This is a genomic window from Hymenobacter sp. AT01-02 (genome assembly GCF_000961955.2).
Taxonomy (GTDB): Bacteria; Bacteroidota; Bacteroidia; order Cytophagales; family Hymenobacteraceae; genus Hymenobacter; species Hymenobacter mucosus.
Genome location: NZ_JZIR02000018.1, coordinates 1 through 57,671 on the forward strand (window position 1 = coordinate 1; position 57,671 = coordinate 57,671).

Here is a 57,671-nt window from a genome sequence, read left to right on the forward strand (position 1 = left end):
GGGGGCTTCGGCGGCTTCGGCGGCGGTAGCTTCGGCGGCGGCGGCGCTTCCGGCGACTGGTAACCCTCTGTTACTCCGCATCAGCTATGGCACAGGCAGCTAGGACCAACCTAGCTGCCTGTGTACGTTTTTAGCCTCGTGCGCAGTTAGAAGCACGAGGCATTCTTGTGATAACGGTAGAGCTACTTTGCCCTCATCTTGGCAGCTGTTCCCTTGCTATAACGACTCTGCTGAGCCTGTTTGCTTATACACAGGTAGCTCATAGAACGGGCGTAGCAACTGCACCACGTCGAGGGCGTCGGCTAAGGCTTCGTGGGCTACGGTATCGTTCTCGAAGCCAGCGCGGGCCTTGCAGGTTTGCATAGTCGGTAGCCGCGTGTCTTTACGCCAGTTCAGGTAGAAAGCAGCCGGGTCTAGCATGGCCGGTTCCGCACGCACGAGGGTACCATAGCCCGGTAGCTCTCGCAGAAAGCCTAGATCGAAGGACGCAATATTTTTTCCGGCCATGGTCACTGTTACGCAATCCTGCTTGTCGGGCCGGAAGCCTTGCGCCAACAAAAAATCCCGCAATTGAGGTAGCAGGTCCTCGGGCGTGCACAGCTCGGGGTTGGTTTCCTTGCGGGCCAACTCTTCTAGTAACCGAGCATTCAATGCCAAGGCACCGGCGGTACCCACATATTCAGGGTGGCGCACTACGCGCCGAAAGGCCGGCAACTGCTCTAACGGTAGCAGGTGCTTGGTATCTTCTACCACGGCGGCTAACTCTAGAATTTGGTGGCGCTGGGGCTTACCCCCAGAAGTCTCAAGATCAAGGGAAATATAGCGCATAGATCTACATCTACGCGACTGCCCACAGGGAGTTCTTGCTTTGAAATGCGCATGGCAGCAATACGATACTGCCATTGCTAACGCTTGCTGTCGTCTTGACCAACACTAGCGGCAGCCTGTCCTTTTTAACGTATGTTTGCTAGCTCACTACTTCCTCAGAAGTAAGCGAGTAGTGCAGCTATTCTCATCCATTGGCTGTCTGTTAATTACCGCGCCTCTATCCCTTTCTAGTTATGAAAATATCCTTACCTCTGTACGGCTTGGCCGTGCTAAGTATAGCCAGTAGTAGGCAGGCCGTAGCGCAGAGTACTTCCTCAGATACTACCCTTCTAGCAGCAGCCAAAAGCCAAGTTGCACAACGCTACACCGCACATATTCAAGATCAGTCGCAGTTGTACAATGGTCCTGAATATTTCAATTACACCAGATACTACCAGGAAGTCCAAGGCAATCAGTTTTTCGGCACTGCTACTGCTCAACCAGGCTCCGTGTATTACGCCGGCCATTACTATCCAAACGTTCCGTTGCTTTATGATACCCGCCTAGACCAAGTGGTAGTGCAGCAGCCCACCAACTTGTTTACCCTGAGGCTGGTGAGTGAGAAAGTTAGCCGCTTTACGCTACAAGGTCATACGTTTATTCGTCTTACCAAGGACACCGCAGCAAATCAGAATATTACGCCCGGCTTCTATGATTTGCTGGTTGACAAGGGCGTTACGTTACTGGCCCGGCGCGTGAAGAAGATACAAGTGCAGCCCAGCCAGAATATAACCAAGGCGTCGTTCTCCGCTACTAACCAATACTTTATTAAGCGCGACCGAGTTTATTATCCCGTTAAAGGTCGGGGCTCTTTCATTTCATTATTCCCAGACCGGCGCAGAGAGCTGCAGCAATATGCTCGGGAGAAGAAGCTACGCTTCCGCAAGAAAGGGCTTGAAGACGACCTCATTGCGCTGGTAAACTATTATGCCAGCTTGCCCCAATAGGCCCGTAGCCTAAGCACTAGTCCGGGCAATTTATACGTCCCTACCCTATCCACGCGCTATATGAAACATTTCTGCTCTATACTTTTCTTTCTACTACTCTCCTGTTTAGGTTTTGCTGGTTTTGCGCAACAAGTCACTTCACAGCGCATTAGTGGTAGCTTTCAGCAGGTGCCATTTGAGCAGTTCGTTAAGCAAATTGAGGCTACCACACCGTACAGGTTTTATTACACTCCTACGGCTGTCGATAGCTTGACAATTACAGTACAGGCCCAAAACCAACCCCTGCAAGAGGTACTAACGCTGGCGCTGCAACAGACGATGCTGCGCTTTGCAATAGATGAGCACAACCGGGTATTCGTTACTACTGGCAACCCCGTGCAGCTGACACTGTCAGACAATTTTTTTCAGCCGGAAAAGGACGAGGCCGCTAGTACTGATCCAGTGGCGTCGGATAACCCGCTGCCAAGCAACTCTATCCGCACAGCTCGCACTTCTGCTTTTCGCTTATACGATATTGGCACTAGTTCTAGTACAGGCAAAGCTACCTTAGCAGGTAGACTACGCGAGGTCAAAAATGGTGAGCCCGTAGTAGGCGCTACCATATACAGTGAGGCCCTCAAGGTGGGGGCCAGCACAGATCAGTTTGGCCTTTACTCGCTAACGCTGCCAGTAGGGCGGCATGAGCTAACTATACGCGGTATTGGTATCAAAAACACCAAGCGCCAAGTGATGCTACGTGGCGACGGCAAGTTGGATATTGAAACGGAGGAGGATATTACCACTTTGCGGGAGGTAGTAATTGAGGCCGAGAAGGACCGCAACGTAGCTGGCCTGCAAATGGGCGTGGAACGGCTCGATATCAAAACGATGCGTCAGGTACCCACAGCCTTCGGCGAGACAGACGTGCTGCGCGTGGTACTCACCTTGCCGGGGGTCAAGTCGGTGGGGGAAGGCAACACGGGCCTGAATGTGCGCGGTGGTGCCACTGACCAGAACCTTATTTTATTTAACGACGCTACCGTTTACAATCCGTCGCACTTATTCGGGTTCTTCTCGGCGTTCAACCCCGATGTTATCAAGTCGGTGGAACTGTACAAGAGCGCTATTCCGGCTAAGTATGGAGGACGCTTGTCGTCAGTGCTAGACATTGCTACTCGCGACGGCAACAAGAAGAAGTTCTCCGGCTCGGGAGGCGTCGGCCCGCTTACCAGCCGCCTCACGCTCGAAGGACCTATTGTCAAAGAAAAAACTTCATTTATAGTAGGGGGCCGCACTAGCTATTCCAACTGGATTCTGCACTTGTTACCCAATGAGAGCTTCAAGCAAAGCTCAGCGTCGTTTTACGATGTAAGTGCCCACGTCAGCCACGAAATCAATGAGAAGAATGCGCTCTATCTGACGGCTTACCTCAGTACCGACAAATTTCAGCTGGCAAGCGACACGGCCTATCGGTACCGCAACCAGAATGCCAGCCTGAAATGGCGGCATACCTTCAGTAACAAGCTCTACGGGGTACTGACGGGGGCCATGAGTACGTATGAGTACAATATTACCAGCAAGCGAGATGTGTCAACGGCTTCGAGGTTGACATATGATATCAAGCAGTACAATGTGCAGGCTGATTTTTCCTACGTGCTTAACACCAAGCACAACATCGATTTCGGGGGAAGCTCGGTGCTCTACCACGTGTCGCCGGGCGGGCTCGCCCCCTCGGGCACTGAGTCGTTAATTACGCAGGACGTGTTGCCGCGGGAACAAGGGGTAGAAAGCGCGCTGTACGTGTCAGACCGCATAGACGTATCACCGCGGCTGTCGGTATCGCTAGGGCTTCGTTACTCGCTTTACACTGCATTGGGGCCGCGTGAAGTGTACAACTACGTACCCGGTTTACCGAAGACCTTGAACACCATCACTGATACCGTGTCCTATGGGTCAGGCAAGGCACTGGCTACCTACCACGGGCCAGAATACCGCCTGTCGGCCCGTTATAGCCTCACGGACAACTCATCGGTTAAAGTTAGCTACAACCGTACCCGTCAGTACATACACATGCTGTCTAATACCACGGCCATGTCACCGACGGATATTTGGAAGCTGAGTGACTCTAACGTACGCCCCCAAGTTGGTGACCAGTACTCAGTGGGCTACTACCATAACTTCCGCGCTAACACCATTGAGTTCTCGGTAGAGACCTATTACAAGTCTACTCGTGACTTTGTAGACTACAAAGGAGGTGCTACCCTGATCTTGAACCGACACATTGAAACCGACATTGTAAATGCCGTGGGTAAGGCCTATGGTGTGGAGGTGATGCTACGCAAGCTGACCGGTAAAATCAACGGCTGGGCGAGCTACACTTACTCCCGCTCCCTGGTACAGGTAAACCAAGGCACCACCTCCGACATGATAAATGGGGGCCGCTACTACCCCAGCAACTTCGATAAACCTCATGACTTCACCCTTATCGGCAACTACCGCTTCAGTCGTCGTATTAGCGCTTCACTGAACTACACATACAGCACCGGCCGCCCCATTACGCTGCCATTGGCCAAATATTACGTGGGCAGCGCCACCCGCGTGTACTACTCGGAGCGCAATGCCTACCGCGTGCCTGATTACTATCGCGCCGACCTAGCCCTAAACCTGGAGGGCAACCACAAGGTGAAAAAGCTGGCTCACAGTTCCTGGACCTTCGGCGTGTACAACCTCACAGGACGCAAAAATCCTTACTCGGTGTACTTCAAGTCAGTAGGTGGTCAAATTCGGGGGTACCAATTGTCCATCTTCGGGCAGCCGATTCCTACTGCTACTTATAACTTCAAATTTTAATAGGCTAAAGAGATGCTGTACCCCCGTCTACGTTTGCTGACTTGGCTATTACTGCTGCTGACTGCAAGCTGCGTGGAGCCCTACGAGCCAAAGCTTGTTGGCACTGCCGCCAATTTGCTGGTATTAGATGGTTTTATCAATACTGATGGTGTTACAACGATTACCCTCACTCGCTCCCAAGACTTAAGCAGTGCAGGCGGCTATCCGGCCGAAACTAAGGCCACAGTAAGGATTGAGAGTGAAGCAGGTACTCGCTATCCTTTAACCGAAACGAGTCCCGGCGTATACATTTCTACCAGCCAAAAACTCCCCTCAAGTACGCGTTACCATCTTTATATCCGCACTAGTACTGGCCGCGAGTATACGTCTGACTACACGGTGGCAAAGCAGCCGCCTCCCATTGACAATTTGAAAGCCAGAATACAGGAAAATGGATTACAGATATACGTTGATACTCATGATGATGAGGGAAAAACGCAATATTACCGCTGGGAATACACCGAAACATGGGAGTTTACTTCTGCCTTTCGTAGTACGCTGCGTTATGACGACAGCAGAAATCAGGTAATATCTCGCCGAGAAAATATTTATAACTGCTGGCGTACGGAGAACTCCTCCTCCATCAACACTACCAGCACGGTGCGCCTGAGCCAAGACGCCGTGCGCGACTACCGCCTGCTGTTCATCCCCTCCTCATCTGGCCGCTTGCGCTACCGCTATAGCATTTTGGTGCGGCAGTATGCCATGTCAGCAGCTGAGTTTGACTACTGGGAGGCCATCAAGAAGAACACAGAGAACATTGGCACCCTGTTCGACCCCTTGCCCAGCCAGATCCAGGGCAACGTGCACTGCCTCACTGATGACACGGAGCCCGTGCTCGGCTTTGTGGGTGCTGCAACGGTAGTGGAACAGCGCCTCTTCGTCGACCGGCTTACTCTACCAAACGAATGGCGCACTAACCTCGACGGGTACGAAACCTGTACGGCCCTTGACACTTTCCCAAGTGAACGGTGGAAGGGCTGGACGCTACAAGAGTATTTTGGCGATCCGCAGCTTCGAATTCCGGTGAGTCGGACAAGCATAGCTTTCACAGCACAAACGCCTGAGTGCGTCGATTGTCGTTTACGAGGCACAAACGTGAAACCGAGCTTTTGGCCTTAGACACTTTATACCTAATCATTATAACATGTTTACTCTATGCGCATTTCTACCCATCCAATTATCTGGTGCCTGTTGCTTCTACTAAGTGGCTGCGTAGATAGCTACGCACCGGAGGTAATCCAGTCGGCCAATAATTATCTAGTAGTAGATGGATTCATCAATGGTAACGGCAGTACAACGATTCGACTATCCCGATCGATCAACATAGCAGAGAAAAACACCTACCCACCGGAAATAAACGCTAGTGTAGCCATCGAAAACAAAAACGGTTTACGCTATTCCTTACAGGAAGATAGTGCTGGCGTGTATACCTCTCCGCAGCAAGTGCTTCCAGTAGACCAATACCGTTTACATATTCGTACGAGCACGGGCCGCGAATACGCGTCTGATTATGTATTGTTAAAGCAAACGCCTCCTATTGACAACTTAGAAGGGCGGGCTCAAGCCGACGGGCTTCAGATTTACATTAGTGCCCACGACGAAACTAGGCAAACGCAATACTACCGCTGGGAATACACAGAAACGTGGGCATTTACCTCTGCATATTGGAGCCGTTGGCGGTTTGGAAAGGGAAACAGTGAGCGTCGCACCTACTTCCGGCGAACAGAAGATATACACCACTGCTGGCGAACAGAAGCATCTGCCCTTATCAACACGGCTAATACATTACGTTTAAGCCAAGATGCCGTGCGCGACTACCGGCTTAAATTGATTCCTTCAAGTTCAGGTCGGCTACAATCACTATACAGCATTCTGGTGCGGCAGTATGCCATGTCAGCAGCTGAGTTTGACTACTGGGAGGCCATCAAGAAGAACACAGAGAACATTGGCACCCTGTTCGACCCCTTGCCCAGCCAGATCCAGGGCAACGTGCACTGCCTCACTGATGACACGGAGCCCGTGCTCGGCTTTGTGGGTGCTGCAACGGTAGTGGAACAGCGCCTCTTCGTCGATCGGCTTACTCTACCAAACGAATGGCACCCTCAGAATGAGGGCTATGAGAGGTGCACTGGTTTAAATACTCTACTCCATGATTCTACCGAACGCCATGGCTATAACATGTACAAGTTCTTTGCTGATACTACGTATCGCGTCCCGGTGACTGAAATCCGAGATAGTAGGGGCACGATTATCGGGTTTGAAAATCAAACACCGGACTGTATAGACTGTCGCCTGCGGGGTAGTAATGTCAAGCCCAGCTTCTGGCCCTAAGTGCTCACCTTTCCTCACTGACTTCCCTCCCTACGCCTATGTCTTCGTCTATTTCTTGCATAAGAAGCTTTTCGCGCCAGTACTTGCCCGTTTTGCTTCTGTGGATAATGGGAGTTGGCACTGCCCAAGCTCAGTCTGACTCTGTACGGAGCCTAGCCCGTCGTTTCAACCAGTACCAGCAGCAAACCCTTCAAGAAAAGCTGTATCTACACCTAGACCGCCCTTTGTACCTGACCGGGGAAACAATGTGGTTTAAGGTGTACGCCGTAGATGGAACCTACGCACAACCGCTGGCTCAAAGTGCTGTGGTATACGTGGAAGTGTTGGATAAAAATCGGCGGGCAGTATTGCAGGGTAAGGTCCCACTTGCTAAGGCCATAGGTCAGGGCTCTTTTCAGTTACCTTCTTCCCTTAACTCGGGTAGCTACACGGTGCGGGCCTATACTAGTTGGATGAAGAACTTTAGCCCCGAGTATTATTTCCACAGCCCGGTTACTATCATTAATACAGCTCGGGCTTCGGGGGTGGTATCTACGTTAGACACGGCATCTTATGACGTGCAGTTCTTTCCAGAAGGGGGCAACCTAGTGCGCGGCATAGCCAGCAAGGTAGCCTTCAAGGTGACGGACCGGGCCGGCCGGAGTATACCCGTAGTAGGCACCTTGCTTGATGCACAAGGCAAGTCGCTCACTACTTTCAAAACGCTCAGGTTCGGTATGGGCGCTTTCACCTTCACCCCCGCTGCCGAAGCCGCCTACACGGCTGTGCTGAAGCTGCCCAGTGGCCGCATAGTGTCACGCAAGTTACCGGCCGTGTACAGGGCAGGCTACGTAATGCACTTGGAGGAAGCCGGGTTACAGCAGATCCGCATTGTGGTGCAGACCACCGACGCTGACGCCGACCGCGTGGATCTGCTGGGCCACGCCCGCCAGCAACTCACTACTGCTACCAGTGCTCCAATCCGCAACGGCCAGGCCGAGTTTCTCATCAACAAGGCAACTTTGAGCGAAGGCATTTCTCATTTCACAGTGTTCAACCATCGCCACCAGCCGGTGTGCGAACGGCTCTACTTCCAGCGCCCGAAACAACAGCTTACTATCAAGGCTCAACTAGACAAAGGCCAGTACGCTACTCGTCAGAAGGTTAACCTGCAGTTGACCACTGCCACGGCTAGTCAGCCCCTGCCGGCAAATCTTTCCGTAGCCGTGTACCGGCTCGATTCACTGGCAGCACCGGCACCCAGCATTACTAGCTACCTCTGGCTGGCTTCTGATCTGAAGGGTATGGTCGAAAACCCCGACTACTACTTCACAAGCACTGAACCGGAAGCCGCTGCCGCTACCGAAAACCTAATGCTTACGCATGGGTGGAGCCGGTTTCGGTGGGAAGATGTGCTGGCCAATAGGCTGCCTGCATTTCAGTACCTACCCGAGCTACAGAGCCATTTAGTTCGGGGGCGCATTACGCACCAGGGCACTGGCCAGCCAGCCCCCGATATTACGGCGTACTTGTCCTCGCCCAGCCGCCTTATCCGACTAGCCAACTCCATCAGTGCCCGCGACGGAAGCATCCAGTTTGAAGTGGATGATTTCTATGGCACGCGCGATATCGTGGTACAAACAAATACCCAGCACGACAGCACGTACGCAGTAGAGATTTTCTCGCCTTTCTCTCAGCAGTATGCCACTGGGGTATTCAGCAGCGTGTTCACGCCCTATCCGCGCTTTAAAAATGCGTTTACCCAGCGTCATGTGCAAGCGCAGGTGCAGAACGCCTATTTCCGCCGGTACAACAACCTGTACACCCTGCCGGATACCGATAGCCTAGCCTTCTATGGTATGCCCGACGAGCGCTACATGCTGGATGATTACACGCGGTTCAAAACCCTGGAAGAGGTGCTACGCGAATACGTGCCGGGCGTAAAAGTCAGAATCAAAAAGGACGGCTTTCACTTTACTGTGCTCGACAATCCTAATCGTTCCATTTTCTCCGACCCACCCTTAGTCTTGCTGGACGGCATGCCTGTATTCAACACGAATAGAATTATGGCCATGGACCCGCTGAAAATTCAGAAGCTGGAGGTGCTAGACAGCCGCTATTTCCAAGGACGCTCTATGTATAGCGGCATTGTGAGCTTTACCACGTATAAGGGCAACTTAGATGGCTTTCCACTCGACCCGAAAGCATTAGTGCAGGAGTATGAGGGCATGCAATTGCAACGTGAGTTCTACGCTCCGCGCTATGAAACCCCGGCCCAACAGCAAAGTCGCCTGCCAGATTTGCGAAACCTTCTCTACTGGAACCCTGCCGTAACGACAACTTCTGCTGCCCGCGCGTTGGAGTTTTATACTTCTGACCAACCTGGTATGTATCAGGTGGTAGTACAAGGCTTGGCGGCGAACGGCCTGTCGGGAAGCACCAGCCTCGCCTTCGAAGTAAGCCAAGCCTTATGAGAGTTAGTGTGAGCTCATAACTCCCGCCCGAATAGCAACGGCAGATGATTTTCGGCGGGTGGTACGGGGCAGGAGTAGTTGCCGCCGTAAGCGCAGTAGGGATTATAGGCACGGTTAAAGTCGAGCACAACTCGGCCCTGGTGAATTTGCCCCCGGCGCAGGTCAATGTAGCGGCCACCCCCGTAGCTGCCGTGGCCGTTCGTACGGTCGGTGAAGGGTACGAATAAATAGTCGCGGTACTCTGGGTTTTGCTGTAGGTCCAAGCTTTGATACACCGCTAAGTGTTGGGGCTTGCCCTCAAGTGTAAAAAGCAATACGCCGTACTTCCGGTACAAAGGCTGCCGGACGGTGCTAGTCTGCATTTGAAAGGGCGCGCCTAAGGAATCTGGTTCAAACTTGGCCTCCACGCAGGCCGCGTAGTTGATAGGATAGAATGGCAAGCCAGTAAATGTACTCCGCTCTGCCACCAGCAGCGGTGTGCGAGTCGAGTCCCGATACTCGGCATTCAACTCCTGCTGAAACGCAACTACCTGCTGGGCATGCTTCTGCATTGTAGGGCGCTGAGTGCCCCCAGTAGTTTGAGCATACGTCAGACCAGAATACAGCAGCAGGATAAAGAGAGGTACGTATTTCATAGTGCAAATAAAGCACCGCAGCTTTAGCTGAGCAGCCTTCCGCTTGTGCGCGCTGGCTTAGCTGGCCTCCCGCAGCCTGCTCTTTGTAGATACTGATACGGCTGGGGCTGTACCCTTCTCTGCTGCCTTGCGTACCTTCGTACCTATGACTGATGCTGCCTCTGCTCCCGCCAAAAAGCTCTTCCTCCTCGACGCCTTTGCCCTGATTTATCGCGCCCACTTTGCCTTCAGCAAAAACCCGCGCGTGAATTCCAAGGGCTTGAACACCGGAGCCATCCTTGGCTTTACGAACACGTTGGTGGAAGTATTGCAAAAGGAAAAGCCCACCCATATAGGCGTGGCTTTCGACGCGCAAAAAAAGACGTTCCGCCACGAGCAGTTTGCCGAATATAAAGCCCAACGCCAGGCCATGCCTGAGGATATTGGGCTGGCCATTCCCTACATCAAGAAGATTATCCAAGCCTTCAACATCCCTATTCTGGTGGTGGATGGGTTTGAGGCCGACGATGTGATTGGTACACTAGCCCGCCGTGCCGAGGCGCAAGGCTTTGGGGAAGTGTTCATGATGACACCCGACAAAGACTACTGCCAGCTGGTAACCGACTGCGTGAAAATCTACCGGCCGGCCTTTATGGGCAATGCTGCCGAGGTGCTGGATGTAGCCCACGTGCTGCAACGCTTCGAGATTGAGCGCCCCGAGCAGGTAATTGACATTCTAGGCTTGCAGGGCGACGCGTCGGACAACATTCCGGGCATACCGGGCATTGGCGAGAAAACCGCCAAAACGCTTATTCAAAAGTATGGCTCGGTAGAAAACCTGATTGCCAACGTGGACGAGCTGAAAGGTAAGCAGCAGGAAAACGTACGCAACTTTGCCGAGCAGGGCTTACTAAGCAAGGAGCTAGCCACCATTCACTTAGACGTACCCATTGAGTTCCACGAGGAAAACCTGACGCTGGAAGAGCCCAATGTAGACGCCTTGCGCCAACTGTTTGAAGAGTTGGAGTTTCGGCAGCTAGCTGCCCGCGTACTAGGCGGGGGCAGCCCAGCCGGAGTGAGCAGCACCGCTCCCACTCCGCGCGGCGCCCGACGGCCCAAGGTAGCGGAAGGCCAGGGCAGCTTGTTCGGCTCTTCTTCGGATGCAGCCGTAGCTATCGGCGCCGAGGAGGGTGAAACCGGTTCCTACGGAGCACCGGCGGGCCCACGACTCACGTTGGAGGACGTACCCCACCAGTATCACCTGATTGATACTCCGGAGCTGCGTAAATCCTTATTAGATTTTCTTTTGCAGCAAAAGGAAGTGAGCTTCGACACCGAGACAACTGGCCTCGACACCATGACGGCCCGGCTAGTGGGTCTTTCGTTTTGCTGGCTACCCGGTGAGGCCTACTACGTGCCCGTCCCCCACGACGACCACACTGCGGCCCAAGCCCTAGTAAACGAGTTCTGCCCCTTCTTTGAGGCCGAGCACATTCTGAAAATTGGGCAAAACATCAAGTACGACCTTACCATTCTGAAGCACTACCACGTGCAGATGCGGGGTAAGCTGTTTGACACTATGCTGGCCCACTACCTGCTGGAGCCCGACATGCGCCACAACATGGATGTGCTAGCCGAAACCTACCTGCACTACACGCCAGTTTCTATCATTTCGCTAATTGGTCCCAAAGGCAAAAACCAGAAAACCATGGCCGATATCCCACCGGCCGAGGTGTCGGATTACGCCTGTGAGGACGCCGACGTAACCTTACAGCTCAAGCATGTATTTGAGCCTTTGCTGAAGGAAGTAGGCTTACTGGATTTGCTGAACGAGGTAGAGAATCCGCTGGTGCCCGTGCTGGCCGACATTGAGTATGAAGGGGTAAAGATTGACAGCGGGGCCATGGGTGAGTATTCGGCCGAGTTGCAAGGCTACATCACCGAAATCGAACAGCAAATTTTTCAGGCAGCCGGCGAGGAATTCAACATTGGCTCGCCTAAGCAGCTGGGCGAGGTGCTGTTCGACCGTATGGGTCTGGGTGGCGGCAAAATCAAAAAAACCAAGACGGGGCAGTATGCCACTGGCGAGGAGGTGCTCAGCCAGCTTGCCGCCGATAACCCCATTGCCGGCTTGATTCTGGAGCACCGCCAGCTCACGAAGCTACGCAGCACCTACGTAGAAGCCCTACCCCAACTTGTGTGCGAGGTAGACGGGCGAGTACACACATCCTTTAACCAGGCCGTAACGGCTACGGGCCGCCTCAGCTCCACAAACCCCAACCTCCAGAACATTCCCATTCGCACCGAAAAGGGCCGGGAAATCCGCAAGGCGTTTGTACCGCGCGATACACAGCACGTGCTGCTCGCAGCCGACTACTCGCAAGTAGAGCTGCGCATCATGGCTGACTTCTCGGGCGACAAAACCATGATTGAAGCCTTCCGCCAAGGTCTTGATATTCATACCAGCACGGCCAGCAAAGTATTTCACGTGCCCATCACGGAGGTAGATGGCGAAATGCGCCGCAAAGCCAAAACCGTCAACTTCGGCATCATCTACGGTATTTCGGCTTTCGGCCTGGCCCAGCGCATCGGTATCAGTCGTAAGGAAGCTACCGAAATCATTGATACGTACTTCCAGGAGTTTCCTTCGGTGAAGCAGTTCATGGATGACAGCATCAATCGGGCGCGGGAGCTAGAGTACGCTACTACCCTCCTTGGGCGGCGGCGCTACCTGCGCGACATCAACTCGCGCAATGCTACTCTGCGCGGCTACACTGAGCGTAATGCCATTAACGCCCCCATCCAGGGTACGGCGGCCGACATTATCAAGAAGGCCATGATTAACATTCATGAGTGGCTAATTCAGGAAAAACTTGGCACGCGCATGATTCTGCAGGTGCACGATGAATTGGTGTTCGATGCCGTACAGGAAGAGGTAGACTACATCACGCCCAAGATTAAAGAGCTAATGACGCAGGCCCTTCTGCTACCCCACGGCGTGCCCTTAGAGGTAGAGGTAGGCACCGGCCGCAACTGGCTACAGGCGCACTAAATGGCTAAGAGCTATATGTAGTAGTACCAGAAGGGTCTCGCCGTGGCGGGACCTTCTGGTATGACGCTTTCCGGGGTATGCATCGACCAACCAGGTTGTAACAGGCCTTGCTCCATGTTGCTACTCAACACGAGGCTCTTAATTCCACTATCTACCATCAGATTTTAAACTCCCCCGGCCTTTTGTTGGTATTATATTTCTATGGCTTCAACTTCTGAATCTTCTGTTTTCGATGTGGTGGTAATTGGGGCCGGGCCGGTGGGTTTGGCATCCGCTATTGAGGTGCAGCGGCGCGGTTTCTCGGCTGTGGTGGTGGACAAAGGCGCTTTGGTGAATTCCATTATCGGCTACCCCACCAACATGGAGTTCTTCTCCACCCCAGAACTCCTAGAAATTGGGGGCCACCCCTTCCCCACTAGTCACTACAAGCCTCTGCGCGAAGATGGCTTGGATTATTACCGCCGCGTAGCCTTTGCCGAGAACCTCAACTTGCGCCTCTACGAGCGGGTAGTAGGGCTGGAAGGTGAGCCCGACCAATATGAGGTAGTAACGGAGAAAGGCCGCATTCAGTGCCGCTACGTTATTGTAGCTACGGGCTTCTACGACGTGCCAAACTATTTGCGCGTACCTGGCGAAGACCTGCCCCACGTAACGCATTACTATAAGGAGCCCTACGCACACACGGGGCAGCATGTAGTGGTAGTTGGCGCCAAAAACTCCTCGGCCAAAGCGGCTCTCCAGCTTCTGCGGGCTGGCGCCCACGTTACCATGGTGGTTCGGGGCGCTGCCGTCAGCGACTCGGTGAAATACTGGATTCGGCCCGACCTTCTCAACCGCATTAAGGAAGGCCGCATCACCGCCTACTTCAACGCAACGGTGGAACGCATCACCCCCGACGCGGTAGAAATTCAAACGCCTGAAGGGCGGCATGCACTACCTGCTTCCTACGTGTACGCCCTCACGGGCTATCACCCCGATTTTTCCTTGCTAGCGGCTCTGGGCATCACCTGCCAAACCGACGCCGCGCAAACGCCCACCCACGACGCCGAAACCCTCGAAACCAACCGCCCGGGCGTATACCTGGCGGGCACTGTTTGCGGTGGCTTAAATACTAGTCGTTGGTTTATTGAGAATGGTCGCTACCACGCCCAAGTTATTGCCGCCCGACTAGCCGGCGAACAGGCTCCTGAGTTGCCAGAAGTGCTACAGCCAGTGCAGCTGAGCAAATAAGTAACTTCAACAAAAAAGCCTTGCTCGTGCTGAGCAAGGGCTTTTTTGTTGGCAATAGACGAAGCTTACGGGAACCGTACGCCGCGGTAGTTGTTCGGATTTACGGTTTGCAGACTAGCGCCATACTTGGTATTTATAGCGTTAATCATCTCGTTGGCGATAATGGCGTAGCACGAGGTGTGAAGTGCACCCCATCCAGCGAAAACAAGTTGCCGGAAATGAAAGCAGCTGTGTTATTCACCGCATCTGACACGATACCAGTAGTAACAATGCGGGAGAGGGAGGCATTGGCATCGAAAATAGCCAGCCCTTTTTCATTGGCTTTGGCCGTAAGCGCATTATTGAAGGCCGTGGTGGCAGTTCTTACTGCCACTTGCTCTACATCATCCAACACCAGCGTGCTTGGGAACGGGTTCTCAACTGAAGCACCAAACGCCTTCGTGGTATCCACTCCCTGAATAGCTAAAAACACACCAAGGCTGACAACCGGTGGCAACGAAGCACGTGCCTGGTTGTATACATCGCGCCATGCTTTGCCATTATTAGGTCGACCAAACAGGGCTACATACGGTGAGGACGTAAGGGTAAACAGTTGCCGTCCGTTGCCATCTGCTCCTTTAATGTCGGCGGTAGCAATAGACTTACGGGTGGCTGGCGTACCCGGCGTCGAGGAAAAAGCGCCGGTAGTTACCACAATACCCGGTACGTTAGCAGCAAGGAGGGTAGCCTTGAATGTGGGGCCTACAGTGGTAAAAAAGGGAATGCTGGTGACATCCGGAATGGTAGCAACCAGCCCTTTGGCCCCATTGGCAGTCAGCGCGTTAATAAGCTTGTTGTTCTTATCCGTAAAATCAGCTACAGGCGTCAGGAAGCTTGCTGCTGCTCCGGCCGTGGCAAACCCCAGCACATCGTTGTTGCCCAACCAGCTCGTAAAGAACGTTGGGTTAGAGGCCGCTACGCGCTCTAGGTAGGTTTGATCACTTCCGGCAGGGGTAATACGCTCAAAATAGGAGTTGAAAATAGGAGTAGGCGCTAACAAGGTCCCCCCTGTTGAGGCTACATTCCCAAATCCCCTGGTTTCAATATCCGACATCCGAATTCCGGGTACGCCCAGGTTATTAATCGGCTCCGTATATTTTGTGTAGATAAGCTGAGGGTTTGATGCAGGGTTTGTGCGCGTCTCTACCCTACCTCGCACGGCCAAGTTAGTAGTCACGCTTGCTGTAATGGGAGCACCAGTGCTGGTGAAACCCGCGAGACGTATATAGCCTGATCCATTTTCCTGACCGCTTTGGAATAAAGGCTGAGCGAAGTCGCCACCGCCAACGGCCTTGAACTGTTGAGCCAATAGGTTAGGGTAGGAATTCAGTTGGCCCTCCAGGTACAGTCCGCCATCTGAAACGCCGGCCGTGAGCGAGTTGCCAACGGCAATATAACGGGAGAAGTCGGCGGAGCTCGGTCGGCTTTAGGCGCATCCAGTTCGGGCTGGCAGCCAGCCAGTCCCAGTCCTAGTAGAGCCAGTGCTGGTGCAGTGCGTTTGAAGAAAGTATACATGGGAAGTAGGAGATACTTAGAAGGTGTAGTTCAGACCGATACCAGGAATCAGAACACGGGTTTTGTAGGTACCAGCCACACGGTCGGCGGTGTTGTTAGCCACCAAGTCGGCTTCAGTCTGAGTCCGCTTTTTCAGGTCAATAAACTGACCCGAAACATCAATACCGAAGCTACCGAACTTGTAGGAAGCCCCCACTGTAAGTCCTAGGCGGTCAGCATCGGGCGTTTCGGGCGTTACAAAGCCGTCTTTCACCGGCGAGAAATCGTAGGAACCGCCTCCCCGCACCGTCAGGCCACTGGTGAGCTGGTACTGGGCACCAGCGCGCAACGTCCACGCATTCTTGTACTCCCGGCGCGAAGTGCTCACGTTCGATCCGCCCACCTGACCAGAGGTAGACACCAAGCCACCGGCCCCGTTGTTGCCCCGGAAATCAAACCGCAGGATTTTGTACTTGCTCCATTCCACGTAGTTGGCGTCGAAGCCGATGGTCAGCTTCTCATTGGGCATGAAGCCCACGCCGATGCTAGTAGTAGCAGGCAGGGGCAGCGTAGCATCAAACTCAGTAGCAGTAAAGCGCGAGCCCAGGGAGGCGGGCACATTGCTGAAAGTCACGTCGCCCCCTTCTACCTGGGCATCTATCTTTGAGCGGTAGCTAGCACCCAGGCTCAGCTTATCGGTAGGCTTAAAGTAAATACCTGCGTTGTAGCCAATTTTGGTCGTTGCCTTACCATCCAGCTCCACGTGCGCAGCGCCGGCTCCCGCAGCACCTTCCACGGGAATGTCGCGCTGCAGATTTACTGCCCCGTAAGCCAAAATCACCAATCCCGCCCCCACACTCAGCTTGTCCGTTAGGGCATAGCTAACCGTTGGCTGCACGTAGATCGACTTTAGGTCGATTTCGGTGAGCGAATAGCGTCCTTCCCATCCATCGGCGTACTGTACCTTATTGCCAAAGGGAGTGTACACGGCAATACCGGCGGCAAACTTGTTGTCCTCTGAGCCGAAGCCAGCGTACAGGTTAAAAGGTGTTACCACGTGGTTTTGCAGCTCACGCTGCGGTCCGCCATATTGAGAGCGGAACGCTTGCCGAGCCAGGGTAGCATTCACGCCCACCTGTATTCCACGGTCGCGCACCATTGCTAGGGCACCGGGGTTGTAAAACATGGCCGCTTGATCCAGCGACAGGCCTACCCCTACGCCGCCCATGCCATTATTTTTCTGACCTGCCAGCGTTACCTGGTAGCCACCCGCCGACGCTGCTGTGCCCGAGAGCAGCGCCCCTCCGGCGAGGAGTAAAGATTTTAGGTTCATATACAGGAATGTGTGAGAATTTTGGGGATTGGAGGCCTAAATGTAGGCAGAAAAACGAAGTTTACTCGGCACGCCGAGTAAGTTTAAAAATGCTTTTCCTGCTCTTCTATCCACATTTTTTCTACTCTCAGCCTGCACGGCCACTCCCAAAACCTCACCACGGCTCTTGCGACTTCAACTCACATGAGTAAGTATTCACTCACAGGTTAGCTTGCTGCGACTTCCCGGGAAGCCAAATCAAGGTGCTGTCCGGCTACTAGTAGATGCACTCGCAAGTCTTGGCCGCTTACGGGCTCACCTTGCCCTACCCGGCCAAGGTTGCTGCCACGCAAGTGACGGCCATCTACTACAGTTACCACGCCGTCGCCGAATACTTCGGCCTGCTTTCCGCCACGCACAATGATGCCCGTTTCTTCGGCTAAGCCTACTCCGAGGCACATAGGGTGCGCTAGCAGGGCGTGGGCTAGCCGGCCAAAGCGGCCCCGCTCCACGAAATGCTGATCAATGAGCAGGCGAGGCAACAGACCCAGCCCCGCCCTGGTACGAATGCCGCCCTTGCGCAGGGCCCGCCACCCGTAGCCGTCTACCAGCATATATTCTGTGAGAGCGGCGGCCCCCGCGCTGGTACCAGCCACAATAAAGGATGCTTCGCTAAGGTAGCGCTGGTGCAGCACCTGCTGAAACTCCGTGCCCCGGATAAACTCCGTGATGCGCTCCTGGTCGCCGCCGGAAAAGAATACCAGCCCGGCCCGGCGCAGGCGGCGCAGGGTTACGGGCGCGTCGGCGGGGTGATGCTCTCCAATGGGCAAGTGGCGCGCCGCTGTGCAGCCAAGCTCCCGAAAGGCCTTCTCATATGCCGTGGCGGTAGCCTGAGCATCGTGGGGAGAAGCAGTGGTAACAATTTCTACTGCCGTATCTAAGGAAGGCAGCAGGTCGCAGAGTAAGGCTAGTAGTGCGTCATCATCACCGCCGCCGAGAGCAACGAGCGTACCAAGGGGCATGGCAGTAGACAAGTGAGACATAGGCAGAAGCGGAGAGTAGCAACTTAAAAATAGAGACGGGCGCGCTTGGAGGAACTGTGCAAGGCTGGGGAAGGTTACGGCCGAGTTCGGAGCACTTGCTTCCCCCTGGCTTTTCTCAGGGGCCTAAGCCCAACCGTACCAGGCGGTATACGTACCGGAAACAGCTCGCAGAAATATCCTGCGTTAGTTATCATTCCGGGACGGAAAAGGCTACTTTTGCGCGCCGGTTCTGCCCTTCTCACCAATTCCCTTCTGCCTAGCGAAAAACACCCCCTCTACTAGTTCATGAATCAGCATCCGACTACCGAACACATTACGTCCCTGATTCAGGAGGGCGAGTTTTTTAAGCTCAAAGAGGTTCTCAAACGATTTGAGCCCAACGAGGTAGTAGAACTCATTGAGCAGGAAGAGGAACGCGAGCAGCTGATTGTTTTTCGGCTCCTACCGCTCAGCCTGGCAACGGAGGTATTTGAATACCTCGACCTCGACATTCAAAAGCACTTCCTGGCGAATCTGTCCCAAGATAAAATCACGGACATCCTGAACGAGATGTCGCCCGACGACCGGACGGCGCTGCTGGAATTCCTACCCGACGAATTGGTGCGGGAGCTGATTCAGACCCTTTCGGAGCCGGAGCGCCGCGTGACGCTGGAACTGCTGGGCTACCCCGAGTACTCGGTGGGCCGTCTGATGACGCCCGACTACATTGCTATTCGCGAGAACTGGACGGTGCAACAGGTGCTCGACTACATCCGTCGTCACGGCGGGCAGTCGGAAACCCTCAGCGTGCTGTACGTGACCGACGAGCGAGGCGTGCTGATTGACGACATTAGCATCCGGGAGGTGCTGCTGGCCGATCCGCAGAAGCGCGTGAGCGACCTGATGGACCACCGCTCCGTGAAACTCAACACCATGCAGGATCAGGAGGAAGCCATTGAGGTGTTCCGCCGCAACGACCGAGTGGCCCTACCCGTGGTGAATAGTGAAGGGGTGCTGTTCGGCATCGTCACCATCGACGACATTCTCGACATTAGGGAAGAGGAAGATACTGAGGACATCCAAAAACTAGGTGGCTCGGAGGCCTTGGATGAGCCCTACCTCACCATTCCTCTCCAACGCATGGTGCAGAAGCGAGCGGGCTGGCTGGTCATCCTGTTCCTGGGTGAGCTGCTGACGGCCTCGGCCATGCAGTTCTTCGAAGGCGAGTTGCAGAAGGCCATTATCCTGGTGCAGTTCATTCCGCTCATCATCAGCTCGGGTGGCAACTCTGGCTCGCAGGCTACTTCTCTCATCATCCGGGCCATGAGCTTGGGTGAGTTTGCGTTGAGCGAGTGGTGGTTGGTAATGCGGCGCGAAATACTATCGGGCCTCATGCTGGGCATTATTCTGGGTGTTGTAGGGTTTGCGCGCATTGCGGTCTGGCAACTGATAACGCCTATCTACGGGGAGCACTGGGTTCTAATTGGTCTTACGGTAGCCTTTGCCTTGCTGGGCATTGTGCTCTGGGGCTCCCTGGCGGGGTCTATGCTACCCCTCATCCTGAAGCGCCTAGGCCTAGACCCTGCTACCTCTTCGGCTCCTTTTGTGGCTACCTTAGTGGACGTTACGGGGCTGATTATCTACTTCTCGGTGGCGCTGGTGTTCCTACGCGGCACGTTGCTCTAAGCAGACCAGGGAATTTCTTGTTGTGCGCTGAACTCGTATCCCTACGCTATGAAACGCGGCCTATTTGTGTACCGACTGTTGATGCTGCTGGCAGCTACCGTAGGCAGTACTAGTTGCGCCCGGTTCGCCCGGCTCAACCAGCTCAATGACGGGTACTACCGCGTGCTTACGGCCAGCAATGATACGCTCTTGCAGCAACTACGCGCCCCCCACCGACGCTACTACGTACAGCAGCACGGCGATACGCTGGCTTTCACCCCGCCTGCTACTTCGGCGGCCATTCCACCTACTACTCTCTACGAGCTGCTTCCCCGGGAGTCCGTCACGCTGCTACACCGCAGCTTCGACCTCGATATCTTTTCCATTCCCTTCAAGGCGCTGCCGCCCCGGGGAGGCTTGCCGGTGCAGCTCAACACGAATTTCAACGTGGCCTTGTACGTGGGCCGCCGCCTCGATTTTTACCGCTTTAGCAACCGGCGGCTTTCACCGTTTCAGCCGCGCCCCTTTATCCGCAGCAACGGGTTTGGCTACGGGCTTTTCGGGGGCCTTGGCTCGTCCGTCATCACCGCCGACCTTACCCAGCAACGGGCAGTTACTGACTATGAAGGCTTTACCCTACACGGTGGCGCGGCCATTATTTACGATGCCCGCCTGCTGAACCTGGGGTTGGCCGTGGGAGTAGACCATTTGCTAGGCCCCGATGGGCGCTATTGGGTCTACCAAAACCACCCCTGGGTGGGAGTGCTGTTCGGTCTTGACCTGAACTAAAACCATAGGGAGCTAGTTACCGTCTACTAGCCTAAGCGTATTTTCCGCCGCACATATCAGGCTACATCATACGGATGCTTCTGGAAGAACTACAGTCCTCATTAGGTAAAACCTATTTGTCCATTTCTTACCGTCCGGAAGGGCCCTGGATTCACGCCGATTGGATTGGCTACCCCACCGGCAATAGCGTTCTGCAAGGGGCATTGGCCTACCTCGATCAGATGCAGAAGCAAGGGTGCCGTGCCGTGCTCAATGACAACCGCCGCTTGGTAGGCCGCTGGGATGCTTCCCTGGAATTTCTGGAGCAACAGTGGATTCCGCACGCACTCAGCACTGGCCTGCGCTACTGGGCTCATCTAGACAATCCCGGCGCATTTTCCGTGGAGTCTGCCGATGCTCTGCGAACACGCATTAATGGTCGCTTTGAAGTAGGCATTTTTGAGGACCAACTACAGGCTGAGGACTGGCTGCGGGCGGGTCTTCGCAAAGGCTAGCGGGGCAAAGAAACCGGCGCCCTTGCACCAGCCAAGTTCTGGCGTTAGCCACCACATTACCACGCGTGCTAGATAGGCAGCACAGCCGTGCGCTATTGACTACTTCCTGCCCACCTAGAAATCGACTCGGCCGCGGTTTGCCTTTTTGTCGCCGTGCTTTTTCTTGGATTCTAACCGCTGGCGGACGGCTCCTTGGCTAGGCTTGGTGGCTTTGCGCGCTTTGGGCTTGTACAAGGCCTTTTGCAGGGTTTCGTGAAACTTACGGATGGCCGTTTCTTTGTTGCGCAGCTGGCTCCGGTCTTCCTGGGCAGCAATCAGCAGTTCCCCATCGGTAGTAAGGCGAGAAGCCAGCTTTTGTACCAGCGTCTGCTTTTGCTCATCGGTCAGCACTTGGGAGTCAGCCACCCGGAAGCGCAGTTCCACGCGCGATTCAACTTTATTGACGTTTTGGCCACCTGGGCCGCTGCTCCGGCTGGTTTGGAACTGAAGCTCAGGCAAGAAGGCATCGGCGGGCGGAATCATAAGGAAAGGAGCGGGTGAAGCAGAAAGCGTAATCAAGTAAAGTAGGAAAGCAAGGTAGCATTTTGCCTTGCGCGAATCGAAGGATACATACGGGCCAGCCCAGGCCACGGCCTATTACCACAGCAAAGTACCCAGCAAGAACAGGCGCACCGTCCAGGCCAGAGTCCTAATCCAGTTGGTGCGTACGAGCCCGTCGATGGCTATGTAATTGTAGCCCTGCGCTAGGCGATTATGAAACGGGACGCTGATGAAAAAGGTGGCTGCCCAAATCAGTAGTACCAGCGCCAAGCTCCACCACACGGCGTCTCCCAATGCTTGGCCTGCCCAAGCTAGCCACGCCGCCAAACCCAGTTCCAGTACCATAGGCACCATTACTATCCAGCCCATACGAGTAGAATGCTGCCGATGAAATACCACAAATTTCTCGGGTGCTACCTGGGCAAAGCTGGGGTAGTGTACTAGTTGCACGGTCCAGATTAGGCCGGTGAGGTAGGCGGCCAGCGCAAAGTTGAGCTGGAGAAGATGGGGCAAGGTCATACGCAGGCAACGGCAAGCAGAGAATAGCTGTCTTTGCGCTACGTGAACCGGCCGGTTCGCGCTACATTCGCCCGCATACTCACTGTTCGTTTCCTTTGCTCATGCATTTGTCCTCTTCCTTACGGCCTTGGCTGGTAGCAGCTCCCTTGTTAGGCTTGTTGGCTACTAGTTGCCAGCCCGGCGGTAAGTCGGGTACTACCACGCCCGATCTGCTCCAAGCCAACCTCGACACCACCGTGCGCCCCGGCGACGACTTTTTCACGTATGCCAACGGCACGTGGCTGAAAGCGCACCCCATTCCGGCTTCCGAAAGCTCCTGGGGAATTGGTAAGGAAGTACAAAATGAGGTATACGCCCGCCTCCGGGCGCTAAACCAAGAAGCAGCCAAGGCCAACGCCAAGGAAGGCGAAAACCAGCAAAAAATCGGGGACTTCTGGGCGTCGGGCCTTGATTCGGTGACCATTGACAAGCAAGGCATTGCTCCCCTAAAGCCGGAGCTAGACCGCATTGCAGCCATCAAGTCGGTGGCCGATGTGCAAGCCGTAATAGCCCGCCACAAAGTACTGGGCGTGAATTCGCTTATCGGCGGCTACGTACGCCAAGATGCTAAAAACAGCGAAAAGATGGCCATGCACCTGTATCAAGCAGGCCTGGGCCTTCCCAACCGCGACTACTACTTCAATAAGGATACCCGCACCGCTACCATTCGCAAGGAGTATGTGCGCCACGTAGCCCGCATGTTGCAGCTACTCGGCCAAGATTCCGTAACGGCACAGCGCCATAGCGCCCAAGTTATGCAGCTGGAAACGGCGCTAGCGGCCTCTTCGCGCAAGCTGGAAGCCCTGCGCGACCCCTACGCCAACTACAACAAGCGCGCCGTGGCCGATCTGGGCCAGATCACGCCCGGCATCGACTGGAAATCGTGGCTGAGGCAGATGGAGCTACCCAAGGTAGACACGGTGATAGTGGGCCAGCCTGAGTTCTATCAGAAAGCTGGTCAGCTGCTGAAGACTACCCCCCTCGACCAGTGGCAGGCCTATTTGCAGTGGCATCTGGTGCATACTTTCGCCAGCCAGCTCAGCCGTCCCATCGACACGGAAAACTTCCGTTTTTACGGCACCATCTTGCAGGGGCAAAAAGAGCAGCGCCCCCGCTGGAAGCGCGTGCTAGACGAGGAGGAAGCTGGCATGGGCGAAATTCTGGGTCAGCTGTTTGTGAAGGAGTACTTCACGCCCGAAACCAAGGAGCGCTACGCTCAGCTAACCGAGAATGTGGTGGCCACCTTCCGCGAGCATATTCAGGCCCTGGATTGGATGAGCGACTCTACCAAGCAGAAGGCCTTGGTGAAGCTGACTAAAATTGCACCCAAGGTGGGCTACCCCGACAAGTGGCGCGACTATTCTTCGCTCAAAATCAGCCGCGACTCTTACCTCGCCAACGTCATGCGAGCCAATGAGTGGCAGTACCGCTACAACGCCAACAAGCTGGGCAAACCCGTGGACCGCACGGAGTGGGAAATGACGCCCCAGACCTACAATGCCTACTACAACCCCAGCAACAATGAGATTGTGCTGCCGGCGGCCATCTTCTCCATTCCTGGCCTGGCCGACAAAGACGCCGATGATGCCATCATTTACGGCTACGCGGGCGCTAGCACCATCGGCCACGAGCTTACGCATGGCTTTGACGACGAGGGCAGCCAGTTTGATGAGAAAGGCAACCTACGCAACTGGTGGAGCAAAAAAGACCGGGCAGCTTTCCAGCAGCGCGTGAACGGCATTGTGCGCCAGTTCAACGGCTACACGGTGCTCGACTCCTTACACATCAACGGTAAAGCCACTGCCGGTGAGAACATTGCCGATTTGGGTGGTATCGTCATTGCCTTCGATGCCTTCAAGAAAACGGACCAGTACAAGAAAGGCGAGAAGATTGGGGGCCTCACGCCTACCCAGCGCTACTTCCTGGGCTATGCGCTAGGCTGGCAAAACCATCAGCGCGACGAAGTGCTGGCTCAACGCATCCTCACAGATGTACACTCCCCGGCCCAGTATCGCGTGAACGGCCCCTTTGCCGACGTACCTGCCTTCTACGAAGCATTCAACGTGCAACCCGGCCAGAAACTCTACCTCCCTGATTCGGCCCGGGTGAAAATCTGGTAATACCTCTTTCAGGCTCCATTGTGTTGCACCGCCTTCCTACTATTTGTGGGAAGGCGGTGCTTTTTCTACCGCGCCTCTCTTCTCGAAATCCAGGCTGTATATAGGCCTACCACGAAGCAGCCCCCGATTCTCAACGCGCCAGTTTCTACGCTATATAAAGCAAGCAAAATTCTTTTTCCGGCGTGGGCAACGGTTGGTTCTTTCCACCCATCTAGTGGGTAGATCTACCTCTTAACTCGCTAGAAATCCGATGAAAACTATGCGCTCCTTCCTCCCTGCTCTGCTCCTTTTCCTGCTTGTGCTATCGGCTTTCCGGGTGGTGGCACCGCGCGAAACTCGCCCGGTAGAAAACTTCACTTCCGTTGGGCTAGCGGGCTCAGCCAACGTCATCCTGCGCCAGGGTAGCCCCCAGAAAGTGGAGGTAGAAGCCGACCCTGCCGACCTAGCTCACTTTGAAACTGTTGTTAGCGGTGGCCAACTGCGTGTGGGACCCAAACGTGAATCAAATTTCACCTCGTCTTACCGCTTCAAAGGCCCTGTTACGGTGTACGTTACTACGCCCGTTATCAAATCCTTATCCGTGAGCGGCTCGGGAAATATGCGCGCTGCTGATGCCCTAAAGACCGATAATCTGTCGTTGTCGGTGAGTGGCTCGGGCGACCTTGAGTTGGCCAGCGTTACGGCCGATAAAATCAGCACGTCACTAGCCGGGTCGGGCTCGGTACAGGCTGCCGGTAATGCCCCTCGCCACGATATTAGCATCAGCGGCTCGGGCGAGGTGAGAGCTACTAAGCTACACACCACCGATTGCCGAGTGAGCATTAGCGGCTCGGGCGACTGCCGGGTTCAGGCCACGCAGAACCTAAGCGCCAGCATTGTGGGCTCAGGCGATGTGTACGTAAGCGGCAACCCCAAAATCAGTACCTCTACAGTTGGTAGCGGCCGCGTCCATCGCCAGTAATTGACCACGGCACCCAACAAGAAGGGCCCCGACCAGATGTGGTCGGGGCCCTTCTTGTTGGGTGCTGACGAGTGCTGTTGGCGTAGCGCCTGAAACTAAGGCTAGAAATCAAACAGGCCGCCGCCCGATTTACTCTTGGATTTCGACTTGCTCTTTTTCTTTTTGTCCTTGTCTTTGTCGCCGCCAAACATCCCGTTGAAGATGCCCGTGTTTTTCTCCTTCACTAGGATGTAGCGCACGGAAACGGCTGTGGGGAAGCGCGTCCAGTCCTCCGCGCCAAACTCTACGGTAGGCTTAAAGTCAACCGATAAGACGAAGGGGGTAAGGGCTACCTTGTATTCGATACCGGCTAGCGCATCAATTCCACCAAAGGCCCCATTGTCCTTGTGGTTGCCGACGTGGCCACCAGCTCCGAAGTAGTAGTTGAGACTAGGGCCTAAAATACCGAAGTGTCGCTCGGCCAGCAGAGTAGCACTTACCTCCCGCGAGGAAACAAGCCCTAGCCCTTCGAGGGTAGTTTTGTCGAGAATCTTTTGCTGCACGGTGATGCCGTACTGCCCCCCACCTACCCGCAGGCCAGCGGCCGTACGATATTTCTGGGCCTGCGCTGCCGGAGCAGCTACTAGCCCACAACCCAGGCCCAAGGTAGCACCCAGAAATGACCGCCGAAGGAAATGTGAAAACATCATAATATTATAAGATGAGCAGCCCAACCTGGCCTGCCTGGGTCCGTTGAACGAACGTCTTACGTGCAAAGTACGGGCTATCTGCAGAAAAGCTGGCGGCCACTACCGCCAATAACCGTACCTTGGTCCCGTATTTCTGCCTTGTCTCTCACTCTTCCTTTCCTCGTGTACATTCATCAGGTGGCGGCCTACCTGCCCGCCGAAATCATTACCAACGAGCACTTTACGCGTCTCAATGGCCTCTCACACGAGTGGATTACGGAGCGCACCGGCATACAAACTCGCCGAAAGGCAGCCCCCGGCGAAAATACCAATACGATGGCCTTGGAGGCCACACGCCGCGTGTTAGCCGCTGCCCCCGCTTTCCCCGCTGCTGAGGTGGACCTCATTGTGGGGGCCACATATACCCCTCACGATACTATTTATACCCTGGCTCATGCCGTGCAGCGGGAGCTCAACGTAGGAGAAATTCCGGTAGTCAGCATTTCTTCGGCGTGCTCCTCACTGCTCAATGCCATTGAAATTGTGGAGGGCTATTTTGCCATGGGTAAGGCGCGGCGGGCCTTGGTTGTAGTGAGCGAGCATAATACAGCCTATAACAACGAGCAAGACACCATGGCTGGCCACCTGTGGGGCGACGGTGCAGCGGCTTTGTTGCTCACTCCTGAGCGCTTGTCTGAAAACGACCTGGATGTGCGTACGGTGCTGACCGGCGGAGTTGCCAATGTGGGCAAGGCCGACGTAGCCGTAACACTCAAGCCCGTGGAGAAAGGTATTGTGATGCCCTTCGGCAAGGACGTGTTTATCAACGCCTGCCAGTATATGGCCCGCGTAACGCAGCAGGTTTTGGAGCGCAATAACTTGAGCGTGGAGGATGTAACTTACCTCATCCCCCATCAAGCCAACCTGCGCATTACCAAGAATGTGCTACAGCAGCTAGGCTTGCCCGAAGACCGGGCCGTATCAAACATCCAGGACTTAGGCAATACCGGCTGCGCCGGCGCCGCCATTGCGCTAGCCGATACGTGGGCCTTGCTCAAACCCGGCAACCAGATAGTTATTACCGTCTTTGGTGGCGGTTACTCCTACGGGGCCATGCTCTTGGCGCGCTAACCTAGGAAGCTCGCCGTTATGGGGCTTCGGGCTAGTCTATCTTTACTAGGCGGGAAGTGCCCGAAGGGCCTTCTGAATCGCTCCACCGGATGATGTACCAGCCTGGGCTCAAGTACGGAGGCTCTACGGCAAGCGTATTGAGGCCGGGCTGGTACCGAATCACCGTGCCGCGCAAGTAGCGCCCCACGGCATCGTAGAAACGTAGGGTGAGGGTGCCCGGCAGCCCCCCACCTACGTACTGTAGCCGGAGCAAGTCGGCGTTTGTCAGCGGGTTAGGATAGAACTGCACGCCACTAGCAATGGTGGCATCATCCGTTACGGCGGTTGGGGTTGGGGTATCCAGGGAAGTATCGGGCCGGCGCACCCGAACGCGGTAGTAGCTCATACCACTCAGCGGCTGGGGGTCGGTGTAGCGGTAAACCGGGCCCGCGCCGGCGCGCACCGTCGCCACGGCTTGCCAGGCCCGGGTGGTATCGGAAGGGGCCCGCTCTACCACAAATTCTGTCACGAAGCACTCATTTTGCGTGCTCCACTGCACGACTACTCCCGCACCTTCTTCATAGCGGGCAAATTGAGAAGTAAGTGGTGCGGGCAGCATAGGTGTTACACCGCATTCATCTGCCAAAAAGCCCCGGCGACGTAGCACGTAGCGGCCGCCAGCAATGTCGCTAGGGGCTGCCAGGGTGCGGCTCACTTGCCCGCGGGCAATGGCGTAGTGCATCACGGCAGAAGGCAAGATCAGGTGCGACAACTGCTGGGCGTGCCCTAACTCGTGCAAGGCTACTGACTCGAAGTCGATCTGATTAGAGTTAGGCGTACCCGGCCCAAACTGCCAGTTGGTAGCATCATCAAACTCCGTATCGATTTCCTGCACGTAGAAGCTTACGCTGCCATCGGCTTGGTAACACCCCCGGTAGTAGCTGGTAGTGCGGCCCAGCACGTTGGCGGGCAGCGTCGTACCACTATCGAAGCCCACCGCGTTTTCGCCGTCATCGGCCACGCCGCTTTTAGTGCGCGTAGTGCCTACCACCCAGTTGATGCCCGTTTGGCAGCGCCAGTTAGCCAAGGCCCGCCGCCAAGCCGTTGTGGCGCTGGTGTTGCTGTCAAAGGTAGGATCGAAGCGGAATGTATAACCGCCGGTGCCATTCTGGTTGAGGTGGCCCGGAATAACCCGCTGGCTGGTAGCCTCATCCTGCACGTTGCTGGCGGCAAATACTACCGTTACGGAACTTACGCTTTGGGTGGTAAGCTGGTCGGTGCTCGTAATCCGCACCGGACCGGTGCCAGCCGTATTGCCAGAGGCGCTAATGGAAGGCACCGTCACGCGGATTTCCGTATCTGACCAGCTTACATAGTCCCTGTCGGCTGCTTTCGTGAAGGAGTTGTTGACGTCTGCATTCCGAAACTCCACAAACCCGGTACCCCGAGTGGCTCCGAATCCGGTACCGCGAATGGTAAGCACCGCCCCGGTTCCGGCCGTGAGGCTAAGCGGTGCTAGACTTGTCACAACGGGAGCTGCTACCTTAGCCGCAATTGGCTCGGTCTGCCGACGCAGGGCGGTTGTTAGCGTCACGTTGGGCTGCACCTCGCGCGGCCGGGCGTTGCCTAGCTGCCGGTACAGGCTTGTACCCAACCCAGTGTAAATATGATAAGGCTCTATTGCCGTGGCCGTGTGCAATTCGTAGCGTACAAAGCCTTGCTGACTAGCGTACACAGACCAAGCGCCTGCGGCGCCGGTGCCGGGAAACGTAGCGGGTTCCAAGAAAAACACTCCTTGCTCACCCACCGTCAAGCGGAGCGTGTTGGTGATTTCCTGACGCTCAAGCCCTACTGTGCCGCCCTCTGTCATCAGGGTAATCTCGGCGGGGGCCGTGCCTTTTAGTAGCTTGTACACGCGCACTCGGTGCGTGGTGTAGATGCGGCCGGCGCTGGTACGCATTCCCTTGCTGCTTAGCACTTCGCCTTCTAGTACTAGCGGTACGTGCGCAGTTCGTGCTTCCGGATCTAGTGGCAATAGAGAGCAGTGTATGTCCGGGGTGGTAGCAGCTGACTGGGCAACGGCAGTACCAGGGCTGCTGAGGAGCACAATTGGCGCCAGCAGCAAAGTAAGTAGGGGTGCTTTCATGAGGGCAGAGAGCCGGGTATGGCCCAGGCTCAAGATACGGGGTTTTGCCCTGAGTGGGTCATGCCACAGCCGCCCTACTGATAAGTTTTTGCAGCGGATTGGCTTGGGAGCAGAGGTATCCTATAGCCCAGTCACAAGCAGGTAGGTATGCTATATCTGTGGGGCACTGCGTGGCTGCTTGCAGCTCTATCCATTCGTATACAGCCTTTTCTACTTATTTGTAGTTCCTTTCGCTTCGGAGAAGCCCTATGCTTAGTGCTTCTTCTACCGTATGGCAGGTCACCAATAATTGGCAACTGGCAAAGTGCTATTCGACATATATCAATTACGCACTAGATACATTACACCTGAGCCATACCACTGAACGCGGCCTATACTTTTCATGCTGAATTACTGATTGTACGGGATGTACTCTAAGGCTACCTTGCAGGCAATAAGCTAGCACTGAGTAATCTTCATTTCCATACTTACCAATACTTTATGCGCACTACCTATCTAAGGACAGCACTAGCGCTGATCTGCTGTAGTCCGGCTACTCTGCTGGCCCAAACCAATTCACCAGCAGCTACTCCAGCGGATCCCCCATCCCCTGCATCTACTGCGGTTGGTACGCCTCGCAACACGATGGTAAAATTAGGTACTGGTCTTACCCGTGGTTTTAGATTTAGAACTAATACGCTGACAGCCCCTATTGTACTTGGCGTTGAACATCATATCACATCGGCCTGGTCCGTGTCGGGAAACGCTTATGCGGGACTGGAGGTGATTGAGGGTAAATACTATGATTCAACCCTACCGTTAGTGCGCGAGTGCGGAGCTGATATAGGGGCTCGATACTATTACAACCAAGAGAAACGCCGGCAAAAAGGTAGGGCTACTGGACCCTTTACGGGCAATTATCTGTCGGCTATGACAACGGCTACCTTTTATGCCAATGCTAATGCGGATGGGGCGCACTACCGTTATGGCTACTCAACACTTAATGTGGTATGGGGCATGCAGCGCCGCATCGGTCGGCATGGTTTGTTTGACGCATACGCTGGCGGAGGCATCCAAAACGACTACGCGTTCCGTTATCGGAACGGACACTACAGGCAGGGCCGCGTTATTGATCCAAACTTTGAAGTAGGTGTCAAACTCAGTCTAGTACATTAAGTAACAACGAGGGCGCCGCAGCTTGCGGCGCCCTCGTTGTTAGAATAAGCTTCCTTGCACGGGTTGCGGAATTATACGCGGGGGCTGCACCCCCATACCCGTCAGGGCGTGCAATCGGCCCAGGAAGTGCTGGGCCCATACCGGCGAGTGCATGATGTCTTTCTGATGGATGAATACATAGGCCGTGTGCAAGCCTGCTTCCAGCCAGCTCGCCAGGCGATTCGCCCAGTCGTCGGCACGCTGGAAGTCGGAGGCTACTAGGCCGTGGCCGTTCAGCCGAATGAAGGCGACGGGGCTGGTCAGGCGCATATGAAGCACGTCGCGGCGGCCAGCCACATCACTCACTACCAGTGTTTTGCCCAGTGCCTCTAGCATTGCCGAAACAGCCGCCAACAACTCATGGTCGGAAAACCAGCCGGGGTGGCGTAGCTCTACGGCCAGAGGTACGTAATCGGGAAAATCGAGAAGGTAGCGCTCCAGGCGCGGCAAGTGCTCGGGCCCAAACGTGGGCGGCAGCTGCAAGAAGGCATGGCCCAGGTTCTGGCCCAAGCCCTCAATAGCCCGGCAGAAAGAAGTAGTTAGATCATCGGCGTTGTACAAGGCCCGGTCGTGGCTGATGATCTGCGGAAACTTCGGGCAAAACCGAAACGCGGCAGGCACGGCATCACGCCACTTGCGCACGGTAGTAGCATCGGGAATACGGTAGTGAGTTGTATTCAGCTCAATACTATTGAATTGGCGGGCGTAGTGGTGCAAGTAGTCGGCGTCTTTGATGCCCGCCGGGAAGTAGCTGCCTAGCCACGCTTTGTTGGTCCAGATGGGGCAGCCCACGTACACGCGCGGTGGAGCCGGCTGGGCAGGCAAGGCCCGGGCAAGCACACCAGCCGTTTCGGGATGGTCGGGGGGTAGGCGAAAGTTAACGTAGCGAAGGTCGGAAAGGCGGCCAAAATCCATACCCGAAGGTACGGCAAAACCGCTCGGGGTGCTATAGACGGGTAAGCGGGTGTTTGGTCTTTCCTTTGGTGGAGGCTTACCCTCTATCCCTTATGAAATTTCCGAGACTTTTGCAACCTACCCCAAGGCTGGTTTCCCGCGTCAAAGCCAAAATTTTTTGAGCGGCGCATAGTCTTATTTCGTCAGGGTTCAGCTTACTATCTAATTAGAGTACAAAACACGACTTAACGAAACACAAACAATCATTTCGTGCCGTTGTATCTGATTATTTAAATGCAAGTTTTCTTGAAAAAGGTAAATTACTTGCTCATTTACTTAGCTAACTACGTTGGGATTTGCGAGCGGGTTTAGTGGGTGCTGCTAGATTTGTCAGACCCACCAACCAAGAGAATGAATGAAGTTGATTACACGACTGCATGTCTCGGGCTTGCTGATGGCCATGTACCTGACAATGCTCACGGCCTTTCCAGTGCAGGCCCGCGTCTGGTTCAGTGATGATGAAAAAGCCCCGGCCGCCTCGGCCAAGAAAACTGCCGTACTCCGCGGCCGCGCCTCCTGGTACGGAAAGGAGCACCAAGGTCACCGCACCAGCAATGGCGAGCGGTTTGATCGGCACCAGTACACCTGCGCTCATAAGACTCTTCCTTTCGGCACTAAGCTACGCGTAACCAACCCCGAAAGCGGCAAAGCCGTGGTAGTACGCGTAACCGACCGGGGTCCTTTCCGCCACCAGCGCATCCTCGACTTATCAGAAATTGCGGCTCGTCCGTTGGGCATTGTTACCCACGGTGCCGTATCGGTAGTAGCCGAAGTGGTTCCCGATGATACGGAGCTTGGCCCCACGGATGCACCTCAGGACTTGGCCGCCTTGCTCAGCGACACTACCGCCGTTACGGAGGCTGGCTTACACACTAATATTCAGGCCGGTGACACGGAGGCTGCGGACGTAGCGCTGATGCCGGAGCCCACCGCCACGTATGTTATTCAAGCGGGCACCTTCGGCGACGTGCGCAACGCCCAGGCCTTGCTTACCAAGATTCAAAACCTAGAGCCTCAGCTCATTGCTTCTACCGTGGCCGCCAGTACGCCCGCAGGCAAGCCCCTCAACCGAGTGGTAGTAGGCCGTTTTGCCACGCAAGCGGAGGCCGATGTTGTGCGCCAACGGTTGGCCCGCGCGGGCATAACCGGGTTAGTACGCCAGGGTGAAAACCTCTGATTAGCAGGCCTACCCAACACTACTTAGTATATAGAAAAGGCACCCTCTTACCAGAGGGTGCCTTTTCTGCGTTGGGTGCTTTCTGTTGATGACTTGACATAGTGCCTTCCAGATTTGGTTTCCGAGTGTGCTTACCGCTAAGAGCTACCGTCGCGGCTCCCGGGCAATAGCGTAAGCTAGCAAGCCGCTGATGTAGAATACGAAGCATTTGCTACCTTCCTGCCTCCTGCTCACTGGTCGTTTATGCTTCGTATTCTGAAGGCGAGCCTCGCCCTACTTATTACACTCGTGCTTACGTGGGTGCTCAATACCAAACAAGGCGATATTCCGCCCATTGGCAAGTTACTGAGTCCCTACCGCGGCTTCTGGCAGAATGGCGAGACAGCCGCCGATTTTCCCGACCAGCAGACGCTAACGTTACCTGGTTTGCACCAGCCCGTGCGCGTGCGCTTTGATGACAGACACGTACCCCACGTTTTTGCCCAGAACGAGCACGACTTGTACTACGCCCAGGGCTACCTCACGGCCCGCGACCGTCTTTGGCAGATGGAGTTTACTACGCGGGTAGCAGCAGGCCGCATTTCGGAGGTGGTAGGTCCCAAAGCATTGGAGTACGACCGGTTTCAGCGGCGCATGGGCCTGCCCTACGGCGCGGCCCGGTCGGAGCGCGAAATGATGCAGGACCCCACTACGCGCCTCGTGTTGGAGTCGTATGCGGAGGGCGTGAATGCTTACATCAGCAGCCTCTCCCCAAAGGATTATCCCTTCGAGTACAAGCTGCTGGATTACGCCCCAGAGCCCTGGCAACCCCTTAAAAGTGCCCTGCTGCTGAAACTGATGGCCTGGACGCTGAGCGGCCGCTCCGACGACTTGCGCCTGAGTAACATCTTGGGTAAGTATGGCCCAGCGGTGGTGCAGGACCTCTTTCCCGATTATCCCAACCGCACCGACGCCATAGTGCCAACCGGCACACCCCGCACGTTTACGCCGGTACCCGTACCGGCCGTACCGCCATTGCTGTCCGCAAACCCCTCGAACAAGGTGCCTAGCCGGGAGCCCGATGCCGAACTGGGCTCCAACAACTTTGCGGTGGCGGGGGCGCGGTCTGCTTCGGGACTTCCTATTCTAGCCAACGACCCGCACTTGCAGCTTAACCTTCCTAGCATATGGTACCAGATGCAGTTGCACGCGCCGGGCCTGAACGTGTACGGAGTGACGATTCCGGGTGCTCCTGCCATTATCATCGGATTTAATGAGCAAGTGGCGTGGGGAGTAACCAATGTGGGCGGCGACGTGCTCGATTGGTACCAGCTCAAGTTTCGGGATGCCAGCATGCGCGAGTACTGGCACGATGGACGCTGGAAACCAATACGCCGGGTGGTGGAGCGCATTGTGGTGCGCGGGCAGCCCGACCGCCTCGATACGGTGCTGTATACCCACCACGGCCCCATCGTGTACGACCACGATGAGACGGTATTCGACAAGCAGACGCCCACCAGGCACGCTCTGCGCTGGACTGCTCACGATGGCGGCAACGAAGTGCTAGCCTTCTACCGCCTCGACCGGGCCCGCAACTACGAGGACTACCAGACGGCGCTGAGCACGTACGCTTCGCCCGCTCAGAACTTCATCTTCGCCGACAACCAGAACACTATTGCCATTCAGCCCAACGGTAGCTTCCCGCTGAAGTGGGCCGACCAGGGCAAGTTTATCTTGGACGGGACCGATGCCCGGCACGACTGGCAGGGCTGGATTCCGATGGCACACAACCCTAATGTGCGCAACCCAGCCCGCGGCTTCGTATCGTCGGCTAATCAGCCCTCGGCCGGGTTCGACTATCCGTACTACTTAGGCTGGGACTATAACCCCTCCGACCGTGCGCACCGCATTAATGAGCGCCTTGCTCAGATGCAGCACGCTACGCCCGACAGCTTGCGCCAGCTCCAAAACGATAATTTAGGCGTAAACGCCCGCCTGATGCTGCCCTGGATGCTACAACTCGTGACGGAAAATGCTGGCGCCACTCAGCAACCCAGGCCCCCGTTGCCAAGTAGCCCCGAGGGTGCCGCCGTGCAAGTTCTCCGGCAGTGGGACTACCACTATACCACCGAGGCAGTAGCGGCTTCCATTTTCGAGCTTTGGTACACAACCCTGGTGCGCCGCCTCTGGGAAGATGACTTTGGCGCCGCTACGGGCCTCGAAATGCGCTATCCTTCCAGCGCCCGTACCAATCAGCTGCTACTGAAAGAATCGGCTACCTCCCCCTGGGTAGACGACCGCACCACCTCGCCGCGCGAGAACGTGCACGACCTACTAACGGCGTCGCTGCACTTCACCGTCGATTCATTGACTCGCAAGTTTGGCCCTCTGGGGCCAGAGTGGCGCTGGGCCAATCAGAAAAGCACCGACATTACTCACCTTGCCAACCTGGCGGGATTTGGCCGGATGGATATAAACTGCGGGGGTAGCCCAGGCTCGGTGAATGCCACTGGTCCGCGCAATGGCCCTTCTTGGCGCATGGTGGTAGCATTGGGTCCTCAGGTGAGGGCCTACGGGATTTTTCCCGGTGGACAAAGCGGCAACCCCGCCTCTACCTACTACGACGACATGATTGAGCCCTGGCGCCAGGGGCAGCTAGATGAACTGGTATTCCTACGCGCTGCCGATGAAAACCACCCGCGCCTACGGGCCGCCTGGCGACTAGAAGCCTCCTCGAAGTAATTACCACTAGCAGATTACCTTATAGCTTAGGTAGAATACACTGATTTTACTTCTTCTACCGAATGCCCCGCAGTACTTCGTCCGTCAGCCCGCGTTGTAGTACGTGGCCGCAAGTATCACAGCAGAATTATTCTGGTTGCTTTAGCTCTAGAATATTACCTGAAGCACCCGCCAACGTTGCGCGCCCATTCTAACGGCGTCTACACTTTTCTTCTCGCTTCTACCCTCATTGCCCCTATGAAGTCCTTCGGTTTACTTACCCTTTTAATGCTGGTGGGCTGCGCGCTTTTGCAGTTGATTATGCCCTGGTGGAGCCTCGTACTTGTGTGCTTGGGGTTGGCGGCTTGGCAGCGCCCATCTAGTGGGCGGGCATTTGCTGCTGGGTTGCTGGGGGCGGGCCTCAGCTGGTGGCTACCGGCTCTGTGGCTCACTACCCACGGGGCTGCTCGGCTAGCCGGCCGGCTGGCTACGCTCTTGCCCTTGGGCGGCAATGCCTGGCTGTTGCTGGCACTAAGCGGGGTAGTAGCCGGATTGGTAGGCGGCTTAGCGGCAGTTAGTGGCACGTGGCTTCGGCAGGCGGCAAGTCCAATAGCCGCGCATTCTACCGCGCCTCAACGGTAAAGTTTTGCGGAATGTACTGTAACAAAAAAGCGGTTCGCTATAGTAGCAAACCGCTTTTTTGTTGACGGACAAGTACTGAATGATCTGGCAGCTTAGTACTGCGAAATAAATGCGAAAGCCTGCAAGGTGTAAGTAGCCACGGAAGTAAAGTGGTTGCCGCCCTGAATTGGCTTTAGCTGCACCTGAGTGGCCCCGCGAGCCTGCATTGCCTTATAGGCGTCCTGCGAGTTGAAGTACGGCACGTAATCGTCGGCGGTACCGTGGAACAGGGCCAGTGGCGCCTTGGGCTTCCAATCGTAAATGTCGTTGTCGCGCAAGCTTGCCGTAAGGGCCGCATCCGAATCAGTAGCGACGCTTTGGCGGAAGCTGGCCGTAAACAACTGGCTCGGCAAGCTAGGAACCGAGCCAAATGGGTTAGCCTGCAACTGAGTAGCGTAAGGCTCCTGGAAGTAGGCCGAAAATGGTCGGTTCAGTTTGTACACCCGGTTATACGTGTCGAGAACCCACACGTAGGTGCTCAGAAAGCTCAGGGGCTGAGTAGAGTTGACAACGTACTTAGCGAAGCCCGACTTGTTGTAAGCGCCAGCCCCAGGGGCACTGGCCGCTACGGGCAACTCCGCCGGGTACTTCTCCTCCAGGTACTTGTGCAGGGCCATGGTAGCGTAGCCACCCTCCGAGTACCCCAACAGGAAGTTCTTCTGGTTTACACTAATGTTCTGTTGCTTACAAAACTCCCGCGTGGCCCGCAGCATATCCGCCGAGGCCGAAGCTAACGAAGCCGCGTGTTCGTACGGGTGAGGTAGCGCCTTGGAAGCCCCGTACCCAATGTAGTCGGGAGCCGATACGATGTAGCCGGTAGAAGCCAGCACGGATACGGCCGACCATATCTCGCTACTAGTGCTGTAGTAAGAAGGGGCGCGGTCTTCGTCACTGGGTCGGATGGTGCCATGCTGATAGCTAATAAGGGGTAATGCCGTAGACACCACTGGCACTAGTAGCGCCCCTGAGGCCGTAATGGCCTGCCCATCCGTATTGTGCGTGGTATATGTCAGCCGGTACACCTTGATGGGATACCGCGCCAAAGAGCCCACCAGAGGGATTTCCCTAACGCGACCAGCCAGCGTGGTAGTGCTGTACTCGCCAATCAAGGTGCTCCCTACCAGTACCGGAGTAGGCGCCGGCGTCTCGTCCGTGGTAGCATCGGGCTGGGGCGATTCACTTTTGCAACCGGGAGCAGTTGTTACTAAAAGAAGGCCTATCAGCCAAGCTGGAGCAAAGCGGGCCAAACGACGGGTAGTGTTGAGTATAGTCACTGAAAGGAAATTATAGACGCGGTGGTTCTTATTTTCTTAACACCGATTCAGACAAAAGATTCCTCCCAGCGCTTACTAACGCCGCTTTAATCCTAAACCAACACCTTGTTTGTCAGCGCATTTTGGCAATCCGCCTCACTACCTACTTTGCTTTCTACACCACTTTTTTCGTTTTCTTCTAAGAAGTTAGTTGTATAACTAAATTATTAGTTATATATTCAATCACGCAATCTTTCTCTCTTATGCAACAGCCTTTCCCCGAACTCACGCGCGCCGAAGAACAAGTTATGCAAGTGCTTTGGCGGCTTGGTCCTTCCTTCGTGAAGGATGTGGTACCAGAGCTACCGGCTCCTACCCCGGCCTATAATACAGTGTCCACCATCATCCGCATTCTAGAACAGAAGGGGTTTGTGGGGCATGAGGCCTTTGGGCGCACTCACCGCTACTATGCCTTAGTTGACCAAGATGAATACCGTCGATTTTCCCTGCGCAAACTACTAGGGGGCTATTTCGGGGGCTCTTTTAGCCGGTTGGTTTCCTTCTTCGCCAAGGAAGAAAACCTCGATGCCGCCCAACTAGACGAACTACTACGCCACGCCCAGTCTCCACCTCCTACCTCACCCACCGATGGCCAGCTTCCTCCCACTGCTTCCCACGAGCCTACCCAGCCTGCTTAGCTGGCTGAAATACAGCACCCTGCTGCTAGGCATGGCTTGGCTGTTTTACCACTTGGTGCTGCGGCACGAACGGTGCTTCCACTATAACCGCCGCTTTCTGCTGCTAGCGCCCTGGTTTTCCGTGGTCGCGCCACCTTTGCTTTCCGCCCTTAGCCTGCCGCTGACTAGGATACTGGAACGCTGGCATTTAGCTTCACTGAACACGGAGCTGCTATCGGGCGGGCTACTCCCTACGGTGCAAGTGGCGGTAGGTGGCTCTTCGGGGGGTGCACTACAAACCAGCCTATGGGTGTGGCTCCCCAGTATATATGCTCTGGTAGCCCTGGGCCTCCTACTGCGCCTAGGGGGGCAGCTGCTCCAACTCTGGCTGACCACGCGCCATTGGCCCCGCCAGGAACACGCTACCCACACCTTAGTATATACGGGGGGCCAGCGCCCGGTTAGTTCCTTCGGGCGCTGGGTGTTCTGGAACGAAGCGACCCCGCTAAATTCTAGTGAGGCGCAGGCCATGCTAGCCCACGAAGTAGCCCACGTGCAACAAGGCCACTCCCACGACCGGCTCTTGCTGGAAGTAGCACAAGCCCTCTTGTGGGCCTGCCCATTCGTGTACCTCTTCTCGCGTGACTTAGCCATCACCCACGAGTTTTTGGCCGATCAAGCTGCTATCCGGCAACAGGTGGCCCCCACTACCGCCGAAACCTACACGACTCTACTAGCCCGGGTAGCCCTGCGCCAGTTCCAGCCCGATTTACCGCTTACCCATTTATTCACTCAATCCTTCACTCTTACCCGTATCCGTATGCTTACCTCCCATTCCCCCGTGCGCCGCTGGAAGCAGTGGGTAGCACTGCCCTTCAGCGTGGTCCTACTCGGGCTGCTGGCCTGCGAAAAAGCAGCCGAGCTACCGCCACCACCCCCACCAACCGTGGTGGATATGCCGCCCCCACCGCCGCCAACCGTGGTAGATATGCCGGCCCCGCCCCCACCTCCCTCAGTATATTTCTATGTGGAGCAAATGCCCGAGTATACTGGAGGCGTTACACAGCTAGTGCACGATTTGGGCGAGGCAGTGAAGTATCCACCAGCCGCTATAGCGGCCAAAGTGCAGGGTAAGGTTTTTATAAAGTTTATTGTAGGGTCCGATGGTAGTATGCAGGCCTTTGAGTTGCAGAAGGGCATTACGGTGCCCCAAGGTCAGGAAGCCATAGCCAGCGCCATGAACGAGGCGGCCCTAACCGCCCTGCGCACCCTGCCGGGCAAGTGGACGCCGGGCCGCCAAGGGGGCAAGCCCGTACCCGTTTATTATACCGTGCCTATAAGTTTTAACTTGAAATAACCCGTTATACCTAGCTAGCAAAAACGCCACCCAGCACGGCTTGGGTGGCGTTTTTGGCTTTACGCCTTATCTTGGTGAGCGAGGACAGATGTAACGAATAGCTCATTCTGGTGGTTATTACAAAACTCTGTTGCTTCGGTAAGGTTGTGTGCTTGGCTTTTGATGCGTTTCGATTTGGTGGCTGCGCTTGTTTTTTCCTCCCGCTGGGCGGCTCTTGCCGTCAGCCTATTGTTCCTTACCGCAAGTCTGGGGGGGTGCGACTCTACCCCGCACTCCGTCCGCATCAGTACAGCTGAAATGCTCCGTCGTGCGCAGGCCACCCTACGACAGGACTCTCTGCGGGCCGACTCAATAGCCCAGGCTGGGGGGCAGCTTCCGGGCGCCATCCTGCCCGACAACCGCATTGTAGCCTTCTATGGCAACCCGCTGCACAAGGCCATGGGCATCTTGGGTCAATACCCCAAAGAGGAAATGCTCCGCCGCCTGCAACAGCAAACGGCAGCGTGGCAGCAGGCAGATACCATCCCCGTTCGGCCAGCTCTGCACATGACCGCCGTTATTGCACAGCGCGACTCCGGCGCCGATGGCAAGTACCGCCTTCCCCTTCCAGACACCACTATTCGGCGCGTAATCAACTGGGGGCGTGAGCATAACGCCCTAGTATTTTTGGATGTACAAGTAGGCCTCAGCGACTTACAGCACGAACTACCACCCTTGGCGCCCTACTTGCAGCTCCCCTTTGTGCACTTGGGTATCGACCCGGAGTTTTCCATGAAATCGGGCCGGCGGCCGGGCACGGAGGTAGGAGAATTCGACGCCCAGGATATCAACTACGCCCGGCAGTTTCTGGCCCGCCTGGTCAGCGAAAATCACTTGCCGCCTAAGGTGTTGGTTGTGCACCGCTTTCGGCAGGATATGGTCACCAACTACCAGAATATTAAGCTCGACCCGCGCGTGCAAATTGTGATGCACATGGATGGCTGGGGAACTCCCCACATCAAGCGTAGCTCCTACCGCAAGTTCATTAAGCGCGAACCGGTAGAATACGCCGGCTTCAAAATCTTTTACCGCAACGACCGCAAGGGCACGTCGCGCTTGATGACGCCAGAAGAAGTTAGTGCGCTTTCGCCCACCCCCCTGTACATCCAGTACCAGTAAGCGGCCTGTCAGCTACGCCCCAGCTATACAGCAGGTGCTTGTCCCGTACCTCCTTAGGCGGGCTGCTACTGATAGCGAGGCCGTTGTTTGGCCTTTGTACAGCACCCATCAACGCAGCTAAAGGGAGCATTGCGCGCTACTATTGCTGGCTGATCATACGTAATGCTGCCGGATTTCTCTACTAGATGTGGGCACTAAGAGAACAGCATGGCGTGCCACGAGTAGGTTCCATCTGCTTGAGGTAGCCGAATAATATATTATAGTTGCTTACTAGGCTGCCACCATGGGAGTGTGCCTACAGCAACCCCTAGCAACAAGCTAGCAGAAGCTGAACAGGCCGGCTTATACTGGTGGAAATGCTGTTGAATTATTTCCTTTCTATCTGATTTCAACCGGGTCAGGGTGCAAATATTTCTTCTGTTCAGTCACGGAAACGTTTTACCTTCGTTGCGTTTCCGACACCAATCCCGATTCTCTTCCGTGTCTTATTTCCGGACAATTACCCGCCTGACGGTTCCCGCACTAGCTACGCTAGGCCTCGTCTTCTCACTCGCTACGCTGCCCGGCTGCGGCTCCCGCTCTGGCACCGACGCGGAAAATCCCACGGCGCTGGCCGACACTACCAAGCCCGTAGTGGTGGACACGCTGGCCCTGAAACGCCAAGCGGCCCGGCGCGACTCGCTCAAGGCGGATTCTATTGCCCGGAAAAACGGTCAGCTTCCGGGCGCTATTTTGCCAGGTCACCGCATTGTGGCATTTTATGGCAACATCCGCTCCAAGGGTATGGGTATTCTGGGCCGGGAGCCCAAGGAGCAGATGTTCCGCAAGTTTGCAGGGGTCCTGAAGGAGTGGCAGGCAGCTGACCCCAGCATTCCGGTGCAGGCGGCGCTCCACAACGTGACGATTACGGCTCAGGGCACGCCCGGCAAGGACGGCAAATGGCGCCTGATGAACTCTAAAGCCACTATTGAAGAAGTAATTTCCTGGGCCCGTGAGCATAATTGCATCCTGTTTCTGGATGTGCAGCCCGGTCACAGCACCCTGGAAGCTGAGCTACCCAAGCTGGAGCAATACCTGAAGCAGCCGGACATCCATCTCGGCATTGACCCCGAGTTTTCGCTGGCCACCATGCCGGGCATCCGTCCTAACCAGCGCATTGGTACCCTCGACGCCAAGGACGTGAACTTCACCATCAACTTCCTGGCTCGCATTGTGAGCGAAAACAAGCTACCGCCTAAGGTACTGACGGTGCACCGCTTTACTCGGAAGATGATTACCAACTACAAGAAGATTAAGCTCGACCCGCGCGTGCAGGTAGTGATGCATATGGACGGCCACGGCAACCCCGTGCTGAAAAAGGATTCGTACCGGGACTACATTGAGGCTGAGCCAGTGCAATACACGGGCTTCAAGCTGTTCTATGAGTACGATGGCCGTCCCGCCCCGCACCACATCATGACGCCCAAGGAAGTACTAACCGAGCTGACCCCTAAGCCACTGTACATTCAGTATCAATAAGTTGCCCGCTTACTTAATCACAACAAAACGGCCTCCTGCAATGCAGGAGGCCGTTTTGTTGTGGTTGCTATATGTCTTATCTGCGCGGCTACTTAGTGCGCGGCATTGAGGTCTACTTTCTCGCCGGGGCGTGGGCTCTTGATGATGAGCATCAGCGGTAAGCATAGGAGGAAGAAGGCGCCAATCATCAGGAAGGTTTGAGCATAGGTGATGATGGCCGTTTGCTTCATAATCATGCCTTCCAGGGCGGCAAAAGCTTGCTGCTGCGCTTGCATGAAGCCAGCCCCCTTCGACATAAAGCTGGCGGTCAGCCCCTGAATACGCTGCTGAGTTTCGGGGTCGTATAACGACACGTTGGAAGAAATGCCCACCCGGTTTTGGGCAGTAGAGCGCTCTAGGTAAGTACCTACCAAGGCTACCCCGAAGGAACCACCCAGCTGGCGGATCATGCCAGTGAGACCGGCAGCCTGGCCCGCATCCTTACCACTAATGCCCGATAGTGACATGGTAGTAATGGGGAGGAACAACAGGGCCAACCCAAAGCCCCGCAGAATCAATGGCCAGAAAAAATCACTCTCACCCGCCAGCGGAGTAATGCGCGTGCTCATCCAGTAGGAGAAGATAAAGAAGACGGTGAAGCCTACGGGCAGAATAAACTTCTGCGGCACGCCTCCCTGAATCATCTTACCCACTATGGGCATCATGAAGCCCGAGAGCAATGCCCCCGGTAGAAGCAGGTAGCCCGTTTGCTCAGCCGTGAAGCCCAAGATGCGCTGGCAGAAAATGGGGAACACGAAGACCGAGGCAAACAGCCCAAACCCTAGAATAAAGGAGAGGAAGGCTCCTACGGCCAGGTTGCGGCTGCGCGTGAGTACGCGCAAATCTACAATGGGCTGCTTGGCAGTGAGTTCTCGAATGATGAAGCCTACCATGCCAATGACGGCCAGCAGCGTAAACAGGTTGATGTAGGCGCTTTCAAACCAGTCTTCGGTTTCGCCCTGCTCCAGCACTAGCTGCAACGAGCCAACCCCCAACACGAGCAGGAAAATACCCAACCAGTCGATTTCCCGAATGGGACGTGGAATAGCGTTCCGAATACGCTCCGGGTCGCGAATGAACAGTACGGTGAAGATGGAAGCCAACACGCCTACTGGTACGTTCACGTAGAAAATCCAGGGCCAGTCGTAGTTATCCACAATGTAGCCCCCCAGCGTGGGGCCGATGGTAGGACCGATAATCACGCCCATACCGAACAGTGCTTGGCCTAAGGCTAACTGCTTAGGGGGGAAGGTGTCAATCAGGATAGCCTGCGACGTGGCCATGAGGGCTCCGCCACCTACCCCTTGAATAAAGCGGAATGCTACCAGCTCCCAGATGTTGGTGCTCTGCCCGCAAAGCATGGAGGCAAAGGTGAACAGCACTACCGAGAACAGGTAGTAATTCTTGCGGCCGAACTGTTCGGCCAAGAAGCCCGTCATCGGAATCACGATAACGTTGGCAATGCCGTAGGACGCCACTACCCAGCTTACTTCTTGTTGCGTGGCCGAGAGGTTACCCATCATCTGGGTTAGGGCCACGTTTACAATGCTGGTGTCAATAAGCTCCAGCAAGCAGCACATCACCACCGTAATGACGATGATCCACTTGGTAAATCCGGTTTCCATACTTAGTCGGTTGCCAGCTACCGCGTGCTGGTTGGCGCAGCTCCCGCAAAGAGGCTGGCAACCGGCACGCGGCAACTAGGTGATTACTTGGTTTTCACCGTGGCCACCACGCTCATACCAGCGCGGAGGGGGTGCTCGGAGTCAATCTTGTCGAGCACAATTTTCACAGGTACGCGCTGGGTTACTTTCACAAAGTTGCCGCTGGCGTTATCGGGGGGCAGCAGGGCAAAGCGGGCCCCGGTAGCAGCCGAGAGCGACTCGATATGACCAGCAAACTCCTCGTTGGGGTAGGCGTCTACCTCAACTTGCACAGGCTGGCCTACTTTCATATTCTCCAGCTGCGTTTCCTTGAAGTTGGCAATAATCCAGGTGTTGCCGCTGGCTACCAAGCCCATTAGCTGCTGGTTGGGGCTTACTACCTGGCCGGGCTGCACGCTCTTCTTGCTCACGATGCCGTTGCCGGGCGCCGTAATGGTCGTGTAGCTCAGCTGGAGCTTGGCATTGTCGAGGTCGGCTTGGCGCTGCTTCACAACGGCTTCAGCTACGGCTACCTGCTGACGGGCGGCCGTTACTTGCTGCTGGGCTACGCGCACTTGCTGCTGGGCCGTGGCACGCTGGGCACTAGTCGATTTCAGGTTGGCCTGCACAGCATCGTACTCGCTCTGGGGGATGATATCCTCTTTGCGCAGGAACTCACTGCGCTGCAAGTCCTTCTGCAAGCGGGCACGGTTGGCCTCACTTACTCCAATGGTCGTTTGGGCGGTGCTTACGTTGGCCGAAGCCGTACCCACGGCGGCACGGGCCGCTACTACGTTGGCTTGGGCGGCGGCTAGAGCAGCCTCGGCGGCATTTACGCGCTGCTGATAGTCAGCAGGGTCTACCGTTACTAATACGTCCCCTTTTTTCACGGGCTGGTTGTCTTCTACTTTCACTTCCAGCACGGGGCCGCTCACGCGGGGCAAAATAGGGTACACGTCGCCCTCCACCTGGGCATCATCGGTTTCCTCATGCGCTTGGCCGAACTGGTAACGCTGCCAGCCAAAGTAGCCTCCCACGAGTAGGAGCAGGGCCAGCACAAGGAAGATAATCGGGCGCTTCGAGCGGCCCGCGGGTTGCTCGTCCACTACGGGCTCGTAAGCCGCAGATTGAGTAGGCGCTACGGCCGAGTCATGTTGAACGGGAGTTGCCATATGGGTACTTGGTTGTTCGTTGTCGATTGGTAAGGAGAACAGGCTGTCTGACGAGCAGCAACCTATCGGAGGTATTTACGCCGATTGGCGGTAGGCATTTGGGCAGCCTGGCTTTACTAACAGTGTCACGCAAGAAGCGGTTCGTACTACAGTTTCGGCGGTGCTACCCATTAAAAAGCGCGTCAGGCCGGTTTGCCCGTGCGCTCCAATTACAATGAGGTCGGCGGGGTAGCGGCGGGCTTCTTCTACAATGGTGCGGGCCGCGTCGCCAGTAATGATGGCGGTTGATACGTGCGCCCCCGTGCGTTGTACGGCTTCCCGGTGCTGGGCCAGCCGGTAGGCTAGCTCCATATCGTTGACGGGCGCCGTGGAAGCCCGAGGTTCAGGCTCTAGTACGTGTAGCAACCGTAGCTCCGCGCCCGTTCCCGTTGCCAGGGCCGCCGAGTACATCACTACCGCCTCGGTTGCGGCAGAAAAGTCAATCGGACACAGGATGGTCATATCACTAGTTGTGTGGAGAGTGAAAAGGTGGGGTGAGGTGCCGCTGGTGGCCTTTGCTTGGCTAACCACGTGCCGCACCCACTCAGGCATTCACTGCTACCAAATTTGCTCGCCAGTAGCGCGGCGGAGCTGGTACTGGCCAAGGGTGTAATTGTAGATAGATTGGAGGCGCGACAGGCGCGACTGAGCCAGCTGGGTTTCGGCGTCGAGAACATCGAGGTTGTTGCCTACGCCGTAGCGGTAGCGGGCTTTGGCCCGGGTTAGGGCGTCGGTCGCTTGCTCAATCTGCACTTGGGAGTTGTCGTAGCGGGCGGTGCTGGTTTGCATGTTGTTTACTGCTTGCAGCACATCGGCACGTACCTGCTCCTGGGTGTCCTGGGTGCGGGCCTGTGCTCCTTTAATGGCCGATTGCGCCACGGCGCGCTGGGTGCGATTCCGGCCCCCGTCGTAAATCGGCACGTTCAACTGGGCACCGGCCACTGTGTTGAAGCGGAAGCGCTCCAGATTAGGTACGATGTATCCGTTTTTGCCCCCGGCCTGGGCCAGCACGCTCAAAGACGGCTTGTTGCTGGTTTCGGCTACGCGCAACTGGGCGGCGGCAGCAGCTTCGGCATCCTGGGCCAGCTTCACCTCGGGGCGGTTCGACGAGCCAGCGGCTAGAGCGGCGGCGACGTCCACGGTCTGGGGGTTGTATTCAAAACGGCCGCGCACGGGCGTTACTTCGCCCTCGGGGCGATGCAGCAAGCGGGCCAGTTGAATCTCCTGGTTGCGGAGCTGGTTTTGCAGGTCGATCTTGCGGTCCTGGGCCTGAGCAATGCGCACCTGGGTAGTCGTCACGTCGAAGTTGGTGCTTACACCGCCTTGCACCCGCTTTTCCATCTCGCGCTGGTGTTGGCGGAGCGAGGCAATCTGCGAGTCCTGCACCCGGATGGCCTCGCGGGCAAATAGGATGCTATAGTAGCTCTGAGCGGCAGCGTAAGCCAAGTCGCGCCGAGTCACGTTGATCTGGTCAGAGGCCGTGAGGGCACGGTTGCGCGCAGCCTCAATAGCCGCGTTGACCCGCCCGAAGTCGAGCACTGTGTAGCGCGCCGTTACGTGCGTGTCGTAGTTGTTATTGGGCGCCAACTGAAAAGCGGGTGCATCGGGGCTAAGTTGCAGCTTCACCTGCGGATCAACGCGGGTGTAGCTGGCAGTGCCGTCTACTACGGGCCGCAGCGCGGTACGCGTTTCCTCAAGGCGGCTTTGGGCTTGGTTTACTTCTTCTTGAAGGGCGTTGATGGCCGGATTGGCATCAAGCACCGAGCGGACAGTAGTTTCCAGCGACAGGGAGTCGCCGGCCGTTGCGGCGGCAATTGGCACCTGAGCGTGGGCTGCACTACCTACCAGCAACCCTAAGGTTGCGAGCAGCGGTGCAGCATGTTGTGGTCGGAAAAGCATATCTAAAACAGCTTATGGATATGCGCTCTTTACCTAACTACGTGCCAACCCGTTAAAATTATTTTAATGTGTGATGAAAACCCCTTCTATTGCGCACAAACGCATAAAATATTTTTTCATCCTGATCAAAACCACTACTGCTCAGCCGCACTTTTTTCCTCATATTTCAGAAAATCCTTGTTTTTATTCCTTATATTTCAGGAATAATTAGGCTATTTCTTGCTAGCTCAACACTATTCCTACGGCCATGCCAGACCAGGATGACTCCTTGCTACTCTACTTAAATGAGGCCATTGCTACTACCCGAAACAAGGACGACTTGTTTCGGAGCGTAACGGAGAAGCTGCGCCTGATCTTTCCCTTCGATGCCATTACCATCCTTACCGTGGATAGTGAGCGGCAGTACCGTCGGGTATTTCTGCGCGACTACCTAGGCGAAGTGCTTCTACCCGACCAACTAGGCCGCAAGCCCCTGGGCCGAATGCCCATAGAGGGTACGCCCGTGGAGCTGTTTATCCGCGAGCCTCACTTTCACCAGTACAGCTTGCAGGAACTAGTGGCAACTTACCCCCAGTACGACCCCTTCCGGGCATTGCTGGAAAAAGGTATGCGCTACTTCCTGGTCATTCCTCTACGCACGGGGGGGCAGCTCATCGGCCTCATGTCGCTGGTAGCCCGGCGCCACCCCGAATTTGCGCCCAACGACGTAGACCTGCTTGAGAAGATAGGAAGCCTCGTGGCCGTAGCCGTTACCAATACGCTAGCCTTCGAGGATATTGCGCGTCGAGAGCAGGAAAAGTCGATGCAGCTTGCGCTAAACAATGCGCTACTCAGCATTAAGGAGCGCGGGGAGCTGTTTCGCACCATTGCAACTGAAATCAACCACGTAGTTCCTTGCGACTACTTTGGGGTACGAGTGCGCGAAACCAACTCGCCGGTACGGGTGCTGGCCGAGTTCAACAAGCAACCCGATGGCACCTTCGCCGCCCTCGATGAAAACCGCTACGACGAGCTGCCGCACCCACCCCTCGACAAACAAGAGATAGTGGAGGTGTTTCTGCGCCCGGCCGTGTATGTGGGCGCTGGCTTTGAGGAGCTAACCAAGCGCTACAAGTTTCTGCGCTTCATCCGGGAAGAGCGGGGCACCCAGTCTATTCTCTGCACCCCTCTGGATACTACCGATGAACCTACGGCAGCCCTGATTCTGGCCAGCCACCAACCCTTGGCCTTCACTGAGGAAACCTTAGAGCTTATTCAAACGCTGGTGCCCCAAATCCGGCTGGCTATTCAGAACGTGCTGGCGTTTGAGCAGATTGATTTGCTGCGGACCCAGCTTGAGCGGGAACGCACCTACCTGATTGACGAGATTAATACCACCGCCGCCGCCCGCCTCGATGACTTTGTGGGCGGAAGCGCCGTGATGCAGCAAGTGTACACGCGCCTAGCCCAGGTAGCCCCCACTGATACCACGGTGCTCATCACGGGCGAAACGGGCACGGGCAAGGAATTGGTGGCCCGTGCCCTGCACAACCTCTCGCCCCGTAAGGAACGGGCACTTATTAAAATCAACTGCGCTGCCCTACCCGCACAACTAATTGAGAGCGAGCTATTCGGGCACGAAAAAGGCGCCTTCACTGGCGCCCACGACCGGCGCATTGGGAAATTTGAACTGGCCGATGGGGGCACCATCTTCCTGGATGAGATAGGCGAGCTACCGTTGGACTTGCAGGCCAAGCTGCTGCGGGTGTTGCAGGAGAAGGAGTTTGAGCGCATTGGCGGCCGCCGCGTTATCCATACCGATGTGCGGGTAATTGCCGCTACCAACCGCGTGCTGGAAGATGAGGTAGCCGCTGGCCGCTTCCGCGCCGACTTGTACTACCGCCTCAATGTGTTCCCCATCAAACTGCCCGCCCTGCGCGAGCGGCCCGATGATATTGAGCCGCTGATGCGCTACTTTTTGGAGCGCTTCACCAAGCAAATGGGCAAGCCCGTGCGGGGCCTGCGCGAACGGGACCTCAAGGCCCTGCGCCAGTACGGCTGGCCCGGCAATGTGCGCGAGTTGGAACACGTGCTGGAGCAGGCCGTAATCGTGAGCCAGGGGCCCTTTCTGGAGTTTGCGGGCTTTTCGGCGGCGGCCCAAATGGTTCCTGCCGCCACGGAGGCGGGCGGCCCCATCAAAACGCTCAAGGACCAGGAGCGCGACCATATTCTGGCCGCCCTGCGCCGAACCAGCGGCCGCGTGAGTGGCCCCAACGGCGCGGCCATTCTTCTCGATATCAACCCCAAAACCTTGGAGGCCCGCATGAAAAAGCTGGGTATTCAGCGGACTATCACGGCTGGCTAAGCCCCCCATTTCACATATAATTTCTGCTCCACACTATCACTCTCCAAGCCCGGCCGTATACGCAGGTACTAGTGTTCACCTTTACCTGCCTTTCCTATGGCCCAGCCTACTTCCACCCCCCAGCACACGGACCCCGCTACCAAGAATAAAGAGAAGAAAAACGAAGAAACCGTGAAAGACCGGCCCGACGGCAAAAAGAAAACCACGCAGAAAGGCTAGTCGCCTTTCCTGACCCTACAACGGCCCGGCTGCATTCGTGTAGCCGGCGTTGTACGTTAGGAATTTCCCACTGCGGGAGCAAAACGCCCGACCAACGGTGTTTTGCTTGTACTTTAGAACCGAATGCCAACTCCCGACCTCGACCTTTCCCAGCTTTCCCGTGACCATGTGCTGCGCGCCCTTCATCAGATGGACCAGGAAGGCCCGCGCATGCCCCTGAGCACGGTATACGACCTTGTATACCAGGGCCGGCGCTACGCGCCGCGGGCCGTAGCGCAGTTGGCGTGGCGCTTGGCACTCAATCAGCCCGAGGCTCCTTGGCCACTGCCAGCGGGCACCCCTACCAACCGGGTGCTGGAAAAGCTCGACTTCACGGTGGCTACCAAGCGCCCCACCCTGGAAAACTCGCCTTTACTGGATGGAGACGTGGCCGCCCAGGAGCATATGCAGGAGCTGTATACCGGAGCTACCCAAAAGCCCGCGCCCCGGAAAGGCCGCCCCGCCAGCCGCAACGAAGCTACGGCAGAGCCTGAGCTCGGAGCCCTAGCTACCCCCGAACCCACGGAGTCCCTGTCGGCCGACGTGCAGGAGCCAGCGTTGGCCTACCAGCTTCCGGCGCCCCAACCCTACAACCAAGCTACTGCCCTGGCGGAGCTGTTTATTTCTGCTGATAAGCTCACGACCACCCAGGCCGCCCTGCGCCGCCGCCGCAACCTGATTTTGCAGGGCCCACCCGGCACCGGCAAAACGTTCCTGGCTCGGCGCTTGGCCTGGCTTGAGCTGGGCGCTACCGATGCGGCCCGGGTGGAAGTGGTACAATTTCACCCCAGCTTTAGCTACGAGGACTTTGTGCAAGGCTTCCGCCCCGATGGAGCCGGCTCCTTTCGATTGCAGGATGGCATCTTGGTGAATTTTTGCCACCGGGCGGCCCAAGACCCCGAGCGCCCCCACATTTTGCTGATTGATGAGCTGAACCGCGGCAATGTGGCGCGCATCTTTGGCGAACTGCTGCTGCTACTAGAGGCCGATAAGCGCGGCCCCGCCCATGCCATTCGTTTGCCCTACGCCCCGGTGGGTAGTCCGCCGTTTTTCGTACCCGAGAACCTCTACCTTATTGGGACGATGAATCTGGCCGACCGGAGCTTGGCCCCACTCGACTATGCCCTGCGCCGCCGCTTTGCTTTTGTGGGGCTAGAGCCAGAGTTTGGGGAACCGTTGCAGGCATTCTTGGCAGCCCAGCAGGTACCCGCACCAGTCATTACCCGGCTTGTGTCGCACTTGACGGCCCTCAACCAAGTAATTGCTGACGACCCCGATTTAGGCCCTGATTTCTGCATCGGGCATAGCTATTTCTGCCAGCCTCCAGCTACTCCCAGTGCGGCACCCGAGTGGCTCCAGCTGATTTTGGAACAAGAAATTGCGCCGCTGTTGGATGACTATTGGCTAGATCAGCCGGCCAAAGCGGCCCAGCAAAAGAAAAAGCTGCTAGCCTCATCAGCCGGATGATTCCCATTCAGAATCTGTACTACCTGCTCTGTTATGCGTGGAACCGCCTGCCCGAGCGGGCGGAGCTGCTAGCCACCGAAACAACTACCTTCCACCGTCCGCTGGAGCTACTTACGCACGTGCTCCTAACGGCTACGCGCCGCCAGCTGCGACAAGGCTTGCCGGTTGCGTACACCGAGCAGATTCAGGAGCTACCGGAGCTGCGGGGCCGGGTGCAGCTCGCGCCTACGCTCAGCCGCAACTTGCTACAGCGCAGCCGGGCCATCTGTGAGTTCGACGAGCTGGGACCTGATACGGTGCTGGCGCGCGTGCTGCTGGGCACCTTGCACCAGCTAAGTCGGGCCCGCAGCCTGCCGGCGGCTGTGCGCCACGAGGTGCGCGTAGTGATGCGGCGCTTTCCGGCGGGTATTGCGGCAGACGCTGTTACGCCCGCCACCCTCCGCGCGGCGCGTCGGCTGCGGCCCACGGGGCTAGGCGGCTTTCTGCTGAGCGTGTGTGAGCTGATACACCAGAGTGCCCTCCCCTCTCCGCACGCCGACGGCCCTACCCGCTTCCGCGACTTCCGCCGCGACGAAGCGTTGATGGCGCGCATCTTCGAGCAGTTTGTGCGCAACTTCTACCGCCTAGAGCAGCGCCACTTTCGGGTACTGAGCGAGACCATTCAATGGCAGGCCGAAGCGGCGGCCCCCGAGGTGCTCAGTCTACTACCCAGCATGGTTACGGACACTACCCTGGACAGCCCCGAGCGCAAAATCATCCTCGATACCAAGTACTACGCCGCCGCGCTACGCCAGCGCTACAGCCAGCAGAAGCTAATATCGCCCCACCTTTACCAGCTCTACGCCTACTTGCAAAACCAGCCCACTGCTCCGGGGCAGCAGCTAGAAGGCATCTTGCTGTACCCTGCTGCCGCCCAGGCCATTGATGTGCGCTACACCCTCGGCGGCCACCCCGTACGCATCGTCACCATTGACTTGGCTCAGCCCTGGGAGCAGATTGCCGCTGACTTGCTGGCCCTGGTTGCCTAAGTATTTCGTGGGCGCGGGAGTGGGCGCCAAGCAGAACCATGCGGGCAGGGCACTACTTTCTGGCAGTTACCAAGGTGGTGTCAGGGATGAGTAGTGTGCCCCTTTTGCAGAGTAGGAAAGAAGCCAACGACGAATAACAAAATCTAGAATAACCTCAGATTTTGCTACGGATTGCAACAATTCCTCTACTTCTTTACAAAAATGCAGCCCTCTTACGGCAATTGCGTCCCTAGGTTGCAATTCGCAGGCTTCTGCCTACATTTCTATTCCAATCTGATTTCCTCTCCATCACCAAACCTTTACTTCTTTGAACAGACGTGACTTCGTGGGACTATCCGGCCTGGCTACTGGAGCGTTGCTGCTACCCTCCTTTCCTGGATTCGGCGGCACGCTGGTAGATCCCGCCCAGCTGCTGGAGCAGGTGGATCCCGCCGTGAAAAAGCGCCTGGCCGACGCCGCTCTAAACGCGGCCAAATCGGCCGGCGCTACCTACGCCGACGTGCGCATTGGGCGCTACCTCAACCAAAGCATCTTCACCCGCGAAAAGCAGGTCCAAAATATTGCCAGTGGCGAAAGCTACGGAGCCGGAGTACGCGTAATTGCTAATGGCACCTGGGGCTTTTCGGCTACCAACGTAGTAACGGAAGAGGGCCTGGCAAAAGCTGCCAAGCTGGCCGTGGAAATTGCCAAGGCCAACGCCAAGGTGCAGAAGCAGCCCGTGCAGCTGGCTCCCCAGCGCGGCTACGGGGAGGTAAGCTGGAAAACGCCCATTCAGCAGAATGCCTTTGAAGTGCCAGTGAAGGAAAAGGCCGAACTGCTGCTAGCGGCCAATGCCAAGGCCCTGGAAAACGGCGCCAGCTTCGTGAATTCTTCCTTGTTTCAAATCAACGAGCAGAAGTACTTCGCCAGCACCGACGGCTCCTACATCGACCAGGATATTCACCGCATCTGGCCTACGTTCTCGGCCACGGCCATCGACCGGGCCTCCGGTAAGTTCCGCACCCGCGATGCGCTCAGCTCGCCCATGGGCATGGGCTACGAATACATGGTGCCCAAGGCTGTTGATAAGATTGCCGGCCCCAGCGGTACGGGCCTCATCGGCTACAAGAACAGCTACGACATTCTGGAAGATGCCACCCTGGCGGCCCAGCAAGCCAAGGCCAAGCTCACGGCCAAGTCGGTAACGGCGGGTAAGTACGACCTGGTGCTGGACCCAAACCACTTGGGCCTTACCATTCACGAAAGCATCGGCCACGCGACGGAACTTGACCGGGTGCTGGGCTACGAGGCCAACTACGCCGGCACCAGCTTTGCCACCCTGGAGTGGAAAGCTAAAAACCTGCCCTACGGCTCAAAAGTGGTCAACATTGTGGCCGATAAGACCCAGGTGGGCTCTCTGGGCGCAGTAGGCTACGACGATGAGGGCGTGAAAACCGGGCAGTGGGATATCATCAAGGAAGGCAAGCTGGTAGACTACCAGAAAATCCGTGACCAAGCCGCCATTGTGGGCCAAGACCACTCCGACGGGTGCTGCTACGCCCAGTCGTGGCAGGATGTGCAGTTCCAGCGCATGGCCAATATCAGCCTCAAGCCCAGCGCGCAGAAAATGAGCGTCGACGACATGATTAAGGGCGTGGACAAGGGCGTTTACATTGCTGGCCGGGGCTCTTTCTCCATCGATCAGCAGCGTTATAACTTTCAGTTTGGCGGCACGGTGTTCTACGCCATTGAGAAAGGCAAGATTGCCGGGATGCTGGAAGATGTGGCCTACCAGGCCAATACCCAGGAGTTCTGGAACAGCTGTGCCGCCACCTGCGACCAGTCGGACTACCGCCTGTTCGGCTCTTTCTTCGACGGTAAAGGCCAGCCCAGCCAAGTATCGGCCGTGAGCCACGGCTCCGCTACTACCCGCTTCAACGCCGTCAACGTCATCAACACTGCCCGCAAAATCGGCTAGGACTGCGCAAGCCGCCCTTCCAGTAGAAATCAGCACAGCAACTTATATGGCAATCCTTTCTAAAGACGAAGCTCAAAACATCCTGAAAAAGGTGCTGAGCTTTAGCACCGCCGACGAGTGCGAAGCCACGCTTAACGGCCAAATTGGTGGCAACGTGCGCTCGGCCCGTAACGCCATCAGCACCAGCGGCGGCGTTGATAACGTAGCCCTCACCGTAGAATCTCGCTTCGGCAAGCGGAGCGGGGTAGCTACCTGTAACCAGTTCGACGATGCCACCCTGCGCCGCTGCGTGCAGCGGGCCGAGGAAATTGCCCGCCTTGCCCCGGAGAGCCCCGAATACATGCCCTTGCTAGGCCCCCAGCAGTACCTAGAGTCACCCAAGTCGTTTGCCGCTAGCACAGCAGGCATCACGCCCGACTACCGCGCCAAGCAGGTAGGGGCCAGCATGCAGCTCTGCGACCAGAAGAAGCTCACGTCGGCAGCCTTCCTCAACGACTCGTCGGGCTTTATAGCGAAGCGCAACAACAAAGGACTGGAAGCTTACCAACAACTTACCAATTTGGAGTTCAGCATTACGGTGCGCACCCCGGATGGTACCGGCTCAGGCTACGCTACCGCCGACTACAACGACGCCAGCAAGTTCGACGCGACGCGCCTTACGCAAATTGCGGCCGATAAAGCGGCCGGTTCGGTAAACGCGAAGGCTCTGGAACCCGGCAAATACACCGTGATTCTGGAACCCGCCGCCCTAGTAGCCAACACCGATGCCTCTCTGCTCCAGGCCCTCATGAGTGCCCTCGACGCGCGCAACGCCGACGAAGGCCGCTCTTTCCTGAGCAAGAAGGGTGGTGGCAACCGCAAGGGTGAAAAGCTGTTCGATGAGCGCGTAACCATCTACTCCGACCCAACCAACGCCGACGTGGCCGACCTGACGTTCTCGGGTGATGGTCGCCCGCAGAAAAAGGTGACTTGGATTGAAAAGGGCGTAGTGAAAAACCTGTACACTACCCGCTACTGGGCCCAGAAAAACAACATCCCCGACCTGCCCCGCCCCGGCGGCTGGATTATGGAGGGCGGCACCCAAAGCACCGCCGACCTTATCAAGAGCACCCAGCGCGGCATTTTGGTAACGCGCCTGTGTACATCCGCCCAGTAGACCCGCAGACGCTGCTCTACACTGGCCTCACCCGCGACGGTACGTTCTATATTGAGAATGGCAAGATCAAGCACCCGGTGAAAAACTTCCGCTTCAACGAGTCGCCCATTATCATGCTCAACAACCTGGAAGCCATTGGCAAGCCCGTGCGGGTAGGTGGCAACCTGGTGCCCCCGCTCAAGATTCGGGACTTCACCTTCACTAGCCTTTCCGACGCAGTCTAGAACTGTCCTTCCGCGTACTGCGCCGCAGCTGAGGTAGCTTCCTTGAGCAGAAGCTTAGCTGCGGCGCAGCACTCGGAGCGGCACTTTCTTCTTCCACTTCCAATCTTCCGATACTGTGAAAAGACGTGACTTTGTGGGCCTGACGGGCCTAGCCACCAGCGCCTTGTGGCTGCCTTCCCTGCCCAGCTTCGGCGGCACCGAAGTGGACCCTGCCCACCTACTGCAAGGAGGCGCAGATGTAGCCGTGAAAAAGCGCCTGGCCGACGCTGCTCTGAACGCGGCCAAAGCCGCCGGCGCTACCTATACCGATGTGCGCATTGGGCGCTACCTCAACCAAGGCATTTTCACCCGTGAAAAGCAGGTCCAAAATATTGCCAACACGGAAAGCTACGGCGCGGGCATCCGCGTAATTGCCAACGGCACCTGGGGCTTTGCTTCTACCAACGTGGTGACGGAGGCTGGCATGGCTAAGGCGGCGCAGCTAGCAGTAGAAATTGCCAAGGCAAACTCCAAAACCCAAAAGGAAAAGGTGCAGCTAGCCCCCCAGCGCGGCTATGGAGAAGTGTCGTGGAAGGCTCCTATTCAGCAAAATGCCTTCGAGGTGCCCATCAAAGACAAGGTAGATTTGCTGCTAGCTACCAATGCTAAGGCCCTGGAAAACGGTGCCAGCTTTGTGAATTCGGTGCTGTTTCAGGTAAACGAGCAGAAGTACTTCGCCAGCACCGACGGCTCCTACATCGACCAGGATATTCACCGCATTTACCCCACGTTCAGCGTGACGGCCATCGACCGGGCTTCGGGCAAATTCCGCTCCCGTCAGGCCCTGAGCGCGCCCATGGGCCTGGGCTACGAGTACCTCACGCCCAAAGCCGCCGATAAAATAGCGGGCCCCGCTGGCTCCGACGTTATTGGGTACAAGAACAGCTACGACATTCTGGAAGACGCCGCCCGCGCCGCTAAGCAGGTAAAGGAAAAGCTCACGGCCAAGTCGGTGACGCCCGGTAAGTACGACCTGGTGCTGGATCCGCACCACCTGGGCCTTACCATTCACGAGTCGGTAGGGCACCCCCTGGAACTCGACCGGGTGCTGGGCTATGAAGCCAACTACGCCGGCACCAGCTTCGCCACCCTGGAGTGGAAGGCTAAGAACATTCCGTATGGCTCGAAGGTAGTCAACATTGTGGCCGACAAGCTGCAGCCCGGTTCCTTGGGCGCAGTGGGCTACGACGATGAGGGCGTGAAAACCAAGGAGTGGAACCTGATTGAGCAAGGCAAGCTGGTGAACTACGAGAAGATTCGTGACCAAGCACACATTGTAGGTCAGACCGAATCGGACGGGTGCTGCTACGCCCAGTCGTGGCAGGATGTGCAGTTCCAGCGCATGCCCAATGTAAGCCTCAAGCCCAGCGCGCAGAAAATGAGCGTGGATGATCTGGTAAAAGGCGTAGACAAAGGCATCTACATTGCCGGCAACGGCTCCTTCTCCATCGACCAGCAGCGCTACAACTCGCAGTTTGGCGGGCAGGTATTCTACGCCATTGAGAAAGGCAAGATTGCCGGGATGCTGGAAGACGTGGCCTACCAGACCAACACGCTAGAATTCTGGAACAGCTGCGCCGCCACCTGCGACCAGTCGGACTACCGTTTTGCGGGCTTCTTCAACGACGGCAAGGGCCAGCCCAGCCAAAGCTCCGCCGTGAGCCACGGCTCCGCTACTACCCGCTTCAACGCCGTCAACGTCATCAATACTGCCCGCAAAATCGGCTAGCTATTTCTACCGCTCTTTCCGGGCAGGACCAGGGTTTGGGTTGATTAGCAGTAATGCTCCCGAATTGCTGGCCCGGCCGGAAAGACGAGTAGAAAGCTGGGTTCTGTTCATCTCAAAAATCGGCTCCTCAATTCCATGCCCATTCTCTCCAAAGACGAGTCTCAGGCTATCCTGAAAAAGGTGCTGAGCTTCAGCACCGCCGATGAGTGCCAAGCCAGCCTGAGTGGTCGTACGGTAGGCAACATCCGCTACGCCCGCAACAACGTGAGCACGGCCGGCGTGTCCGACAACGTGTCGCTGGCGGTGGAAGCACGCTTCGGCAAGCGGAGCGGGGTAGCTACCTGCAACCAGTTCGATGATGCCACCCTGCGCCGCTGCGTGCAGCGGGCCGAGGAAATTGCCCGCCTTGCCCCGGAAGACCAGGAGTACATGCCCCTGCTAGGGCCTCAGCAGTATCTTACGCCCGTGAGCTACGCAACCAGTACCGCTGCCATCAGGCCCGACTTCCGGGCTCAGGCCGCCGCCGACAGCATTGCGCTTAGCTCAAGCAAGCAGCTGACAGCCGCGGGCTATTTAGAGGATGGTGCCTACTTCCAGGCGCTACGCAACAACAAGGGGTTGGAGGCCTACCAGCAAAGTACTGGCTTAGATTTCTCCGTGACTGTGCGTACGCCCGATGGCACCGGCTCCGGCTACGCCGTGGCCGATTTTACCGACGCCACTAA

43 protein-coding genes and 1 pseudogene (1 of these 44 running past the window's edge) are annotated in these 57,671 nt (G+C 56.4%); 29 read left to right on the top strand and 15 right to left on the bottom strand.

Annotation, left to right across the window (positions count from 1 at the left end; translation table 11 throughout):
* Nucleotides 1-216 precede the first annotated feature (216 nt).
* Nucleotides 217-828: an exonuclease domain-containing protein gene (locus VI25_RS08250; protein WP_052695013.1), complete on the bottom strand. Its 612-nt coding sequence runs from the start codon at nt 826-828 to the stop codon at nt 217-219.
* Between the two features lie 233 nt (nt 829-1,061).
* Between VI25_RS08250 and VI25_RS08255 the strand changes: the two genes are divergently transcribed.
* Genes VI25_RS08255 through VI25_RS08275 form a run of 5 tightly spaced genes read left to right on the top strand, consistent with a single transcriptional unit; the run spans nt 1,062 to nt 9,469 of the window.
* Nucleotides 1,062-1,814 carry a hypothetical protein gene (locus VI25_RS08255; RefSeq protein WP_045687490.1) on the top strand — a complete coding sequence of 251 codons (753 nt, stop codon included), beginning with the start codon at nt 1,062-1,064 and terminating at the stop codon, nt 1,812-1,814.
* Between the two features lie 60 nt (nt 1,815-1,874).
* Nucleotides 1,875-4,643: a TonB-dependent receptor domain-containing protein gene (locus tag VI25_RS08260; RefSeq protein ID WP_045687489.1), complete on the top strand. Its 2,769-nt coding sequence runs from the start codon at nt 1,875-1,877 to the stop codon at nt 4,641-4,643.
* Between the two features lie 33 nt (nt 4,644-4,676).
* Nucleotides 4,677-5,804 carry a DUF4249 domain-containing protein gene (locus VI25_RS08265; RefSeq protein WP_161806901.1) on the top strand — a complete coding sequence of 376 codons (1,128 nt, stop codon included), beginning with the start codon at nt 4,677-4,679 and terminating at the stop codon, nt 5,802-5,804.
* Nucleotides 5,805-5,840: 36 nt separating this feature from the next.
* Nucleotides 5,841-7,016 (top strand): DUF4249 domain-containing protein, encoded by a 1,176-nt coding sequence (locus VI25_RS08270; RefSeq protein WP_055562425.1) that lies wholly within the window; start codon nt 5,841-5,843, stop codon nt 7,014-7,016.
* 38 nt (nt 7,017-7,054) lie between these two features.
* A complete protein-coding gene (locus tag VI25_RS08275) occupies nt 7,055-9,469 on the top strand; it encodes an MG2 domain-containing protein (RefSeq protein ID WP_082455454.1) in 2,415 nt (804 codons plus the stop codon).
* Between the two features lie 14 nt (nt 9,470-9,483).
* Here VI25_RS08275 and VI25_RS08280 read toward each other — a convergent pair whose 3' ends face one another.
* A complete protein-coding gene (locus VI25_RS08280) occupies nt 9,484-10,104 on the bottom strand; it encodes a DUF1684 domain-containing protein (protein WP_045687486.1) in 621 nt (206 codons plus the stop codon).
* A gap of 145 nt (nt 10,105-10,249) precedes the next feature.
* Between VI25_RS08280 and polA the strand changes: the two genes are divergently transcribed.
* Complete coding sequence (polA, locus tag VI25_RS08285; protein WP_045687485.1) at nt 10,250-13,135, top strand: DNA polymerase I; 2,886 nt, start codon at nt 10,250-10,252, stop codon at nt 13,133-13,135.
* Between the two features lie 201 nt (nt 13,136-13,336).
* On the top strand, nt 13,337-14,365 hold the full coding sequence (locus tag VI25_RS08290; RefSeq protein ID WP_045687484.1) for a YpdA family putative bacillithiol disulfide reductase: 1,029 nt from the start codon (nt 13,337-13,339) through the stop codon (nt 14,363-14,365).
* Between the two features lie 145 nt (nt 14,366-14,510).
* Here the strand turns inward: VI25_RS08290 and VI25_RS08295 are convergent, their stop codons facing one another.
* The 3 genes from VI25_RS08295 to VI25_RS08305 form a co-directional block, all read right to left on the bottom strand.
* A complete protein-coding gene (locus VI25_RS08295) occupies nt 14,511-15,713 on the bottom strand; it encodes a hypothetical protein (protein ID WP_052695010.1) in 1,203 nt (400 codons plus the stop codon).
* A gap of 222 nt (nt 15,714-15,935) precedes the next feature.
* Entirely contained in the window at nt 15,936-17,231 is a 1,296-nt protein-coding gene (locus VI25_RS08300; protein WP_045687483.1) for an OmpP1/FadL family transporter, read from the bottom strand.
* A gap of 206 nt (nt 17,232-17,437) precedes the next feature.
* Nucleotides 17,438-18,253, bottom strand: coding sequence for a cyanophycinase (locus VI25_RS08305; RefSeq protein WP_052695009.1), 816 nt, complete (start codon nt 18,251-18,253; stop codon nt 17,438-17,440).
* Between the two features lie 285 nt (nt 18,254-18,538).
* Here VI25_RS08305 and mgtE point away from each other — a divergent pair, with 285 nt between their 5' ends.
* From mgtE to VI25_RS08320, 3 genes are all read left to right on the top strand, one after another.
* A complete protein-coding gene (gene mgtE / locus VI25_RS08310; RefSeq protein ID WP_055562426.1) occupies nt 18,539-19,918 on the top strand; it encodes a magnesium transporter in 1,380 nt (459 codons plus the stop codon).
* Between the two features lie 48 nt (nt 19,919-19,966).
* Nucleotides 19,967-20,686, top strand: coding sequence for a hypothetical protein (locus VI25_RS08315; RefSeq protein WP_045687482.1), 720 nt, complete (start codon nt 19,967-19,969; stop codon nt 20,684-20,686).
* A gap of 116 nt (nt 20,687-20,802) precedes the next feature.
* Complete coding sequence (locus tag VI25_RS08320) at nt 20,803-21,180, top strand: hypothetical protein (RefSeq protein WP_143437151.1); 378 nt, start codon at nt 20,803-20,805, stop codon at nt 21,178-21,180.
* Nucleotides 21,181-21,294: 114 nt separating this feature from the next.
* Here VI25_RS08320 and arfB read toward each other — a convergent pair whose 3' ends face one another.
* Both arfB and VI25_RS08330 read right to left on the bottom strand, forming a co-directional pair.
* Nucleotides 21,295-21,738: an alternative ribosome rescue aminoacyl-tRNA hydrolase ArfB gene (gene arfB, locus VI25_RS08325; protein ID WP_316934290.1), complete on the bottom strand. Its 444-nt coding sequence runs from the start codon at nt 21,736-21,738 to the stop codon at nt 21,295-21,297.
* A gap of 78 nt (nt 21,739-21,816) precedes the next feature.
* Complete coding sequence (locus VI25_RS08330; RefSeq protein WP_201783267.1) at nt 21,817-22,233, bottom strand: hypothetical protein; 417 nt, start codon at nt 22,231-22,233, stop codon at nt 21,817-21,819.
* Nucleotides 22,234-22,340: 107 nt separating this feature from the next.
* On the opposite strand from VI25_RS08330, the gene VI25_RS08335 reads away from it, so the two are divergent.
* The gene (locus tag VI25_RS08335; RefSeq protein WP_045687479.1) at nt 22,341-24,398 is read left to right on the top strand and encodes a M13 family metallopeptidase; all 2,058 of its coding nucleotides are present in this window, start codon (nt 22,341-22,343) and stop codon (nt 24,396-24,398) included.
* Between the two features lie 250 nt (nt 24,399-24,648).
* On the top strand, nt 24,649-25,359 hold the full coding sequence (locus tag VI25_RS08340; RefSeq protein ID WP_045687478.1) for a head GIN domain-containing protein: 711 nt from the start codon (nt 24,649-24,651) through the stop codon (nt 25,357-25,359).
* Nucleotides 25,360-25,460: 101 nt separating this feature from the next.
* Here the strand turns inward: VI25_RS08340 and VI25_RS08345 are convergent, their stop codons facing one another.
* Complete coding sequence (locus VI25_RS08345) at nt 25,461-26,048, bottom strand: hypothetical protein (RefSeq protein WP_201783268.1); 588 nt, start codon at nt 26,046-26,048, stop codon at nt 25,461-25,463.
* Nucleotides 26,049-26,210: 162 nt separating this feature from the next.
* Between VI25_RS08345 and VI25_RS08350 the strand changes: the two genes are divergently transcribed.
* Nucleotides 26,211-27,158, top strand: a complete 948-nt coding sequence (locus tag VI25_RS08350; RefSeq protein ID WP_045690333.1) for a 3-oxoacyl-ACP synthase III family protein — start codon at nt 26,211-26,213, stop codon at nt 27,156-27,158.
* Between the two features lie 31 nt (nt 27,159-27,189).
* Here VI25_RS08350 and VI25_RS08355 read toward each other — a convergent pair whose 3' ends face one another.
* Nucleotides 27,190-29,283: a matrixin family metalloprotease gene (locus VI25_RS08355; RefSeq protein ID WP_045690332.1), complete on the bottom strand. Its 2,094-nt coding sequence runs from the start codon at nt 29,281-29,283 to the stop codon at nt 27,190-27,192.
* 732 nt (nt 29,284-30,015) lie between these two features.
* Between VI25_RS08355 and VI25_RS08360 the strand changes: the two genes are divergently transcribed.
* Nucleotides 30,016-30,438 (top strand): hypothetical protein, encoded by a 423-nt coding sequence (locus tag VI25_RS08360; protein WP_152981546.1) that lies wholly within the window; start codon nt 30,016-30,018, stop codon nt 30,436-30,438.
* A 39-nt stretch (nt 30,439-30,477) separates the two neighbouring features.
* Here VI25_RS08360 and VI25_RS08365 read toward each other — a convergent pair whose 3' ends face one another.
* On the bottom strand, nt 30,478-31,392 hold the full coding sequence (locus tag VI25_RS08365; protein ID WP_045690330.1) for a DUF72 domain-containing protein: 915 nt from the start codon (nt 31,390-31,392) through the stop codon (nt 30,478-30,480).
* Between the two features lie 394 nt (nt 31,393-31,786).
* Here VI25_RS08365 and VI25_RS08370 point away from each other — a divergent pair, with 394 nt between their 5' ends.
* The 3 genes from VI25_RS08370 (at nt 31,787) to VI25_RS08380 (ending at nt 35,950) form a co-directional block, all read left to right on the top strand.
* On the top strand, nt 31,787-32,608 hold the full coding sequence (locus VI25_RS08370) for a septal ring lytic transglycosylase RlpA family protein (RefSeq protein ID WP_055562427.1): 822 nt from the start codon (nt 31,787-31,789) through the stop codon (nt 32,606-32,608).
* A gap of 243 nt (nt 32,609-32,851) precedes the next feature.
* Nucleotides 32,852-35,329: a penicillin acylase family protein gene (locus VI25_RS08375; RefSeq protein ID WP_055562428.1), complete on the top strand. Its 2,478-nt coding sequence runs from the start codon at nt 32,852-32,854 to the stop codon at nt 35,327-35,329.
* Nucleotides 35,330-35,566: 237 nt separating this feature from the next.
* Entirely contained in the window at nt 35,567-35,950 is a 384-nt protein-coding gene (locus VI25_RS08380) for a hypothetical protein (RefSeq protein WP_152981547.1), read from the top strand.
* Between the two features lie 92 nt (nt 35,951-36,042).
* Here the strand turns inward: VI25_RS08380 and VI25_RS08385 are convergent, their stop codons facing one another.
* Nucleotides 36,043-37,263, bottom strand: a complete 1,221-nt coding sequence (locus VI25_RS08385) for an alpha/beta hydrolase family protein (RefSeq protein ID WP_236704975.1) — start codon at nt 37,261-37,263, stop codon at nt 36,043-36,045.
* Nucleotides 37,264-37,505: 242 nt separating this feature from the next.
* Here VI25_RS08385 and VI25_RS08390 point away from each other — a divergent pair, with 242 nt between their 5' ends.
* The 4 genes from VI25_RS08390 (at nt 37,506) to VI25_RS08410 (ending at nt 41,952) form a co-directional block, all read left to right on the top strand.
* Nucleotides 37,506-37,940, top strand: a complete 435-nt coding sequence (locus tag VI25_RS08390) for a BlaI/MecI/CopY family transcriptional regulator (RefSeq protein ID WP_045690457.1) — start codon at nt 37,506-37,508, stop codon at nt 37,938-37,940.
* Nucleotides 37,891-39,276: a M56 family metallopeptidase gene (locus VI25_RS08395; protein ID WP_055562429.1), complete on the top strand. Its 1,386-nt coding sequence runs from the start codon at nt 37,891-37,893 to the stop codon at nt 39,274-39,276. Before VI25_RS08390 ends, VI25_RS08395 begins: the two co-directional genes overlap by 50 nt.
* Nucleotides 39,277-39,504: 228 nt before the next feature.
* Complete coding sequence (locus VI25_RS08405; RefSeq protein ID WP_236704976.1) at nt 39,505-40,434, top strand: hypothetical protein; 930 nt, start codon at nt 39,505-39,507, stop codon at nt 40,432-40,434.
* Between the two features lie 480 nt (nt 40,435-40,914).
* Complete coding sequence (locus VI25_RS08410) at nt 40,915-41,952, top strand: hypothetical protein (RefSeq protein WP_173664786.1); 1,038 nt, start codon at nt 40,915-40,917, stop codon at nt 41,950-41,952.
* Nucleotides 41,953-42,044: 92 nt separating this feature from the next.
* Here VI25_RS08410 and VI25_RS08415 read toward each other — a convergent pair whose 3' ends face one another.
* The 4 genes from VI25_RS08415 to VI25_RS08430 form a co-directional block, all read right to left on the bottom strand.
* Nucleotides 42,045-43,616, bottom strand: a complete 1,572-nt coding sequence (locus VI25_RS08415; RefSeq protein WP_045687313.1) for a DHA2 family efflux MFS transporter permease subunit — start codon at nt 43,614-43,616, stop codon at nt 42,045-42,047.
* An 83-nt stretch (nt 43,617-43,699) separates the two neighbouring features.
* Complete coding sequence (locus tag VI25_RS08420) at nt 43,700-44,806, bottom strand: HlyD family secretion protein (protein ID WP_052694967.1); 1,107 nt, start codon at nt 44,804-44,806, stop codon at nt 43,700-43,702.
* Nucleotides 44,807-44,881: 75 nt separating this feature from the next.
* The gene (locus VI25_RS08425; protein WP_045687315.1) at nt 44,882-45,307 is read right to left on the bottom strand and encodes a universal stress protein; all 426 of its coding nucleotides are present in this window, start codon (nt 45,305-45,307) and stop codon (nt 44,882-44,884) included.
* Nucleotides 45,308-45,403: 96 nt separating this feature from the next.
* A complete protein-coding gene (locus VI25_RS08430) occupies nt 45,404-46,744 on the bottom strand; it encodes a TolC family protein (RefSeq protein WP_082455455.1) in 1,341 nt (446 codons plus the stop codon).
* A 247-nt stretch (nt 46,745-46,991) separates the two neighbouring features.
* Between VI25_RS08430 and VI25_RS08435 the strand changes: the two genes are divergently transcribed.
* The 8 genes and pseudogenes from VI25_RS08435 to VI25_RS08465 all read left to right on the top strand — a co-directional run.
* Nucleotides 46,992-49,088, top strand: coding sequence for a sigma 54-interacting transcriptional regulator (locus VI25_RS08435; RefSeq protein WP_045687311.1), 2,097 nt, complete (start codon nt 46,992-46,994; stop codon nt 49,086-49,088).
* A 96-nt stretch (nt 49,089-49,184) separates the two neighbouring features.
* On the top strand, nt 49,185-49,307 hold the full coding sequence (locus VI25_RS27695; RefSeq protein ID WP_262489933.1) for a hypothetical protein: 123 nt from the start codon (nt 49,185-49,187) through the stop codon (nt 49,305-49,307).
* Nucleotides 49,308-49,430: 123 nt separating this feature from the next.
* A complete protein-coding gene (locus VI25_RS23995) occupies nt 49,431-50,813 on the top strand; it encodes an AAA family ATPase (protein ID WP_055562431.1) in 1,383 nt (460 codons plus the stop codon).
* Nucleotides 50,810-51,841 (top strand): 5-methylcytosine restriction system specificity protein McrC, encoded by a 1,032-nt coding sequence (locus tag VI25_RS08445; RefSeq protein WP_045687310.1) that lies wholly within the window; start codon nt 50,810-50,812, stop codon nt 51,839-51,841. The genes VI25_RS23995 and VI25_RS08445 overlap by 4 nt, the downstream gene beginning before the upstream one ends.
* A gap of 307 nt (nt 51,842-52,148) precedes the next feature.
* Nucleotides 52,149-53,798 carry a TldD/PmbA family protein gene (locus VI25_RS08450; protein ID WP_045687309.1) on the top strand — a complete coding sequence of 550 codons (1,650 nt, stop codon included), beginning with the start codon at nt 52,149-52,151 and terminating at the stop codon, nt 53,796-53,798.
* A 46-nt stretch (nt 53,799-53,844) separates the two neighbouring features.
* Nucleotides 53,845-55,178 (top strand): annotated as a pseudogene (locus tag VI25_RS08455) (TldD/PmbA family protein).
* Between the two features lie 115 nt (nt 55,179-55,293).
* On the top strand, nt 55,294-56,946 hold the full coding sequence (locus VI25_RS08460; RefSeq protein ID WP_045687308.1) for a TldD/PmbA family protein: 1,653 nt from the start codon (nt 55,294-55,296) through the stop codon (nt 56,944-56,946).
* 135 nt (nt 56,947-57,081) lie between these two features.
* On the top strand, nt 57,082-57,671 hold the 5' end (the start) of the coding sequence (locus tag VI25_RS08465; protein ID WP_045687307.1) for a TldD/PmbA family protein. 736 nt of this gene lie beyond the right edge of the window; 590 of the gene's 1,326 nt are visible here — the first part of the coding sequence; its start codon is at nt 57,082-57,084; the stop codon falls past the right edge of the window.

Excerpts from the sequence above, each read along its gene's own strand:
- VI25_RS08250 (WP_052695013.1), bottom strand. The coding sequence starts at position 828 with ATGCGCTATATTTCCCTTGATCTTGAGACTTCTGGGGGTAAGCCCCAG.
- VI25_RS08255 (WP_045687490.1), top strand. The coding sequence starts at position 1,062 with ATGAAAATATCCTTACCTCTGTACGGCTTGGCCGTGCTAAGTATAGCC.
- VI25_RS08260 (WP_045687489.1), top strand. The coding sequence starts at position 1,875 with ATGAAACATTTCTGCTCTATACTTTTCTTTCTACTACTCTCCTGTTTA.
- VI25_RS08270 (WP_055562425.1), top strand. The coding sequence starts at position 5,841 with ATGCGCATTTCTACCCATCCAATTATCTGGTGCCTGTTGCTTCTACTA.
- VI25_RS08275 (WP_082455454.1), top strand. The coding sequence starts at position 7,055 with ATGTCTTCGTCTATTTCTTGCATAAGAAGCTTTTCGCGCCAGTACTTG.
- VI25_RS08280 (WP_045687486.1), bottom strand. The coding sequence starts at position 10,104 with ATGAAATACGTACCTCTCTTTATCCTGCTGCTGTATTCTGGTCTGACG.
- polA (WP_045687485.1), top strand. The coding sequence starts at position 10,250 with ATGACTGATGCTGCCTCTGCTCCCGCCAAAAAGCTCTTCCTCCTCGAC.
- VI25_RS08290 (WP_045687484.1), top strand. The coding sequence starts at position 13,337 with ATGGCTTCAACTTCTGAATCTTCTGTTTTCGATGTGGTGGTAATTGGG.
- VI25_RS08300 (WP_045687483.1), bottom strand. The coding sequence starts at position 17,231 with ATGAACCTAAAATCTTTACTCCTCGCCGGAGGGGCGCTGCTCTCGGGC.
- VI25_RS08305 (WP_052695009.1), bottom strand. The coding sequence starts at position 18,253 with ATGTCTCACTTGTCTACTGCCATGCCCCTTGGTACGCTCGTTGCTCTC.
- mgtE (WP_055562426.1), top strand. The coding sequence starts at position 18,539 with ATGAATCAGCATCCGACTACCGAACACATTACGTCCCTGATTCAGGAG.
- VI25_RS08315 (WP_045687482.1), top strand. The coding sequence starts at position 19,967 with ATGAAACGCGGCCTATTTGTGTACCGACTGTTGATGCTGCTGGCAGCT.
- VI25_RS08335 (WP_045687479.1), top strand. The coding sequence starts at position 22,341 with ATGCATTTGTCCTCTTCCTTACGGCCTTGGCTGGTAGCAGCTCCCTTG.
- VI25_RS08340 (WP_045687478.1), top strand. The coding sequence starts at position 24,649 with ATGAAAACTATGCGCTCCTTCCTCCCTGCTCTGCTCCTTTTCCTGCTT.
- VI25_RS08345 (WP_201783268.1), bottom strand. The coding sequence starts at position 26,048 with ATGATGTTTTCACATTTCCTTCGGCGGTCATTTCTGGGTGCTACCTTG.
- VI25_RS08355 (WP_045690332.1), bottom strand. The coding sequence starts at position 29,283 with ATGAAAGCACCCCTACTTACTTTGCTGCTGGCGCCAATTGTGCTCCTC.
- VI25_RS08365 (WP_045690330.1), bottom strand. The coding sequence starts at position 31,392 with ATGGATTTTGGCCGCCTTTCCGACCTTCGCTACGTTAACTTTCGCCTA.
- VI25_RS08370 (WP_055562427.1), top strand. The coding sequence starts at position 31,787 with ATGAAGTTGATTACACGACTGCATGTCTCGGGCTTGCTGATGGCCATG.
- VI25_RS08375 (WP_055562428.1), top strand. The coding sequence starts at position 32,852 with ATGCTTCGTATTCTGAAGGCGAGCCTCGCCCTACTTATTACACTCGTG.
- VI25_RS08380 (WP_152981547.1), top strand. The coding sequence starts at position 35,567 with ATGAAGTCCTTCGGTTTACTTACCCTTTTAATGCTGGTGGGCTGCGCG.
- VI25_RS08390 (WP_045690457.1), top strand. The coding sequence starts at position 37,506 with ATGCAACAGCCTTTCCCCGAACTCACGCGCGCCGAAGAACAAGTTATG.
- VI25_RS08395 (WP_055562429.1), top strand. The coding sequence starts at position 37,891 with ATGGCCAGCTTCCTCCCACTGCTTCCCACGAGCCTACCCAGCCTGCTT.
- VI25_RS08415 (WP_045687313.1), bottom strand. The coding sequence starts at position 43,616 with ATGGAAACCGGATTTACCAAGTGGATCATCGTCATTACGGTGGTGATG.
- VI25_RS08420 (WP_052694967.1), bottom strand. The coding sequence starts at position 44,806 with ATGGCAACTCCCGTTCAACATGACTCGGCCGTAGCGCCTACTCAATCT.
- VI25_RS08425 (WP_045687315.1), bottom strand. The coding sequence starts at position 45,307 with ATGACCATCCTGTGTCCGATTGACTTTTCTGCCGCAACCGAGGCGGTA.
- VI25_RS08430 (WP_082455455.1), bottom strand. The coding sequence starts at position 46,744 with ATGCTTTTCCGACCACAACATGCTGCACCGCTGCTCGCAACCTTAGGG.
- VI25_RS08435 (WP_045687311.1), top strand. The coding sequence starts at position 46,992 with ATGCCAGACCAGGATGACTCCTTGCTACTCTACTTAAATGAGGCCATT.
- VI25_RS27695 (WP_262489933.1), top strand. The coding sequence starts at position 49,185 with ATGGCCCAGCCTACTTCCACCCCCCAGCACACGGACCCCGCTACCAAG.
- VI25_RS23995 (WP_055562431.1), top strand. The coding sequence starts at position 49,431 with ATGCCAACTCCCGACCTCGACCTTTCCCAGCTTTCCCGTGACCATGTG.
- VI25_RS08445 (WP_045687310.1), top strand. The coding sequence starts at position 50,810 with ATGATTCCCATTCAGAATCTGTACTACCTGCTCTGTTATGCGTGGAAC.